The sequence below is a fragment of the Streptomyces europaeiscabiei genome, from assembly GCF_036346855.1.
GTDB lineage: Bacteria > Actinomycetota > Actinomycetes > Streptomycetales > Streptomycetaceae > Streptomyces > Streptomyces europaeiscabiei.
Genome location: NZ_CP107841.1, coordinates 5,856,336 through 5,913,660 on the forward strand (window position 1 = coordinate 5,856,336; position 57,325 = coordinate 5,913,660).

Below are 57,325 nucleotides of genomic sequence, written 5' to 3' on the forward strand. Positions count from 1 at the left end.
CGACCTGGGGATCATGTCAAAGATGCAGGTCAGAGCTTCGGTGCGTGTCGGTCTGCGGTGGTGCTCCGGGGCTGCGATCTCAAGATCGTCTCCAGGATTTCTCCATGACGGCACGACAAGTCCGCGTTGCGGGTTTGCTGCTTGTGCCGTCTGCGCGCCCCAACCTGCGTTGCCCCAAGCGCGCTTTCCAACTCTGCTGGTGGCCGTTCCTGGTGGTTCATACCCGTTCAGATCCTGCGCGCCGCCTCCTGTTGACACGCCTCCGAACAAGCGTGAACTGCCACGGTTGAGACTGAGCGACAGCACCGGGGGCACCACTACAGTCGCGCCAGACGCCCATGCATGCGCTCCTTCGGCTCGCGCCAATCCCTTGTCGGTTGCCTATCCCCCACGCTCGACTGCGCTCGCGCGGGAGGGGCTCCCACCGCGTCGCTTCGGTATTCGGTGCTGGCATGGTCCCGCTCAAGATCTATGGACTGCCCGCGAGAGGCTGACAGGTCGTGGAAGTCCTTCCGAAGTGCCCTACTGCGGTCTAAGATCCACCCATGGCAGGGACTCGCACTTACACCATTCAAGTCCTAGGGCGCACTCTCGAACATCTCGGCGCTCAAATGTACAAGCGACGCGATACGGCAATTGCTGAATTGGTGGCGAATTGTTGGGATGCAGGCGCTTCGCTAGTCGACATCGTGCTCGACGTATCTGGATACGATCGCGATTCTTCGCGGATTGTGATCACAGATGATGGTGTAGGTATGACCGAGGATGAGGTGCAAAGTGATTACCTAGTTGTTGGCAGAAATAGACGCTCTGCTGGCGCTGCAGAGAATCCTTCACCTAATCGAAAAGTAATGGGCCGAAAAGGTATTGGGAAGCTGGCCGGGTTCGGAATTGCCTCGCACATGGAGGTATCCACTTGGCGCAACGAGGCGTGCACTGAATTCTCCATGGATATGGAGGAGCTGAAACGTGACGCGACTGCGGAGCAAAAAGTCGAACCAGTACCAATTCTGGCCCGCACAGGGGCCGAAGCTCCTGCCAGCAGCTCATCCGGCACCCGAATCACCCTCTCCAGGCTGAAGCACTCGACGCCAATGAGTGAGGATGTACTTCGAGAATCGCTGGCGAGAAGGTTCAGCAGGGTGACACGGGGGGAAATGGCGATCAGGGTGAACGGGGAACTAGTAGGCGACCCGCAAGTTGAATTTGAGCAGAGAGTTCCTGAAGATGGATATCTGACGCACAAATTTCCTGATGGAAATGAGCTCAGATATTTCTTTGGCTTTTCGGATGCAGTACTCAGCCAGAGCCTGATGCGAGGGTTTGCTGTTTATGTGAATGGCAAGATAGCGCAAACGTCGCCATTCTACTTTTTCGTCGAAGGAACTGCTTCCGGGCAGCACGGCACGCGCTACTTGCATGGCGAGATTCACGCCGACTTTCTAGATGCCGGTGTTGACGACGAATCGGATGTCATCTCCACTGACAGGCAGGAGATCGACTGGGAATCAGACGCTGCAAAGCCGTTGTCCCAATGGGGGCAAGAGTTGACGCGCAAGGCACTGCGTGAGTGGGCGAGCCGACGAGGGACGACCTTCGTCGACAAAATCACGTCAGATCCCGAGTTCTCAAGCCGCATCGAGAGTCTGGACGACCCCTCAAGAACCCAGGTAAACCGCTTCCTGCGATCTCTCGGACAGGCGGGCAGTGACCAAGAGAAAGTAAGACCACTGGCGGACTCGGTAATTCGAGCCTTCGAGTATCGGCACTTTCATGACATTGTTGCCGACATCGAAGAAGTGAGCGAGGACCCAGAGCGCCTGGAAGAACTAGTGGGTCGTATTTCCAAGTGGAAAGTTCTCGAAAGTCGCGCGATTCTGGAGGTGATTGATGGGCGTATTGCCATTATTGATAAGTTCAATAATGCGCTCGTTTCGAACATTTCGGAGACGGCGCACCCTGCTGGCACGGAGAATCTGCACGATCTAATTGCCTGGTATCCATGGCTTATCGATCCAGAATGGCAGGTCCTGTACGAGGAAAAGCAGATTAGTAAGCAGCTTCGGGAATGGAAGGTTCGCGATTTCGATGAGCAGGATCTTTCCCGGTATGATTTCTTGGCGCTCGCGGGAGACGGGGCAGTGAAAGTAATTGAGATCAAAAGATCTGGGCATACTGTGACGCGGGACGATGTGCAGAAGCTCGATCGGTACGTCGACGCCCTGAGTAAGGCCCATCCGAAGATCGATGCCATTTTCATCAGTGGCGATAGCTACGAGTTTTCTCTAGAGAGATGGAACAGCACAGCGCGAAGGCTTACCTGGAATTCGATCTATGATCAAGTCAGTAAGTACTATGACCACTACAGGGAAGTGCTTAGGGCCGACGTATCCACGGCGGGATTCGACCGTAAGCGCCGTGAGGTGATGCAGACTCGCCGAGTCCTTGAATTTGGGGCATACCGCTCTCCTGCCGACAGGAAGGCCGGCCTGGGCGTCCAGGATGTCAGCTACGAGGATCCGGGATTTGGACCGCAGGACAGCACTGCCGGTACTCGCGAAGAAGAGAGTTGAGGCCGCGTCAGGGCAGGTGGATGGCTGGCGCGGGAGATGACGAACAAAATAGGGGGCGAGTGACCTCCTGATCCGTAGGCGCGTTCACCCTCCATGTACCAGCCATTCAGCGCGGACGGGAGCATGATTACGGGCCCTCATCTGTACGTGTCAGTCTTCCACCGGCCTAGCGGTAGAAGGACGGTGCGGCACCCGCTCATGCGATCGGCGGAGTCTCAAACTGTCGGGTGGTCATCGTTGGCCGCCAGCGGGCCCCTATGATGCTTCCCTGCCTTCGATGAGCGCACCAATCGCTCGCACAAAGGAGTCATGGGCGTTGGCCGAGGCGCGCATTCCCGCGTACTCCTGCTCAAACATCTGAGGTGCGTCAGGGTCTCCACTGGCCTTCGCTTCGGCGACCACTTCGAGATCGATGTAGTAATCCTGTACGGAGTCCTCCAGCGCGGTGGCCCGCGTGTGGATGGTTTCAGGACCCACCAGCTTTACGCGCTGTCGTACTTGTCGGAGCCTGTGCACGATCTCTTTCAGCTCGCGTAGGTCTTCTTCTGGTTGACCGGCCGCTGGCTCCATTTCTACGATCTTCTTGCGGGTGCGGCCGGCTACTACCGTCGAATCGTCGTACACCGTCAGAAACTCGCTATATGCCTCGATTCTCTGCTGCCGCAGCCAGTGCTCGTGGTCGATCGACGCTTGATCCTGCACCTGTAGGCGGGCTGTCTCGGCAGCTTTCTCTGCTCCTATGCGGGCACCCCTCACGGCTGCTACGGCGCCGACGACAGCTCCGGCTATCGCGCCAGCGGTTCCAGCAAGCCCGGCAATCAATGCCGCAGTTCCCTCATCCATGCTGGGATAGTGCCTTACCGGGCGATCTGCTAAGGGCTGTCCCGTAAATGATCTTCGGGTCGCCTCGGGCGTGGTTGGCCGCCGTGCGACCCGCTTGCCTATCCGGCGAGGGCGAGGTTGTGCATCCGGGCGATGCCGAGCATGGCGTGGTGGACGCCGTCGCCCTTGAGACGGCAGTCGCGGAGGATTTTCCAGGTCTTCATGCGGGCAAAGACGTGCTCGACCCGGGCCCGGACCTGCTTGTGGGACTTGTTGTGCTCCTCTTTCCAGGCCGGGAGTTCGGTCTGGCCGCGCTTGCGGCGGTGCGGGATGACGAGTCCGGTGCCCGGGTAGCCACCGTCGGCGATCGTGACGGTGTTGCCCACGGCGGCCTTGGCACCGGACTCCTCCCACGCCTTGCAGTCGTTGCGGTTCCCGGCGAGCGGCCGGCCGACCACGACGACCAGGCGGGTGTCGGCGTCGATGACGACCTGGTGGTTGGTGGAGTACCGGTAGTTCTTCGACCGCTCGGCGATGGTGTGATCCCGGGTGGGCACCAGGGTGCCGTCCACGATGAGCACAGCGTCCTTCGCGAACCGCTTACGGGGCTGGAGCGCGAGCATCGGCCCGAGATGGTCGATGATCCGGTCCGCCGCCGACTTCGACACCCCGAACAGCGGCGCGAGCTGCCGCATGGTCAGGTTCGTGCGCCAGTAGGCCGCGACCAGCAGGGCGCGGTCCTCCAGCGGAAGGCTCCACGGCCGGCCCCTGCGGACTGTGTCCGCGCCCTCGCGCCGCAGCACCGTCACCAGCTTCCCGAACTGCCGCGGGCTCAGCCCGGTGAACGGGGCTATCCAGGACGGCTCTGACGCCGTGATCACACCAGCCACAGCAAGATCATCACATCAGGGTCAGACGGAGGTCCTCAGCCCAGCTCTCGCAGCGGACGCGACCTCTGGGGAATGAGAGCTCCAGAGCTACGCGTCCGGTGTTCGGTTCGTGCTCTTCCCGCACCGCCAGAATGCTTTCCCCGATGTGATCTGCGAACGGTGTCTCGTTGCCGATCGCTCCCACGGTGACGCGTCCCGAGTCGCCCATGTCGTAGCCGGTGTGCGGCTCTGACTCCTCGACGATCAGACACCCGTCCGATCCAGTTGTGACGTGAACGGTTGCACCCCGGTCATCGATCAGCCACACGTCCAGCGGCCCCGCAGGGGCATCGCTGCCATACACATGCTGCGATCCGACGACCTCCGCGAGCAGGCGTCCCACGAGACTCTGTGCAGCCGCCCCACCGCCATGAAGCGGGCACCCGCTCGACTTCTCAGGCTCCATCGGCCGACAGTACCGCCAGCCGACCTCCCAGCTCACAGCCTTATACGGGACAGCCCTTAGAGGCCTTTTTGGGTGTCGCCGTGCGGGTACGTGTTCGCGGCGCTGGCTCGCCCAGGTCGGCAGAGCGGCTTTGGGCCGGGCTTGATGGCCGAGAAAGCCTGATCGACCAGGGCGGTGACGGCTTTCAAGAGCGTCGCGGAATCAGGAACGAAACCCATCTGACCTGCGCGGGAGTGCCGTTCCGTTGCCGCTGATGAGCTGCTGGCCCACACACGGCCCACAGGCCCCTGCCTGTGGGGTGAAACGTCAGCCGTTGAGGTCGACGGGCGCCCGTCCCACCGCGAGCAGGTGAGAGCTTGCGGCGAGCAGTTCCGGGTACGGCTGAGCCATCCGTGCGGGACAGACGATCCCCCGGACGCCCTCTTGCTCGTCGTTGAGCGCTTTTGCTCAAGTGGGAGTTGTGTCAGGCGTCCATCTCCCGGCCACGCAGTCACCGAAGTAGCATCTGAGACTACGGCGCGCAAGCGTTGACCGTGTTGGGGCCGACTCCAGGGGGACTCTATGCCACTTACCGGTGGGCGACTTGGGCACGCCCGTGTGGCAGTTTTGACAGCCGTGCAGGAGGAGACCGAAGCCTTAAGAGCCGTTGGTGGCCTAACCCAGCGTCTTCGAGGGAAGCCTTACTACGTCGCTGCAGGGGACAACCTCAAGTACCCGGACGTCGTTCACCGAGAGATCGATCGGAACAATATCCAGTCGGGCGAAAGGGTTAGAGATGTAATCGAACACTGGCAACCAGAGCTCCTAGTGCTATGCGGGATTGCCGGCGGAATCAATAGACGTGCGGATGTTTCGGTCGGCGATGTGATCATTCCGCCATATATTCATTACTGCTCCTTCGCCAAGTTGAGTAGGCAAGGATCGCGCCGACGGTACATTCCTTTCGACTATCCATCTATTAATCTCCATCAGGACTACGTGGCTCCACTCAGGGACGACCATTCATGGCTCACGGATTCACTCAAAAATGAGCTTCCTGAAGGCTGCCACCCCAAGGTTCACATCGAAAGCCTCGTAGCTGGTGACAAAATCTTCGGCGACCCCGACTCAGAAGAGCAACAGCGAATTGTTCAGGAATACGATGAAGCTGTCGCAATCGACATGGAATCAGTGGGCCTCTGCCGCGGCGTTGCAGCCTCTAGAAGTAACCCGCAATACAATCCGCGCTTGCTCATCGTCCGAAGCGTGTCAGACATAATCGATGACCCTGACAACGATGAGAGTCGCAAGCTGTGGCGACCGCATGCCTGCGCAATCGCGAGCACCTTCACGTGGCGGGTTGTAACAGATATCGTGGAAATGGAACCAGATCCACGGCGTACTCCGGAGGCTGCGGCATGACCGCCACCAGGGAAGAATCGGCACTTTGGTCAACCATGAGAAGGGACGCACTCACCTTCTTCACGGCGCTCAGCCGTGGGCGGACTCCTTTCAGCCTGAATATCGCACTTCCGGATTCGTACGACCAGCTCATTTCTGGACAATGGGATGAAGTCGTGCCGGAAGGAGAACTTGCCAAACTAGCCATTGACTCGGGCCGGGTCCTGCTTTCTGCGGAAGCTGGAAGCGGAAAGACGCATCTCCTCGTCCGAGCTGGCACATCAGCCGCCGCCGGCCCTGACAATGTAATTCCCTTCTGGCTGCCATTGAGGGACCTTCCGTCTACAATCAGGAGCACAGAGCCTGAATCTTTCGTTCAAGCTCTGATCGGATTGAGCTATCCATCGTTGAAGCCGGTTCTGACCAGCTCGTCAGAAGTCCCAATGCTATTGCTCCTCGCAGATGGACTAAACGAGATCCCTAGAGAGCTATCGCAACCTGCCCTGGACGCCCTAGACGAACTAGCTAGAAGGTTTCCCTTTATCAGCGTCATCGTTAGCGAGCGTCTGGTCAGGCGACCAGTTCCACTCGATCGCTGGAAGCTTGCAACTGTGCTGCCCTTGTCGGATGAGCAGGTCGAAGACTTCTGGAGCACAACTCGGGAATTCGGCAAAGCGCCACAGGCGGCACTCAAACTACTAAAAAACCCCTTCTTCCTCGACAAGGCAACTACTTTTAGCCTCACTGAGGGCAGTGCCGCGAAGATGATCGAGGCATACTTTTCGAAGATGGCGTGCGTGAATGACGCGGGACTCGACGCACTTAGCAAGGTTTGCTACGGGTCGTACTCGCGAGAAAGAGGAATGCTAATCCCATTGACAGATTTCACGAACCGAGTAGAGGAACCCCTATTTCGAACTCTCAAAGAGAATGAACTGGTCCGTACTAGTAACACATTCGTCTGGTTCGCCCATCACCTATTTCACGACTTCCTTGCCTCTCGCTACCTAGTCCGACACAGAAGCATCTGGGGGCCCGAAGCATTTGACGTCGTCACTACAGGTGCATCTTCATTTGATTCACTCCGCCTCGCAGTAGATCAAATTCACGACCCTGCGATCGCGGATAATTTCGTTCGGTTGGTGTACGACTGGAACTATTTCGGCGCAGCTTATTCCCTGGTAGCAGGGCGCGTGACAAGCGAAATGCAGGTGGAACTTCTGGCGATGCTTGCCGATAAACGATGGGATCCCGTCGCAGCAACCGTGCAGGCAGCTACAGATGCTCTCAGGCTCAACGGGTCAATCATCGCCGGGAGAATGCTGGCCGCTTCCAGTAGAACTCAACTGTTTCGGGTTGTTGAGGAGGTGCCCTCGGTCAACCCATCCTTCATTCGCTGGAAAACGATTTTCACGATCCGAGACGGCGAATATGTCGGGGCGGAAATAGTCCAAAGTCTGGCCTCCGACGATCCCATCGAAGCCTGGACGTTGGCCAACGTGCTCCGAAGGTGCAGACTGACTGCGGATGGAGAGGAGAAGCTTCTAGGTATTGCTCGAAATGAGTCACCCGTGACACGCTGGCGTGCTGTCCACGTACTGGGACTGCATCCGAGCCCAGCTACCACCACGGTGGTCAAATCCTTGACCCGAGATCCAGACAAGTGGGTGAGGTACGGAGCTGTACGCGCACTGGTTGAAGTCGCAGCGAATACAAACGACAGTTCCTTGAGGGGCGAGATTGTCACATGGCTCGGGGAAAAACTGGCAGCAGACGAATTTGACGCAAAGATGGTGCAAGAGTTGGGCAGAGTTCTCGATGTCCGACCGCAGCCCCATGGTTGGCCACAGGTGGTAGCGCCGCTCGTCCAACAACTAGCGAGCACCTCACGCAATTCATTCCAACAAGATAGGTGGAACACACTAATGGCAAGCATTTCTTCAGGCAGGGAGCCCAAGTGAGTGAGTTGACGCAAGAACAGCGAAGGTCCCTGTCTCTCGCATCCTGGGAAGCGCGTTCCCATGCCAGGGTTCACGGTCCCACCCCGGTGGGTTGTGCGGCTTTGGCGGACGATGGACGCATCTTCCAGGGATGCAATGTTGAGCACAGGTTCAGGTCTCACGACATCCACGCTGAGACCAACGCTATTTCGTCACTGGTTGCTGGCGGAGCGAGAAGGCTAGTAGCTGTCCTAATCTCAGCCGAGCGAGAGAGATTCACTCCGTGCGGAAGTTGCATGGATTGGATTTTCGAGATCGGTGGGGATGATTGTTTGGTGATCAGTGAAAGGCGTCCAGGGGAAGTGAACCACGAGCTTCGAGCAAGTGACTTGATGCCTTTTTACCCACACTAATTGGATAAGTGAGACAGAACTCAGCCCTCTATAGTCTGCGAGCAGCGAATGACTTACGAAATCCTCAAGGTCGAGTACGAGAGACTGAAAGAGGAACAAGTACGTCGAATCGGGTTCCGGGACAACCTTATCTATGTAGCCCTGGTCACGGCGGGCGCTATTTTTGCTTTCTACTTCGGTGGAACCGAACGTGCATACGCACTGCTAATTCCACCTTTTGCCATCTCTGTTCTTGGGTGGACATATCTTGTCAATGACGAGAAAATTTCATCCATCGGCAGATACATTCGCAGCGTGTTGCTGCCTGAACTCAGGAGACATGGATTTACCAGCGAAGTAACCCTGGGTTGGGAAAACTATCATCGCTCGGACGTTGACCGAGTATGGAGAAAGAAGGTGCAAGCAGGAGTAGACATCACAGCTTTTTGCGTCCCGTCTGCGGTCGCCTTGGCTATTTTTTTCAGCAAGAAATCTCTAGGAATTTCCGAATGGATCCTGGGCTCTCTGGAAGGCTTGGTGGTAGCCATGCTTGTCGGCGCTTTCATTCGTTTTGCCGACTTTTCCCGTGACAGCTCTGCCTGATTCGCACCATCATCGGGGACATCGAAAATTCGCGACCAACACTCTCGCGAATTGTAGATAATTTACTAGTTGCCAGGCTTTGAGTAGAGGTCTCGATGTCACACAGGTGCCGTTGCGATCTCAGGACAATACCCTTTCCATTGCCCTGCAAGTTTCCCCTTACGAAGGGCCCAGTTGCCCAGGGTCAACGATCCAACAGATAGGCGGGACCAAACGCTCAGCGACGGAGCCGCGGGTGCCACTACGCTGGTACGCACCACCTACGATCGGAGAGTCTGCGCGGATGGGACCGAAGACGACCAAGGTCTACGAGACGCTGCGTGCTCGGCTCGCCTCCGGCGAGTTCGCCCGCGGAGACAAGCTGCCCTCAGAACGCACGCTGGTTGATGAACTCGGCATAGGCCGGACCGCGCTTCGGCAGGTACTCGCCCGACTGGTTTCAGAAGGGGCCTTGGAGGTTCGAGGTCGGAGTTCGTATCGGGTTCCTGGTGCGGTGAGCGTCAAGACGCCTGAGGGACTTGAGCCTTGGCGCATCCACGGTGAGCGCGACGTCTACGACAACCGTTGGGTCAAGCTTCAGCTTTGGGACGTGGAGCCGCCCGGCGTGGAGCGTTTCGAGCATCACGTGGTGAAGCTTCACCACGTCGCCGTCACCGCCGTTCTGGACGATCAGGACCGAGTCCTGATGATGTGGCGGTATCGCTTCGTCCCTCAGCAGTGGGGTTGGGAGTTGCCCGGGGGCATTGTGGATGAAGGAGAGGACCCGGCGACCACGGCACTCCGGGAAGTCATCGAAGAGACTGGCTGGCGCCCCAAGTCGGTAGAGCACGTCGTCACTTATCAGCCCATGGTCGGCATGGTTGACTCGCCGCACGAGATCTTCGTAGGCCACGGGGCCGAACAGATCGGTTCGCCAACAGACCTCGAAGAGGCGGGACACATCGAGTGGGTGCCGCTGGCCGACATTCCCGGCTTGATGGCTCGCGGTGAACTGATGGGCTCTGGCACCCTCGTTGCCCTGCTCCACATCCTGGCGAGTCGCGGCAACCAGGGGCTTACAGCCTCGCGCTGAGCAGGTCGACGCGGCGGCGCTGCCGCACCGAACCGGTGCGGCTAGCCAACAGCCGTGCCTGCCGCAGGTGGGTGTGAGCGTCGTCGTACTCGGCTCGTGCGAGGTGTGCTTGCGCAAGGTCGCTATGGAGGCCGGCCTGTGCTCGGACAAAGGTGGGGTCCACCACGTCCAAGGCGTCGTACAGGCTCGTCACCGCGTCACCGTCGCCAAGCAGGGCAAGGACGTTGCCGTGCCACCGAGCAAGGTGGGCGCCGTTGAGGAAGATACTCAGCATGTCCGGATCTCGGTCTTCGGAGCCGGGCGGGATACTCGCCAGGGCCGCATCAAGCGCGCGTCGGCAGTCGTCGGGCATTCCCGCATGAGCGCACATCTCAGCCTCAGCCGCGTACAGCCATGCCCGGAGACGGGGCGACCCTGCTTGGCCAACGGTGCGTTGCGCATCGCGTACCAGGTCGACACCGAGGGACGGCCGGCCAGCCTCGCACAGCACGTATGCCTGTTCCGCCATCGCGTGCGCGAGGTACATCGGAGCCTCAGCGTCGCGGGCGGCACGCTTCGCGAGTTCGTAGTGCCGCCAAGCCCGTTCGACCGCTCCCGAGTCGATTGCCTGCCATGCGGCCAGGGTCGACGCCCCCGCGAGCGCGAGCGCAACGGGTCGGCGCGTGGTGGGAAGCACCGCGAAGTTCAGTGCGTCTTCCAGGCGGGCGAGATGCCCCGTCATCTGGTCGACGAGACCGGCCGCGCCCATCTGACGGTCCATCGTGCGCAGTATCTCGGTCTGGTCATTGAACGTCTTCACCATGGACGAACTGACGCTGCTAGCTGAATCGATCCTGCTCAGCAGTTCGTCGTACCCGTCAGCCATCGGCGGCGCAGCAGCGAGCGGGGCGCCCCTCAACTCCCTGTCGGTGACCCCGAGAAGCTGCCTCAGGATCGCCGCGTAGCGGTCCGAGAGGGTGCGCTTGCCGTTCTCCCACTCGGACACGTACACCCGCAAACTCGCGGTCGACGCAACGTCGGTGACGTGCTGTCGGGCGTACTGCTCGATCTCGCGAACCAGTCGCTCCTGAGACCAGCGACGCGCCGTCCGCGCGCTCCTAAGTCCTGAACTCACAGGCCACCGCCCGACATTGGGTCCGCTCATTGACCTTCCCAGCATGCCTCATATCACCGCAGGTCAACAGGCCTTAACAAGCTCCTTAACAGGCCTGCTGTGAAGCGCTGTTGGCTACCGGCACCCCCACTCGCACGGGTCTTCTGGAGATGCACCGGGGCGGACGAACGCCGCTCGAAACGGCGAAGCTCTTGACTCTGGTGCGCACCAGATGCTTTTCTTCTGGTGCGCACCAGATGTGGGATCGCTTCCGCACCGATGCCGACAACTCCACAGCGTGATCCACCGCAGATGCGACGGCCGTGACGACACCGGCTGAGGCGAGTGGAAACCAGTCGGTCATCTCCCGTCAGGGACACGCGCCGACTCAAAAGAACGGATCTGCCCAAGGGCACGAACGCCGCGCGAAGAGACCGAGATGCGATTCCTCGGAGGAGCGGGACTGAGGCACAGATCCATATCGCGCAGTACGGGCCGTCACCTCCCGCAAAAGGCGGCCGGCGCGGCTAGCCCCCGCGCACTTCGATCTCAAAGCACCGCCCCTGCCCGGCCACCACGGGCGTACGCAGCAAAGCAGGCAGGGGCACGTGGCCCGCCGATCAGTTCGCTGGCCCACACCTACGACACGTCAGGAGCCCACGCATGTTCGGCATGAAGTCGCAGGAGTCCACCACCGACCTGACCTCCCCGGAGTCCGTGCAGAGCGGTCAGGAGGTCTACGACCGCATCGCGTCCGGCGAGTGCACGGACGCGGTGGCGGAGCTGAACGAGGCCTACGGCCGCAACGGCTGACCAACCCACCACATCAACGGCGCGCACCCCCGGAGTTACAGCTCCGGGGGTGCTTTCGGGCCGGAACACCTTCTAGGGAGACCACGACCCATGAAGCACATCGTCACTGTTCAGGACACTGTTACCGCGTTCGCCGACTGGATGGAGCCGACGGCCGCTGAGCTGGACGACATCGAGCGTGAAATGCCGCTGATCCTGGCGCAGGTCGATCTGTTGGACGCGCAGATCATCACGCTGGACCGCACCCCGACCGAGCTGGACGTGCGGCGTATCCGCCGGGCCCGCCGCAAGGTGCTCGCCGCCGGCCGCGAGCTGGCGAACACCGCCGCGCCGCTCCTGCCGGAGGTGGGCGCGTGAGGACCACCGACCAGAACCTGACTGCCGCGCACGCCGAGGTGAAAGCGGAGATCGCGCGGACCGACACGAAGACCGGTCTGTTGCTGGCGTTCGTCGGTGCGGTTCTGGCCGGCACGTGGACCGTCGCCCGGGAGCTCCCGCTGAACACCGCCACCGTCGCGGTGGGCGGTACGGGCATGTTCCTGCTGATCGCGGCGGCGGGTCTGCTGCTGCGGTCAGTGCGCCCGAACCTGGGCGGCGGGCGGGGCTTCCCGCTGTGGGCCACGCTCACCGCCGAACAGATCACCGCCGCCCTGTCCGAGGACATCCGCGCGGACATCGCAGGTCTGTCCCGGATCGCGGTGGTGAAGTTCACCGGCCTCAAGCGCGCGGTCGACCTCACCTGTGTCAGCGGCGCCCTGCTCATTGCCGCCGCTGTTATCGCGGTGGGTGGTGCGGCATGAACGCCAAGACCGTTCTGCCCGCCGTCGCGATGACGGCGGTGTCCATGGTCCTCACTCTGGCCGTGGTCATGATGTGGCTGGGCACGGCCGTGCCGTGGCCGGTCGCGTTGGTCGTCGGGTTGGGGATCGACGGCGGCTGGCTGGCGACCCTCGCCTACGAGCGCCGCCTCGCCGCGCAGGGCGACCACAACCGCACCGTCACCGCCGTCGGCTGGTCGTTCGGTCTCATCGCGGCCGGCGTCCTGGTCGCCCACGCGCTCACCGCAGAGCAGGGCACCGGCGCGTGGCTGGCCGTGGCCTGGCTGCCGATCGCGGCGAAGGCACTGTGGCTGGTGCACGGACTGTGGGAGCGCACCGCGCTCACCCCGTCCGCACTCGGGGCGATCCGGGGTATCCAGCAGGAGGCGCGTGACGAAGCGGCCGTGGCCCGTGCCCGGCTGCGGGCGGAGGCGGCGACCGAGGAGACGCGGCTGACGGCCGTGACGCACGCCGGGGCCCGCGTCGCACGCGTCCAGGCCAAGACCGCCAAGTCCCTTGCCGGGGCCTGGTCGACGCTGGAAGCGGCACGGCAGGGAGACGACACCGGCAGGGCGCTGACCAGCGTGACGAGCCGCGTCACACCCGACGTCACACCCCGCTGGGAACTGCCCGTCTGGGGACCCACACAACCTGTTGGGGCTCGCTCGCTGGAAGCGGTACCCGCGCTCACCGATCAGGAGCTTGACGACCTGGTCGACGAGATCCGGCACAGCCAGACTCCCGCCCTGTCTTACCGCGAGATGGCCATCCGCTTCCGTGCGTCCGGCCACTCTGCTTCCGAGGTCCGCCTTCGGGCGGCATGGAAGCGGGTTGCCTGATGTCCGCCGCCTACGGCAAGTGCTTCGACCCCACCGGCGCCCGCTACGGCGTGCCCACCTTCCCGTGGAAGTTCGCCCCCGACGACGAGCAGTTCGCCACGCGCCGCCAGTTACGGGCCAGGGGGTTGCGTCCGGGGGGCCAGCCGATCGCGGCGCAGGTCATGCGCGTCAACCGCCGCGCCGGCACGGTTCGGGTCGCCTACCTCTACCGCATCGACTTCGCCAAGCCCGTACGCCCGATGACCTCCCGGAAATGGGGCGCGCTCGCCCTGGCGATGCTGGCCCGCCGCACCTGCCCGAAGTGCCGGGTGATCTACAGCTACTGCATGCCCCGCTCGCTCGGCATGTGCGTCCTGTGCGCCTTCCCCGAGCCGACCCCGAAAGAGGGCTGACCCGTGTCCAAGTCCGATATCCGCCGCATGGACCGTGAGATCCAGAAGGCCGCCGTCAAGCTCGCGGCGGTCAAGCGCGGTGAGTCGTGGCCGCTGAACGGTGCCGAGCGGCGGGCCATGGCCCGCGCCATCGCCGGCGGCTCCTACCAAATCGTCCGGGGCAAGAGCGCCGCCCGTGCGGAGCGGCAGATCGACACCACCACGTCGAACGCTGAGATGCGGCTGACCGCCGAACTGGCCGCCCTGCACGGCGAGAAGCAGCGCCTGGTCACTGAGGCCGCCCGCGAGAAGGCGGCGAAGAAGCGTTCCAGCTGGTTCTGACCAGCCAGACCAGGCGTCGGGGTGCCCGCTCTTTCCACGGACCCGGCCACCCCGACGCCCTTACTCCCACTCCCGCCCCCGAGGGGGCAGTCAGGAGCAGTACCAGCATGACCGAGAACGTCGTCCGTCTCGTCAAAACCCCCCTGACCGGCGCTGAGCCGGACGTGAGTCCCACGGTGCTGACCGTGGTGCCCGACGCCCCGCCCGCGCCCCTGGTGCCGTTGTGGGTGCGCTCCGGGCGCGCCGTGAAGACGGCGGTCACGCACGAGAACACCAAGAGCGCCGCCCGTGCGGTGGCCCGTCACAGCCTCTACACGTTCAACGGGGGCCGGATCGTGGCCCGCCGCACCTGGGACGGCAAGACCGGCGCCCGATACGAGCGCATGATCCGCACGGCGGAAGCCGCGGGAAACCTCGAAGCGGCCGAGGAGTGGGAGGAGCGGTTGCAGCGTTTCCGCCAGGCCCGCCACCACCGCCGCATGGACCTGCTCCACTCGCCCGTGGAGGCCGCCAAGGGACTTGCGGTCGGTGCCGGGGTGGGCATCGGGGTGCTGGTCGCGCTCGGGGTGGTGATGGCGATCAACAACCATGACGTCACCGACGTCATCACCCCGCTGAAGGCAACGATCGAGTTCATCGCCCTGCTGATCCGGATCGTGCAGGTCACGTGGGGTACTGCGCTGATCGTCGGTCCGTTGCTCGCTCTGTTCGCGCTGTGGGCCGTGGGCAGCAAGCAGCAGGCCGCACCCGCGTGGGCGCTGCCCGCGAACGTCCGCAGTGGTGAGGGCGAGCCGGTCACCCCGTCGATCGTCGTCAAGGCTCTGCGCGACCTCGGGGTGCCCGCGCTGCGCAACGCCATCAAAGAGATGGGCGACGCCGGCGCGTCCATGCTGGGTCCGATCCGGATTGCCGGATGCGGCGTCGAAGTCGACGTCACCCTTCCTTCCGGGGTGTCGACGATCGAAGTGCAGAATCGGCGCCGCAAGCTCGCGGAGAACCTGACCCGGCACGAGCACGAAGTGTTCATCACCATCCCGCAAGCGGCGCGTACGGTCCGTCTGTGGGTGGCCGACTCGGGCGCGTTGGACGAGCCGATCGGGCCGTCTCCGCTGGTCACCGACGAGACGATGACCGCCGACTACACCAAGGGCAAGGCGCCGTGGGGGCAGGACCTGCGTGGCGACATGGCGGCGCTGAGCGTGTATCAGCGCCACCTGCTGATCACCGGGTTGTCGAACCAGGGCAAGACCGTCGCCCTGCGCTCCCTGGCGCTGTGGCTGGCGTTGGACAAGTCGGTGCAGTTCTGGATCGGGGACCTCAAGGGCATCGGTGACTGGAAGATGTTCTACGGCCTGGCCGACGTGCTGATCCAGGGCCCGACCGACGACCACGTGATCCAGGTGACCGAGATGGTCGAGAACGCGGTCGAGGAGATGAACCGCCGTATCCAGGCCCCGCCCGGAACGGTGTTCCCCGCCCTGATCGTGATCGTGGACGAAGCACAGATGGCGTTCATGTGCCCGGTCAAGGACGAGGACGGGCGCCCGTACGGCGGCTCCAAGGCCACCTCCCGGTACTTCATGGCGGTCCGCAAGATTCACAACCAGGGCCGTGCCGTGAACGTCCTGATGTGGCAGGGGACGCAGGACCCCACCGACCAGAACCTTCCCAAGCTGGTCCGCGAGGGCGCCCACACCCGTGCTTCCCTCGCGCTGGGCACGGAGTCGCAGGCACGGATGGCCCTGGGGGACAAGGCCGTCGACGGCGGCGCCGCCCCCAACCTGCTGCGCCCCGGCTTGGATCAGGGAACCCTGGTCCTCGCCTCGTCCGGCATCGCCATTCCCGCCGGGCAGGCCTCCATCACGGTCCGCACGCACTACATCGACGACGACGCAGCCGAAGCCATCACCGACCGCGCCAAGGCCATGCGCTCCGGGATCACCACGCTGACCGTGATCGAGCGGGGCGAGGAGCGTGACCCGCTCGCGGACATCCTCGGGGCGATGGGTGACGCGCCTCGTCTGCTCACGCTCGACATCCTCAAGCGCCTCGCCGCGCTGGACGAGACGGCCTACGACGGCTGGACGTTCGGCGACCTCAAGCGCGTGCTGGAGGCCGAGGGCGAGGAGCCGAAGAAGTCCAACGGGCGCATGGTCGTCCACCGCGATCACGTCCTGCGCGCCCTCGCCAACCGCGACGGCGACGGTTCCGCTTCCGCCGCCGAGTAACAGGGAGGCCCGTCCTCCCACGGCAGGGAGGCGGGGATACACCCCCAACCCCCTCCCTGCCCCACATCCCTGGCCCTGACCTGCACAAATGATCAGTCAGGGAGTCAGGGAGGCACCCCAGATCAGACCCCTGAAACCCCCTCCACAGCCCATCCGTCAGGGGGTGTCCCTGCCTCCCTGGCCTACCGCCGGAAGGGATTCCGCATGTACCCCGACCACACCCAACCCGCGCCCGAACAGCGTGCCCTGGACGTCCACTACCCCACCCCGATACAGCCCGTCGCCGCCGTTCCGGCGCCGCTGGTTCCCGTCCAGCCCGGCAGCGTCCCGGCGGTCGCGTCCGTCGTCCTGCCGGACGGACGGGTCGTCACCGGCTACGCCATCAACCCCGTGCAGCCCGAACCGGTCGCGACCCCGCCGGCCGTCTCCCGCGCGGCGGTGAACGTCGCCCTCGGGGGCGTCGGGTTCCTCGCCGTGTGTGGCGGACTGCTGCTCCTCACCACGTTCATCACCGCCCTCACCGCACTGATCACTCAGCTCATCACCTTGGCCGCCGTCATCTTCGGCGGCTGGATCGCCATCCAGGTCCTCAGTGCGAACGGTCACAAGGGCGGGACCACGATCAACGCCCGCAAGGCAGTCATCAAGCGCAACAAGTTCTACGGCTGAGGAGGCCACCACCTTGCGCTTCTACCTGACCACCCACAAACGCCACTGGGTCCGCCTCACCGGAGTACCGCTGTTCCTGAAGTCCGCGCACTTCGTCGAAGCCGTCAAGCTCCCTGAAGCGGTCGGCCCGTACGCGGTGGACTCCGGTGGCTTCTCGGAGCTCCAGCAACACGGCCGCTGGACCCGCACCCCGCGCCAGTACGTCGACGACCTCTACCGCATCTGGGAAGGCGTCGGCCCGTTCGACTGGGCCGCCCCGCAAGACTGGATGTGCGAACCCCTGATCATCCATGGCGGCCAAGCCGGACCGCTCACCTTCGCCGGCACCCATCTGAGCGTGGGCGAGCATCAACGCCGCACCGTCGCCAACTACCTGGAACTACGTGCGATGGCGCCGGACCTACCGATCATCCCGGTGCTTCAGGGCTGGGAGATAGCCGACTACGAACGCTGCGTCGCCCTGTACGAGGGCGCGGGTATCGACCTGAAGCGGGAACCGGTGGTGGGGCTCGGCTCGGTATGCCGACGCCAGTCCACCCGCGAAGGCGCCGCCATCGTCACCACCCTGGCCGCCCACGGACTGCGACTGCACGGCTTCGGCTTCAAGACCCTGGGCCTGGCCCGCGTCGGGCATCTCATGGCCTCAGCCGATTCCCTCGCCTGGAGCTCCCACGCGCGCCGCCGCCCGGCCATGGACGGACACCCGCACAAGAACTGCGCCAACTGCCTGCCCTACGCCCTGCGTTGGCGCACCCGCGCCCTGGCGGCTCTGCCCACCTGGCAACAGCCGCTCCTCGACACCGTCTGACGAAGGGACCCCAAATGACCACGCCCGCCGCCGTCTGGGACGACAACGACCCGCTCATGGAAGCCGTCGCCCTGGCCGTCTGGGAACAGTGCGACCGGCAGGACTACCGCACCACCAACGACGATCCCCGCCACATCGCCGCCGTCGCCCGCGCGGTCCTGCTGCCCGACACCACGAACGGCGCCGGTCATGCCGTACCGGAGCCCTGGCCGACGGCGGAAGACGCGTACGCCGACGCGCCGAGCATCCTCAGCGAGATCGGCTGGACGGCCCGTTTCCTGGCTGGCCTCAAGTGCTTCACCGCGCTGGACCGGGAGTTCTACCTCCGCAAGGCCGCGCTGCTGGACCGCATCGCGCTCCTGGACGAACCCGACGACCCGCACGGCGACGTCACCGGAACCGCCGTAGCCGCCGCCCTGTACCTGATCGACACCGACCGGGCGGACGTCACCGGCGACCCACGCGGCTACGTCCGCCGCCAGTACACCCACTGGGCCAGGAACAACTAGCTACGCCAAGGGCGGCCCCCGCATCTCGCCAAAGAACCGGGGCCGCCCTTGTCCAGCCAGTCACCATCAAGGAACTGGAGACCTCCAGCATGACCCAACCCACCGACATCCGGCGAACGCCCGGCCACCGGCCGCGCCTGCTGGACCTGTTCTCGTGCGCCGGCGGCGCCGCAACCGGCTACCAGCGGGCAGGGTTCGACGTGGACGGCTGCGACATCGCCGACCGCCCGAACTACCCCTTCCCCTACCATCGGGGTGACGCCCTCGACTACCTCGCCCACCTGATCACCACCGGCGAGATCGGGCGGTACGCGTTGGTCCACGTGTCCCCGCCGTGCCAGGACAAGTGCACCCTGACCGTGGGCACGAACGCGTCGCAGGGGTGGGGTGGAACGCATGTCGACCTGGTCGCGCCCACCCGCGCGCTCCTCGAACGGACCGGTCTGCCGTACGTCATGGAGCAGCCCAACGGCCGTGCGGAGATCCGCAAAGACCTCACCCTGTGCGGCGAGATGTTCGGACTCGGTGTCATCCGCCACCGCAACTTTGAGTTGGGCGGCTGGACGATCGAGCGGCCGGCGCACGTCCCGCACAGGGGCCGCGTACGGGGATGGCGGCACGGTGCCTACTTCGACGGCCCGTATGTCGCCGCGTACGGCAACGGCGGCGGCAAGCCCACCGTCCCGGAGCTGCAAGCCGCGCTGGGCATCACGTGGACCGACGTGCGCGAGGAACTGACCGAGGCCATCCCGCCCGCCTACAGCGAGTTCATCGGCCGCGCCAACCTCGCCGCCGCAGTGCTGGACGGGAGGGCCGCAGCGTGAGCGTCCACCTGCACACCGCACTGGAGTTGGCGGCGGCCGGTGTGCCGCCGCTGCCGCTGCGGGCAGGGAAGGTGCCGTTCGGCAACTGCCCTACCTGCGCGAAGAACGCGTGCGGCGGCCGGCCGAACATGAAGACCCCCGGCCCCTGCCAGTGCCCCGGCGTCTGCCACGCGTGGGCCGCCGCCACCACCGACCCGAACGTACTCAACTCCCCCCAGTGGGCCACCGCATGGTGGCACGCCGCCGCAGTTGGCTACCACCCCGGCGGCACCGGCCTCACCGTCGTCGACCTCGACAACCCGGACGCCGTCGCTTGGGCACGCGAGACACTGCCCGCTACCCGGACCGTGGCGACCACGCGGGGTGAGCACTGGATCTACCGGGGCGCCATGCGTTCCGTGAACGGCGTCCGTGACGGCGTGGACATCAAGTCCACGATGGCCTACGCCCGTTGGCTCGGTCCCGGTACCGGCACCATGACGACGCTGCCGGCGGTGGTGCGCGCGCTGGTCGTGAAGGAACCTTCCACGGTCCGGCCGTCTGCCATCACGGTGCCCGCACGGGTCGGGGGTGGGGAGTGCCGTCACCGCACGCCCGCCTATCTGGAGCGTGGCATTGCCATGGCGGAGCAGCGCATCACCGACGCGTCCAGTGCAGTGCACGCCACGGTGTACCGGACGTTCCTCGCCGTGCTGTCCACGCACGGCCGGTGCGGGTGCCTCACCGACGCTCACACCGCGCGGTTGTTCACCGCCGCGCAGGCCAAGGGTGAATCGCTGCGGCACTGCACCGACGCGTGGACCAACGCCCTGACCAGGTTGGGACTGTGACCATGTCCGAGGACGAGAAGAATCCGGCCCGCGCGGTCATCGCGGACTACGCGCAGTCGCATTTCCGGTACTTCCGTACCGCCGACGGGACCGTGTACGCGCAGAAGAACGGCCACCCCGTCGCCCGCCCGATCCGCTCACAAGGCACCACGGGCAGCCACCGCCAGGAACTCATGGTCGGCCTGTTCAAGGACGGAATCGGCGTGTTCAACGGATCCGCACTCAAGGAGGCCTTGGACTTGATCGAAGCACTCGCACTGACCGAAGACGTGCAGCCCGTCCACATCCGCGTCGCACCCGGATTCGACGGGGCCACGTGGCTGGACCTCGGCCGCGATGACGGGCAGTCCGTCCGCATCCACCCCACCGGCTGGGACATCCTCACCCCCGACCCCCGCGAAGTCTGCTGGCGCCGCACCCAGCTCACCGGCGAACTGCCCCTGCCCGCCAAGGACACCAACGGCAAGGGCATCGATCTCCTGCTGCGGCTGTGCAACTTCGCCAATGCCGAGACCGAGTGCCTGGCCATCGCGTGGCTGATCGGCTGCCTGGGTCCGTCCGTTCCCGTGCCCGCCCCTTTCCTCACCGGGCCGCAGGGCGCGGGGAAGTCCACGGGTGGGCGGATGCTGGTGCGGATCATCGAGGGCATGGGCGGTGACCTGCGCCGGGCGCCGAAGGACGAGGAGAATCTGATCGCAGCGGTGGCGGCGGGATGGGTCACCGCGCTGGACAACCTCTCCCACATGACGCCGGACCTGTCGGACGCGATGTGCTGCATCGTCACCGGCGCCGAGAGCGTCAAGCGTGCTCTGTTCACCGACGGGGACGTGTTCCGCGTCGGCTACCGCCGGCCCCTGCTCCTGACCGGCATCGACGTCGGCGTCATCCGGCCCGACCTCGCCGAACGGCTCCTGCCGCTCCGCCTGGAACGCCCCAGCATCCGGCGCACCGAGGCGGAACTGTGGGCGGAGTACGCGGAGGTGTTGCCCGTCGTTCTCGGCTCGCTCCTGGACCTCACGGTCAAGGTCCGCGCGGTAGCGGCGGAGACCCCGACCGACCTGCGCATGGCGGACTTCGCGCACCTGTGCGCACAACTCGACGCCGCCACCGGCCTCGGAGCTCTGCCCGCCTACCGGGCCAGCCTGGACGACCTCAACGACGACGTGATCGAGGGCGACCTCCTCGCACAGACCGTCCTCAGGCATGCCGACACCATCGAGCCGGGCGCGGACCAGCGGATGACGTCCACCGAGTGGCTGCACTGCCTCAGCCGCCTCTACAGCGGCGACGAACTGCGTGCCCTGCCCAAGGGCTGGCCGACCACGGGCAAAGTCCTCTCCGACCGCCTCAAGCGCCTCCAACCGACACTGGCCGCCCGGGGTGTCCTCATCGACACCGGCCGCACCAGCGAAGGCCGCTACCTCGAAATGACCCGCCCCGCTACCTCGCCCCCACACGAGCAGAAGCCCGCGTTCTGACCCGCGACCCGTACCCGCCCGGACAAGCAAGAGGAGCACCGGCACCGTGGGGCGTGCTCCTCTTGCTGTTCGGCGGAACGCCGCCCCAAGGTCGCGCCGCGCAGCGGCCCCTTCTTCACGCTTGAAGAGGCACCGCACCACAACAGACACCCCCTCTTTTGTCCTAAGAGGGAAGACGCTGCGTCATCTGCGTCATGCCAGCCGAAAAACGGCACCTGACCTGCGGCGACAGCCATGACGCAGACGGCCGTCTCTGCGTCATCCTGCGTCATCTGCGTCATGGGCTACGTCACGGATGACGCAGCCCATGACGCACCCATGACGCACACCCACACCACCGCGTCACACAAAACTGCAGGTCACAGCCCCGTATGACGCTGATGACGCAATGACGCAGAAATCCGCACCTCGGACAGACACGGGCTTCGGAACCTCCGAAGCGAACCCCAGAGGAGACATGAAAGTGCGTCAGAAGATCACTGACTTGCCTCAGCTCCACTCCGCTGCGGATGTTGCCCAAGCGCTCGGCTGCTCCGAGTGGTGGGTGAAGGAACAAGCTCGCAGGGGACGCATTCCCTTCACCAAGCCCGGTGGCAGCTACCGGTTCACGGTCGAGCACTTCGTAGAGATCATGCGCATCTTCGAGAGCCGCCCCACGGATGCCCGTGTTGCCACCGCCCGAGCTACACCAGCACCGCGACGCCAGGTGGTGGCCATAGCAACGGTGCCCGCCACCCCTCTGAAGGCACGGACGCCGCGTAGGGCGCAGCAGCACCAATCGCAGAGCGCAGCCTGATTCCATGTGCCGCCCGGTCCTCCAACCGGGCGGCACATCCGTCTTTAGGGAGAGCAAGTTGGGTTACGCCGAGAACCTCGGCACGTACTGGCGCGGCCGGTACAAGCTCGCGCCGGGCAAGTACGCCACTGTCCGAGATGCCGATGGTGAGGCCATCCGCTTCCGGACCAAGCCGGCGGCAAAGAAGGCGGCGGACGCTGAAGAAGCGAAGCTTCTGGCCGGAACGAAGAAGGCGCCTCCTGAGCGGATCACTTTCGGCGCCTACGCGAACCGCTGGTATGCCGCGCAGGACTTGGCGGCGTCCACCATGCAGAACTACCGGCGGCACATCGAAGAACACTTGCTCCCCGCGTTCGAGGATTTCGCCGTCGCAGACATCTTGAGCACCGACATCGCCGCTTGGGAGAAGCACGAACGCGCCGTCCCGTACGCGGCAACCAGCGTCAAGACATGGCGGGCGACACTGCATCTGATCCTCGCCGACGCCGTTGACGAGGGGCTGCGCGACTCCAACCCGGCAACCAGGCGCCGAGGACGAGGCAAGCGCGCTGGTCGCTCACGCAACCGTGGCCCGGAGAAGGCGGTCACAACGGCACTCGGCATTCTGCTGCTCTCCGAGCGGATGGCGCTGTTGTCCGGGCGCGACGACGAGTTCGTCGGCGGCATCATCTTGGGCTATACCGGCATGCGCTGGGGCGAGGTCGTTGGCCTTGAGACGGAGTTCGTCCGGCCGAAGAGCATTCGTGTTGAGTGGCAGCTCTACGAACTGGACACCGGCGAACTGCACCGTTGCCCGCCTAAGGACGACTCGTACCGCGACGTCGACACTCCGGACTTCCTCGCCGCGCTGCTTGCCGGCCACATCGCCCGGACGAGACCGAAGCCTTGCGAGTGCCACGGACTGACCTACGTCTTCCGCGGACACGGAACGGCCAATGGGTCCGCGAGTCGCCCGGGGGCGAAGCTGGCCGACGTGGCTCGCCGCGCCGGCGTCTCGACCGGCACCGTTTCCAACGTCCTCAACCGGCCGGACGCCGTGGCGGAACCGACTCGGCTCAAGGTGCTGGAGGCCATCACCGATCTCGGGTACGTCCGCAACGCGGGATCAGGGGAGTTGGCCGCCCACTGGCGACGCTCTGGCTTCGCCACGTGGCTCTTTCAGCCGGCCGTCACAGGGCGGTATCCCGGGCGCGGCACTCAGGAAGAGCACCCGGTGCCCGTTGTCGCCGAGCCGTGGCCCGGCATCCCGGCGCGCGGACGAGGCGCCTCCAAGCGGGCTGAGGCGTGCTGGGTGCCGATCGCTCCCGGACTGACCCCGCACGGGTTGCGCCACACCCACAAGACGCTGATGAGGGAAGTGGGGACCCCGCCGAAGCTCATGGACGAACGCTTGGGCCATGAAGACGGTTCTGTTCAGTCGCGCTACGACCACATCACGGCCGGCATGCGGCAGAGGCTGATGAACGCGCTCACCGGGATGTGGGAGGAAGCGTTGAACGCGCGTCGGGAGATGAGTCCCGGCTCGCCCGTGGCTGCTCTGGACGCGTTGCTGAAGGCTCGTGGGTAGGGCGTCGGCCTGGAGACGATTCCAAGATTTTCTCCAGGATTTCTCCAGAGAGCCCCTGGAGAACGAGGCAGGCCCGGCGCTGATTTCTCAGCACCGGGCCTGACCTGGCGTTTTACTGTCGGGGTGGCGGGATTTGAACCCACGACCTCTTCGTCCCGAACGAAGCGCGCTGCCAAGCTGCGCTACACCCCGATTGTCACTGCTTGTCGCGGCGACGTCGTTTACTTTAGCCCACCGGTGGCTTGAGACGAAATCCGGTTTTCGGGGCGTCGGTCGTGGCGGTCGGGGCGCCCCCGGCGAGGGTGCACGGGGTCGGGGCGGAGGTGGTCGACGGCGATGAGGAGGAGGGCGAGGGCGTAGAAGGCGAGGCCCAGGAGGAGGGTGTTGCCGAGGACGCTCTTGTAGCCGTGGCGGTCGACGTCCAGGAACGGGTAGAGGTACGGGGCCGGCCAGTCGGGCGTCACCAGGGCGGCTCGGCCGAGCGTGAACGCCAGGTACACCAGCGGGTAGAGCAACCAGGCCGCCGCATGGCTCAGGCGGGGTGGCGCCGGCCGGGTCAGGAACAGCCAGTCCGCCACCACCGCGAGGGGGATCGCGGTGTGGATGGCGATGCTGGTCAGGGCGAGCCAGCCGGTGGGGGCGGTCGCGGCGCCCGTCGGCGTCATCGACATGGAGAAGGCCGTCGCGTCCTTCGTCAGGATCAGGTGGTACACCAAGGCCGTGATCATGGCGTAGAGCACCGTGCCGCCTGTCGCCCAGGAGGGCAGGGGACGGCGGGCCGACCACGCGCTGCGCGCCGAGGCGGCGAAGACCAGTGCCACCAGGGCCGTGCTCTGGACCGAGAAATGGCTGAACGCCCGGAGGGGGCTGCCCAGCGCCATCTCGATCACCACGGCCGCTGCCGCCGCCAGTGCGACCAAGGCGCGGTACGCCGACGCCAGTGGGCGTCGTGTCGGTGTCACCACCGCCGTCGCGGGCACGACGGATGTCACCGGCGCGGGAATGCCCGAGATCGCGGGCAGATCGGGGATGTCCCTGGGTATCGGTGCGGTCATGCGCTCACGCTAGGACCACCCGACGAAACGGGCTATTCGGGATGATCCGTACGGGTCGGCGTCCCCTCTCGGCGACAGCTTTCACCACCGGCCTGATCGCCAGGTCTCACCGGCAGACACCCACGCTCGACGCGTCGGCTCACACGCGCCCGACCCTTCAGCTCGCCCGCACCACCCTCATGAGCCTCCCCGGCGCCTACTCCTCCCGCCCCACCAAGGTCAGCAGCGAGGCCTCCGGCGGGCAGGCGAACCGCACCGGGGTGTAGCGGTTCGTGCCGCAGCCGGCCGACACGTGCAGGTACGCGGTGCGGCCGTCGGCCGTGTGCGTGGAGAGGCCCTTCACGCGGTCCGTGTCGAGATCGCAGTTGGTGACGAGGGCGCCGTAGAAGGGGATGCAGAGCTGACCGCCGTGGGTGTGGCCGGCGAGGACGAGGGGGTAGCCGTCGGCGGTGAAGGCGTCGAGGGTGCGGAGGTAAGGAGCATGGACGACGCCCAGGGAGAGGTCGGCGGAGTCGGACGGGCCGCCGGCCACGCGGGCGTAGCGGTCCCGCTTGATGTGGGGGTCGTCGAGGCCGGTCAGCTCGACCGACATGCCCTCGATCTTCAGCGTGCCGCGGGTGTTGGTGAGGTTGAGCCAGCCCGCCCCGTCGAAGCCGTCCCGCAGGTCCTCCCACGGGTTGTGGATGACGCCGACCACGGGCTTGTTGCCGTTCAGGCCGTGGCGGCCCTGGACCTTCTCCAGGAGATAGCGGGCGGGGTTGCGCGGTTGCGGGCCGTAGTAGTCGTTCGAGCCGAAGACGTACGCGCCCGGGAACTCCATCAGCGGGCCCAGCGCGTCCAGAACCTCGGGGACGCCCTCGGTGTCGGAGAGGTTGTCCCCGGTGTTGATCACGAAGTCGGGGCGCAGTCCGGCCAGGGAACGCAGCCATCGCTGCTTCTTCCGCTGCCCGCTCACCATGTGGATGTCGGAGACCTGGAGTATGCGCAACGGCCGCATGCCCGGGGGCAGCACAGGCACGGTCACCCGCCGCAGCCGGAAGGAGCGGGCCTCGAAACCCGCCGCGTACACCACACCGGCGGCACCGACCGCCGCGATCCCCAGAGGTACTCCGTATCGCGCTTGCATGTGTCCATCGTGTCAGACCCCGCCGAGCCCGAGCGCCGACCTGTGGACAACCGCCGACCGCCACCGCCGATCGTCAACTTCCCCTGTGGACAGCCCACTCCGGTCCACACTTGCGACCACGCGCCCGACCACTTCGCGAACCGCCACTGATCCGCACCCGCCCCGTCCCCGCCCCGCCACTGATCCGCACCCGCCTCGTCCCCGCCCCGTCTCCGACCCGCACCCGCCTCGTCCCCGCCCCGTCTCCGACCCGCACCCGACCCGTCCCCGACCCGCACCCGCCGCCCCGCACCCGACCCGCCACGGATCAGCCCCGGACAGGCCACCGATCCGCACACACCAGCGAAATCAAGGCGCGCTTCCTCCACCACACCTGCGACAATCGGCCCCATGACCACGCTCAAGTCGAAGCTGCAGGAAGACCTCAACGCCGCCATCAAGGAGCGCGACGAGCTCCGCTCCTCGACGCTCCGGCTGACGCTCACCGCGATCACCAAGGAAGAGGTCGCGGGCAAGGAGAAGCGTGAGCTCTCCGACGACGAGGTGCTCAAGGTGATCACCAAGGAGGCGAAGAAGCGCCGCGAGGCCGCGGACGCCTTCGCCCAGGGCGGTCGTACGGAGTCGGCCGAGCGGGAGACGGCGGAGGGCGAGTTCCTCGCCGAGTACCTGCCCAAGCAGCTGTCCGACGAGGAGCTCAAGCAGATCGTCGGCCAGGCCGTCGAGGAGGCTCGGGCCGCCGGTGCCGAGGGCCCGCGCGCGATGGGCCAGGTCATGAAGATCGTCAACCCGAAGGTGGCCGGGCTCGCCGAGGGCGGCCGGGTCGCCGCCATCGTCAAGCAGCAGCTCACGGGCGCCTGAGCAGCCCTCAGGCTCTCGCCCGCTCTCCAGCGGAACGGCGGTGGGGGCGCCCCTTCTCAAGGGGCGCCCCCACCGCCGTATTCATGCGGATCAGCGACTCATCGGATCAGGCGCTCATCGCATCAGAGGCTCTTCCGATCGACCGTCCGGTAGCTGTCAGCCGAACCCGCCACCATTGCCGTTCCCGTTGTTCCCGCCGTTGGTCTGGCCCTGGATCCAGTTCTCCGGGATGGAGAACTCCGGGGTCGGGAAGGTGGTTCCGCCGTCGGTTCCGCCGAAGAACCCGTCGTCGTTGTCGCCGTCGTCACCATTGCCGTTGTCGTCGTTGTTGCCGTTCCCGTTGCCGTTCCCGTTCCCGTTGTCGTCGTCCCCGCGGTCGCGGTCGCGGTCCGGCCTCTCGTCGGGGATGAAGACGTGGTTGAAGTCGAGACTGGGCTTGCCCTCCAGCGCGCCGGACATCATGTCGCGCCAGATCGGGCCGGGGACCTTTCCACCGAAGACCTTGTCGTAGCCCACGCCGCCGATGGTGATGTTCACCATGCGGCGCTTGTGCGCGGGGTCGCCCACCCAGACGGCACCGGCCATGTTCGGCGTGTAGCCCACGAACCAGGCCGCGTAACGGAAGTCCGTCGTACCGGTCTTACCGGCGCTGGGACGGCTGGGGCCGAGGCCGGCCTCCGTACCCGTACCGTCCTCCACCACGCCCTCCAGAAGGGTGCTGATGGTGTCCGCGGTCTTCTCGGACATGGCGCGCGAGCACGTCGACTTCGGGACCTCCAGCGACTTCGACTTCTCGCCGACCCGCTGGGTGATGGACTCGATGGCGACCGGTGTGCAGTACATGCCGCGCGAGGCGAAGGTCGCGTACGCGTTCGCCATGGTCAGCGGGGACATCTCCTGCGTGCCGAGCGCTATCGACGGGGCCTGGTCCATCTTGCGACCGTCGGCGCGCTCGACGCCCATCTTCCCGGCCATCTCCGTCACCGGGCAGATGCCGATGTCCGCGATCATCTGCACGAAGTAGGTGTTGACCGACAGCGCGGTCGCCTTCTCCATCGAGTACGGGCCGACCTCGGACGCGCTCTCGTTCTCGAGTTTTGCGGCGTCGCTGCCGGTGCTGTTGCGCCAGGTACCGCCACCACAGGTGGAGATCGGGCTCGGGTAGAGCATCTCGTACGGCGCGGGGTAGATCTTCCCCGGGGACATGCCGTCCTCGATGGCCGCCGCGGCGACGATCGGCTTGAACGTCGAACCGGGCTGGTAGCCCGCTCCGCCGCCCATCGACTCGTCCACCGAGAGGTTGATCGACGTCTCGTTCTTCTTGGTGTCGAGGCCGTACGGCCTCGACTGGCCCATGGCCAGGATCTTGCCGGTGCCGGGCTCCACGATGGTGGCGGCGGTGGCCACCTCGTCCTTCTGCCTGACGTGCTTTTTGACGGAGGCCTGGACCGACTTCTGGGCCTTCGGGTCCATCGTCGTCCGGATCGTCAGACCACCCTGGTTCCAGATCTTGGCCCGGGCCTCCTTGGACTTGCCGAAGATCGGGTCGTTCAGGAACACCTCGCGCACGTAGTCGCAGAAGAAGCCCGCGCCCTTGACGGCCGTGATGCAGCCGTTCTTCGGCCGACTGATGTCGAGGCCGAGCGGCTTCTCCTTGGCCTTGTCGGCCTCCGCCCGCGAGATGTCGCCAAGGTCGGCCATGCGCTGCAGCACGGTGTTGCGCCGCTTGGTGGCTTCCTGCGGGTCGTTCACCGGGTCGTACCGGCTGGGCGACTGCACGATGCCGGCGAGGAGCGCGGCCTCCTCGACCTTCAGGTCCTTTGCGGACTTGGAGAAGTAGCGCTGGGAGGCGGCCTCGACGCCGTAGGCCTGCTGGCCGAAGAACGTGATGTTCAGGTAGTTCTCGAGGATCTTCTTCTTGCCGAGTTCCTCCTCGAGCTGGATCGCGTACTTCAGCTCGCGGATCTTCCGGCCGAGGGTCTGCTGGATGGCCTGGGCGACGAGTGTCGGATCGTCACCGGCCTCCTCCACCGCGACGTTCTTCACCAGCTGCTGCGTCAGCGTGGACGCGCCCTGGGCGACCCCGCCCTCCTGCGCGTTCCGGTTGACCGCGCGCAGCACGCCCTTCAGGTCGACCGCGCCGTGCTGGTAGAAGCGGGCGTCCTCGATGGCGATGATCGCCTGCTGCATGTACGGCGAGATCTCCTTGAGATCGACCACCGTACGGTCGCGGCTGTACACCGTGGCGATCGAGTCGCCCTTGCTGTCGAGGATCGTGGTGCGCTGGCTCAGCGGCGGCTGCTTGAGGTTGGCTGGGAGTTCGTCGAACCCCTCGACCGAACCCTTGGCCGCCAGCCCCAGGGCGCCGACCGCGGGCAGCGCGATGCCCGCCATGACGGCACCGGCGAGCACGCTGACACCTAGGAACTTGGCGGCCTGTTGTGTGGGGGACAGACCACCACCCGAGCGCTTGTTTGGCATGAGGGCAGCCTAATCCGTAGCGACGGGCGTTCCGAAGGAGCGGGTGGGTCCGAAGGGGTACGGGTGCCGGATCGTGACATCCACGGCCCGTGACGGAGGCGGCCGTCGATGATCCGGGGCATGAGACCTGAGGTCAGGGCGTTGCTCGTCGAGGGCCCGCTGCCCGACGGGGACGCGAGCGAGGACTGAGAGACCGGCAGACGGGACGGGTGGGGCAACTGAACGCCGTACCCAGGCGGGTATTGGCGAAGAAGGCGGCGGCGCCGTTCGGCTGAGGGTCCCATCGGCCCTACGGCAGGCCGGTGTCAGGCGGGCTGGTCGAGCACGCGGGCGGCATGGAGGCGTGAAGGAACATGAACGGTTGTCTACGTTCCCATTCGCCGGACACACGCACAGGCGTTGGCCTAAGCTGCTCCCGACTGTCACAGCCGTAGGCCCTTGTATCAAGTACGTCCAGCGAGCCCGAATCGTTCTGACGTTCTTCCGATTTTTTTCCGGTGCCGTGTCCGAATACACCTCGTGTGTCATTCGGTGTCCGTTGTGACGCATGTCAACTGTCCCGTTCTGTCGGGATAGTCATGTATGTCCTCAGGTCACTCCCGCGGGTGATCTGCCGCTTACGCATAGTCCGTTCGGGCCATTCAAGATTGGGCCCGAAGGGGGTGTTGCGCTGTGCCCACCTTCCGTAACGTCCTCAACTGGCGGCGGTGAATATGCCGCTGCCGCCGTGGGGGAGCCTCGATTCGGGAGAGGACGGCGCCGGTATGGGCTGGGTAACCGACTGGAGTGCGCAGGCTGGCTGCCGCACTACCGATCCGGATGAACTGTTCGTTCAAGGAGCAGCGCAGAACAGGGCCAAGGCAGTGTGCACCGGATGCCCGGTGCGCACGGAGTGCCTGGCGGACGCGTTGGACAACCGCGTCGAGTTCGGCGTGTGGGGAGGAATGACGGAGCGCGAGCGCCGCGCACTGCTGCGCAGGCGTCCGACCGTCACGTCTTGGCGCAGGCTGCTGGAGACCGCGCGCACGGAGTACGAGCGTGGCGCGGGCATTCTGCCGCTCGACGATGACGAGATCTACGAGAACTACGCGGCGGTGAGCTGAGGGCGAGGCCCCTTCCGGGCCACGTCGGTCGAGGGCGCCCTTGAGGTGTCGGCGCGTCGGGCAGGTGTGCCGGCTCTCGGGTGCCCCGAGACGTGGATCCGCAGTCGGGGCATGGTTCGGTCCTCGGCCCCGGTCGTACGGTCCCGGGCCCGTTCGTAGGGTCCTAGGGCAGCCGTCGGAAGATCGGCCGTCCGACAGTGGTGAACATCAGCTGTCCGACAGCAGCGAAGACCAGTCGTCCGACAGTGGTATCAGTCGTCGGAGGTGGGAAGTTCCGGCCTTATGGCCGCGAGCCGGTCGCCGATGTTCCGCAGACCCACCAGGTCGTGGACATCACCGGGCAGCGCGGCCACTTCGGCCACGGCCACCTCGGGATGCAGCGCGGTGAAGCGGTCACGCGTGCGCTGCTCGCGGGAGAGCAGTCGCATCCGCTCGGCGTGCAACCTGAGCAGTCCCGCCGTGAGCTGTTCCACGGTCAGGTCCGGGGAGACGGCCTGATCGGCAACGGCCTGATCGGCAACGGCCTGATCGGCGACGGTCTGGTTCTGCTGGTCCGGGGCGGGGGAGCCCTCCGGGGTGCCGGTCGGTGCGGGAGATTCTGGACTGCCTGAACTGCCGTACGTGTCGGGAGAGTTACGAACTGCTTTCCCGTCCATCTGATCCACAATGCGGGGCTCGTCAAGATTTTCCGCGGCGGCGAGCGCGCGCTCGGCGGACAGCTGGGCCGCGCCGCTGCCATGGACGCGGTTGAGTACCAGCCCGGCCAGCGGCATGTCCTCGGCCGCCAGCCGCTCCACGAAGTACGCCGCCTCGCGCAGCGCGTCCCGCTCCGGCGCGGCCACCACGAGGAAGGCCGTGCCGGGCGCCTGGAGCAGCTTGTACGTGGCGTCCGCGCGCGTACGGAAGCCGCCGAACATGGAGTCCATGGCGGCCACGAACGTCTGCACGTCCTTGAGCAGTTGACCGCCGAGAAGCTTGCCCAGGGCGCCCGTCATCATCGACATGCCGACGTTCAGGAACTTCATGCCGGCCCGCCCGCCGACCTTCGCCGGCGCCAGCAGGACGCGGATCAGCTTGCCGTCGAGGAACGAGCCGAGCCGCTTCGGGGCGTCCAGGAAGTCCAGCGCCGAGCGGGAGGGCGGCGTGTCGACGATGATCAGGTCCCACTCGTCGCGGGCCCGCAACTGGCCCAGCTTCTCCATCGCCATGTACTCCTGCGTGCCCGCGAAGCCCGCCGAGAGCGACTGGTAGAAGGGGTTGCTCAGGATGGCGGAGGCCCGGTCCGGGTCCGCGTGCGCCTCGACGATCTCGTCGAAGGTGCGCTTCATGTCGAGCATCATCGCGTGCAGTTGGCCGTCCCCGTCGATGCCCTTCACCCGCCGCGGGGTGTTGTCCAGCGAGTCGATGCCCATGGACTGGGCGAGCCGCCGGGCCGGGTCGATCGTGAGCACGACCACCTTGCGGCCGCGCTCGGCGGCCCGTACCCCGAGGGCCGCCGCCGTGGTCGTCTTGCCCACCCCGCCGGCGCCGCAGCACACCACGATGCGCGTCTGCGGGTCGTCCAGCAGGGGGTCGATCGCAAGAGGGCGGGTCGAGCCGATCACGCGGTGTCCCTCGGGGGAGTGGGCCGCATCGTGCGTGGCGGCCGGGTCCGGAGTCATGAGATCCCTTGCTGACGCAGTTCCGTGGCCAGTTCGTACAGGCCCGCCAGATCCATTCCTTCGGCGAGCAAAGGCAGTTCGTGCAGGGGCAGGCCCAGCTCGCCCAGTACGCCCCGCTGTTCGTGCTCCAGGGTGTACCGCTCGGCGTACTCCTCCGCCTGCGCGAGCAGCGGCTCCACCATGCGCTCGGCGGTGCCGCCACGCCGCGCGCCGCCCAGACCCGCCGTGGACAGGGACTTGGCGACGGCCGTGCGCGGCACCGCGCGCGCGAACTCCAGCTCGTCGGCGTCCAGCAACTCGGGCCGCACCATGTTGACGATGATCCGCCCCACCGGCAGCTTCGCGGCCCGCAGCTCGGCGATGCCGTCCGCCGTCTCCTGGACGGGCATCTCCTCCAGCAGCGTCACCAGATGCACGGCCGTCTCGGGGGACTTCAGGACCCGCATGACGGCCTGGGCCTGATTGTGTATCGGGCCGATCTTGGCGAGGCCCGCCACCTCGTCGTTGACGTTCAGGAAGCGGGTGATGCGCCCGGTGGGCGGCGCGTCCATCACCACGTAGTCGTAGGAGAACCGCCCGCTCTTCTCCTTGCGGCGCACCGCCTCGCAGGCCTTGCCGGTCAGCAGCACGTCCCTCAGGCCGGGCGCGACGGTGGTCGCGAAGTCGATGGCGCCGAGTTTCTTCAGGGCCCGACCCGCGCTGCCCAGCTTGTAGAACATCTGGAGGTAGTCCAACAGGGCCAGTTCGGGGTCGATGGCCAGCGCGTACACCTCCCCGCCCCCGGGTGCCACCGCGATCTTCCGCTCCTCGTACGGCAGTGCCTCTGCCTCGAAGAGCTGCGCGATGCCCTGTCTGCCCTCGACCTCGACCAGGAGGGTGCGCTTCCCCTCGGTCGCGAGGGCGAGCGCGAGTGCGGCGGCGACCGTGGTCTTTCCGGTCCCGCCCTTGCCGCTGACGACCTGGAGCCTGCTCACGTATTCGAGCCTAACCAGTCCGCGCGCGGACTACGCGGGAGGCTGTGGACAACTTGTGCTCTCCCCGCCTGTCGGCCCCGGCCCGTCCAGGCCCTCCTGCCCGCCGGAACGGCGGCGGAACCCCGCACCGGGCCGAGACGGAACCCCGCACCGGGCCGAGACGGAACCCCGCGCCGGACCGAGACGGAACCCGCGCCGGGCCGAGACGGAACCCGTGCCGGACAGGGGCCGGGCAGCGGATAAAGTCGGCCACATGACCAAGTGGGAATACTCAACCGTGCCGCTGCTCGTCCACGCCACGAAGCAGATTCTGGACACCTGGGGCGAGGACGGCTGGGAGCTCGTCCAGGTCGTACCCGGGCCGAACAACCCCGAGCAGCTGGTGGCCTACCTGAAGCGGCCCAAGCCGTGAGCGCCGTCGAGGCCAGACTCGCGGAACTCGGGCTGAGGCTGCCCGAGGTCGTGCCGCCGCTCGCCGCGTACCAGCCGGCCGTGCAGTCCGGCATGTACGTGTACACCGCCGGGCAGCTCCCCATGGTGGAGGGCAAGCTGCCCGTCACCGGCAAGGTCGGCGCCGAGGTCACCCCCGAGGAGGCCAAGGAACTCGCTCGTACCTGCGCGCTGAACGCGCTGGCCGCCGTGAAGTCCGTGGCGGGCGACCTGGACCGTGTCGCGCGCGTGGTGAAGGTCGTCGGCTTCGTGGCCTCGGCCTCCGACTTCACGGGCCAGCCCGCGGTGCTGAACGGCGCGAGCGAACTCCTGGGCGCCGTCTTCGGCGACAAGGGCGTCCACGCGCGCAGCGCGGTCGGCGTTGCGGTACTGCCGCTGGACGCGCCGGTCGAGGTGGAGCTCCAGGTGGAGCTCACCAGCGCGTAGCGGTCGCCAAGAGCGCGGAGGCTCACTCGAACATCAGCCCGTGACGAGTTAGCCTCCGCCCATGGCAAACGGGCAGTGGTACCCAGCCGAGTGGCCGGACCGCATCCGCGCACTCGCGGCCGGCACGCTGACACCGGTGACCCCCAGGCGGGCCGCCACCGTCATGCTGCTCAAGGACACGGCCGACACCCCGGTCGTGCACATGCTGCGCAGACGCGCCTCCATGGCCTTCGCCGGAGGCGCGTACGCGTATCCCGGCGGCGGTGTGGATCCCCGCGACGACGACCACCAGATCCGCTGGGCGGGCCCCACGCGCGCGTGGTGGGCGTCCAGGCTCGGCGTCGACGAGACCGACGCCCAGGCGATCATCTGCGCGGCCGTACGGGAGACGTACGAGGAGGCGGGCGTGCTGCTCGCCGGGCCCGGCTCCGACACCGTGGTCGGCGACACCACAGGGGACGACTGGGAGGCGGACCGCGCGGCGGTGGCCGCCCGGGAGCTGTCCTTCGCGGAGTTCCTGGAGCGCAGAGGGTTGGTCCTGCGGTCCGATCTGCTGGGCGCCTGGGCCCGCTGGATCACCCCCGAGTTCGAGTCCCGCCGCTACGACACCTGGTTCTTCGTGGCGGCCCTCCCGCAGGGCCAGCGCACCCGCAACGCCTCCACGGAGGCCGACCGCACGGTGTGGATCCGCCCCCGGGACGCGGCGGACGGCTACGACAAGGGCGAACTGCTGATGATGCCGCCCACCATCGCGACGCTGCGCCGGCTCGCGCGGTACGACACGGCCGCCGCCGCGCTCGCCGCCGCACCCGCCCGCGACCTGACCCCCGTACTCGCCGAGGCCCGCCTGGAGGACGGCGAAGTGGTTCTCTCCTGGCCCGGCCACGCCGAGTTCACCAAGCGCGTGTCGGCCGCCGGAGACTCCACGTGACGGGTACGTCGGCCCTCCCGGGACGGCCTGGCGGCGAGGCCCTGTTCCTCCGGGCGCCCCGCACCCCGCCCCACGGGCGTCGAAACGCCGCGCCGGCCACCCTCCCACACCGTGACACCCCGCCCACCCAGCTGGAAGGCGCCCCCGCATGACCGACGCAGCAGCCCTTCCCGGCCAGCCCCGGGGCGGGGTCCTGTCCGGGCCCGCCACCGCGCGCGCGGTAAACGTGCTCGCGCCGAACGCGTCCGTGATGACGCTGGACGGGACCAACACCTGGATCGTGTCCGAACCCGACTCCGAGCTGGCGGTCGTGGTCGACCCGGGGCCGCTGGACGACGTCCACCTGCGCAACGTCGTCGACACGGCGGAGTCGGCGGGCAAGCGGGTCGCGCTGACCCTGCTCACGCACGGGCACCCGGACCACGCGGAGGGCGCCGCCCGCTTCGCCGAGCTGACCAGGACGAACGTAAGGGCCCTCGACCCGGCGCTGCGGCTCGGCGACGAAGGGCTCTGCGCGGGCGACGTCGTCTCGGTCGGCGGCCTCGAACTCCGCGTCGTTCCCACCCCCGGCCACACCGCAGACTCGCTCTGCTTCCATCTCCCGGCCGACCGGGCCGTCCTGACGGGCGACACCGTGCTGGGGCGCGGTACGACGGTCGTGGCCCACCCCGACGGCCGTCTCGGCGACTATCTCGACTCCCTCCGCCGCCTCAGGTCCCTCACGGTCGACGACGGCGTCCACACCGTCCTCCCCGGCCACGGCCCCGTCCTGGAGGACGCCCAGGGCGCCGTCGAGTTCTACCTCGTCCACCGCGCCCACCGACTCGCCCAGGTCGAGACGGCCGTCGAGAACGGCCACCGCACCCCCGGCGAGGTCGTGGCCCGGGTCTACGCGGATGTCGACCGCTCCCTGTGGCCGGCCGCGGAACTCTCGGTACGGGCGCAAATGGAGTACCTGACCGACCACGGCCTCATCTGATCCCGAGCCTGAGCGGCTGCCTCCGGGGCCACGCGCGACCGAGGGGTCTCCCTGGGCCTCGGAGGCCTCCCGGGCCTCAGCGGCGCCTCCCAGGCGCCTCCAGGGGCCCTCCCGGGGCGCGCTCGGAGCCCCATGACCCGAGGATCAGCCCCCTCGGCCCTTCGCTGATCTCCTGGGCGGGGGCGCTCTGGCGCCGTGCACGCGCGCGTACTCACTGGCGCCGTGCACGCGCGCGTACTCATCGGCCGGCCAGGGCCCGAGGTCGTCCAGATGCGCCCGCAGAACGTCGGCCCGGGCACCCGGCTCGTCCCCGTCAACCACCGCCGCGCGCATCCGGGCACCGCGCTCCGGGTAGTACTCGCCGAACGCCTCCGCCATCTCGTGCAGATCGCTGTCCAGCCGTTCCAGCGGGGCATGACGAGGGTGAACCCGGTGCGGACGAGCTGCCGGGAGCAACCGCGGACGAGCACCCGCCGGGCGTCTTCGGTCGTGGCCCGCGCGACCCGCTCACGCCGGCGCGGCAGCTCCGGCGCGAGGTCGCCGTTGGTCTCGCGGGCGAGGAGGGAGCCTGGCCGATGGCGAGACACGTCCTGCGCCAGGTCCTCGCCCGGCAGGGGAGTGCACAGACAGGCCACGAACCAGCCCAGGTCGTACCGCTTCAGGTCGCTGAGTACCTGCGCCCGGCTGACCAGCAGCGTTCCGGCCCGTCGATCTGCGGAAACTCGGTGTCCCATCCCTCGTCCAGCACCCGAGCCCCCGCCCGGTCCGCCTCCACGGGCTCCTCGCGCAAAGCCGGCAACAGATCGAGGTCACTGCGCCCCGGACGTGCCGTGCCCCGGGGAATCGACCCATAGAGGTACGCACTGTGCAGCCGCCCCCGAACACGTCCACAACCCGGTCCCGAGCCGCCACCACCGGCCGAAACACCCTGGGCACCCGCCCGAGCGCCCCCTCCCGCTCGATGTATCCGCGACTGTCCAGCCCTCGTGCACGCCCCATTCCGGCCCCACGGTCACTGTGCGCCGTGGGACGTACGGGGGCAGGTCATTGCGCAGGTCGTTTACGCAGGTCATTTACGGGGCGGGGCGCCAGGAGAGCTGAGCGGCCAAGAAATCCGGCGGGGGCCAGGGAGGTGGCGCACCTCCGGCGGGGTCCGGGGCCGAGCCCAGTGAGGCAGGGCCGAAGGGGCGGCATTCTCTGGGGACGGGGACGGGGACGGGGACGGGAACGGGAACGGGCAGGGGCGGCGGGGCGAAACCAAATGGGGCCCGCCCCGCGAACGAGACGAACCCCATCGACGTACGAACGGCCGTACGGCCCGGCCCGGCGATCCAGCCCCACCGGTGTACGACCCGCGCAGACCCGCAGACCGCGTCGGCGTTACGTCCCGCAGGCCGCACCGCCGTATGACCGAGCCCGCGCCGGAGTACGACCCTCAGGCCGCGCCGGAGTGCGACCGAGCCCGCGTCAGCGAGACCGCTTGGCCAGCCGCTCCACGTCCAGCAGGATCACCGCGCGAGCCTCCAACCGCAGCCACCCCCGCTGCGCGAAGTCCGCCAGCGCCTTGTTCACGGTCTCCCGGGACGCACCCACGAGCTGTGCCAGCTCCTCCTGCGTGAGGTCGTGCACCACATGGATGCCCTCCTCCGACTGCACACCGAACCGCCGGGAGAGGTCCAGCAGCGCGCGAGCGACCCGCCCGGGTACGTCCGAGAACACGAGGTCGGACATCTGGTCGTTGGTCTTGCGCAGACGACGTGCGACAGCTCGCAGCAGCGCCGCGGCCACCTCGGGCCGCGCGTTGAGCCACGGCTGGAGGTCGCCGTGGCCGAGGCCGAGCAGCTTGACCTCGGTCAGCGCCGTGGCGGTCGCCGTCCGCGGACCCGGGTCGAACAGCGACAGCTCGCCGATCAGCTCACCGGGGCCGAGCACGGCCAGCATGTTCTCGCGGCCGTCGGGCGACGCGCGGTGAAGCTTGACCTTGCCTTCGGTGACCACATAGAGGCGGTCACCCGGGTCGCCCTCGTGAAAGAGAGCGTCACCGCGCGCGAGGGTCACCTCACTCATGGAGGCGCGGAGCTCCGCGGCCTGCTCGTCATCGAGCGCCGCGAAGAGCGGGGCGCGCCGCAGAACGTCGTCCACGAGTTCTCTCCTTGTCGACCTGCTCAGGGGATCTTGCTCCCCGTACTACCAGGTACTACCAGGGGACCGTGTTCCCCATCTTGCCGGACGGACCAAACAGTGTGATCTGTCACAAGGATGCCGCACACATGTCCCGGGGTAAGCGTCAGGGGTCCAATTGGGGGCCGATCTTCAGGGCCCGGGGCGGATGTCGGTGCCGGGCTTTAGGCTGGCCGGGTGTCCAAATCGCCGGTGAGAGCACAGGCCAAGGGGGCTGGGCGGGTGGTTGTACGTCGCGATTCCGCTGTGGGCGAACAGGGCCCCACGGGAGCGAACAAAACGGCAAAGGCGACGAAGGTGTCCGATCCATCAACGGCGGAGAACTCCGCCCAGAAGACCACGGCCCCGGCGAAGAAGGCCGCCCCGGCGAGCAGGCCCGCCATCGCCCGGAAGACGGTGGCGAAGAAGGCGGTCTCGAAGCCCGAGTCGCAGACCGCCCTGGTCCGCCGTGCCCGTCGCATCAACCGCGAACTCGCCGAGGTGTACCCCTACGCGCACCCGGAACTGGACTTCGAGAACTCCTTCCAACTGATCGTCGCCACGGTCCTGTCCGCGCAGACGACCGACCTGCGGGTCAACCAGACGACACCGGCGCTCTTCGCGAAGTACCCCACCCCGGAGGAGCTGGCCGCGGCCAACCCGGAGGAGGTCGAGGAGATCCTGCGGCCCTGCGGGTTCTTCCGGGCCAAGACGAAGTCGGTCATAGGGCTGTCGAAGGCCCTCGTGGAGAATCACGGTGGTGAGGTCCCCGGCCGCCTCGAAGACCTCGTCAAACTGCCCGGCGTAGGCCGCAAGACCGCCTTCGTCGTGCTGGGCAACGCCTTCGGCCGCCCCGGCATCACCGTCGACACGCACTTCCAGCGGCTCGTACGACGCTGGCGATGGACCGAGGCGACCGACCCGGACAAGATCGAGGCGGCCATCGGCGCGCTCTTCCCGAAGAGCGAGTGGACGATGCTGTCGCACCACGTGATCTTCCACGGCCGCCGTATCTGTCACGCCCGGAAACCGGCCTGCGGCGCCTGCCCCATCGCCCCGCTCTGTCCGGCGTTCGGCGAGGGCGAAACGGACCCGGAGAAGGCCCAGAAGCTCCTGAAGTACGAGAAGGGCGGCTTCCCCGGCCAGCGCCTCAAGCCGCCGCAGTCCTACCTGGACGCGGGCGGCATCCCGGCCCCGCCCCTGGGAGCCGCCGGATGACGGGCCCCACGGAGCAGTCAGGCGCGCACCCTCTTTGTCGCAGTACCCGCCACCCACAAGAGGGACGCGAGCCCCGAGTGGAACGAACAGTGGTCCCGCGGGCGTTGGGACCGGAAGAACGACGGGGGTGGCTATGACACACGCGAGCCGGACGGACGGCGGCACGGACACCGACAGCGGGCGTCGCCCGACGGCCGGGCGGCCGGTCCTGGACAAGGCGGGCCTGCCCACCTGGCTGGACCCGGTCGTGCACGCCGCCGAGACGGTCGAGCCGCTGCAGCTGAGCCGCTTCCTGCCGCCGGAGAACGGCTCGGGACGGCAGTCGGCGGTCCTGATCCTGTTCGGCGAGGGTGCGAGCGGGCCCGAGCTGCTGCTCATGGAGCGCGCCGGCTCCCTCAGATCGCACGCGGGCCAGCCGTCGTTCCCGGGCGGCGCCCTCGACCCCGAGGACGGCGACCCGCAGACCGACGGCCCGCTGCGCGCCGCCCTGCGCGAGGCCGAGGAGGAGACCGGCCTCGACCCCGCCGGAGTCCAGCTCTTCGGCGTGCTGCCCACGCTGTACATCCCGGTCAGCGGCTTCGTCGTGACGCCCGTCCTGGGCTGGTGGCGGCAGCCCACCCCGGTCCGGGTCGTCGATCCGAACGAGACGGCCCGCGTCTTCACCGTCCCCGTGGCGGATCTCACGGATCCGGCCAACAGAGCCACCGCCGTTCACCCCCGCGGCTACGCGGGCCCGGCATTTCTGGTCGAATCGGCCCTCGTGTGGGGGTTCACGGCCGGAGTGATCGACCGACTGCTGCACTACGCGGGCTGGGAGCGGCCCTGGGACCGTGAGAAGCAGGTCCCGCTCGACTGGCGCTCATGACAGGGTGTCTGCCGTGCTGCGTCTACTGGGGCTTGTTGCGGCCCCCTGTCGCCGCGCGGCGGGCCGGCTCCCCGGGCGGCCTGTAGTGATCGCGAAGCGACGAGGCGAGGCTTGAAGCGGTGAACGTGCTGGACATCCTGTTGCTGGTCGCCGCCGTCTGGTTCGCGATCGTCGGCTACCGACAGGGCTTCGTCGTCGGCATCCTCTCGGTGATCGGCTTCCTCGGCGGCGGCCTCGTCGCGGTCTACGTCCTGCCCGTCATCTGGGACTGGATGACCGAGAACTCCGAGGTCAGCACGGCCGCCGCCGTCGTCGCGGTGGTCATCGTCATCGTCTGCGCCTCCGTGGGCCAAGCCCTGACCACCCACCTCGGCAACAAGCTGCGCCGCTACATCACCTGGTCCCCGGCCCGCGCCCTGGACGCCACCGGCGGTGCTCTCGTCAACGTCGTGGCGATGCTCCTGGTCGCCTGGCTGATCGGTTCCGCACTCGCCGGGACGACGCTGCCGACGCTCGGCAAGGAGGTTCGCAACTCAAAGGTGCTCCAGGGCGTGGCAGGTGCCCTGCCCCACCAGGCGGACACCTGGTTCGCGGACTTCTCCTCGGTCCTCACACAGAACGGCTTCCCACAGGTCTTCAGCCCGTTCTCGAACGAGCCGATCACCGAGGTCCAGCCCCCCGACCCGGCGCTCGCGAACAGCCCGGTCGCCCAGCGTGCCAAGCGATCCATCGTCAAGGTCATGGGCACCGCCCAGAGTTGCGGCAAGGTCCTCGAAGGCACCGGCTTCGTCTTCGGCGAGCGCCGGGTGATGACCAACGCGCACGTGGTCGGCGGAGTCGACGAACCCACCGTCCAGATCGGCGGCGAGGGCCGCAAGTACGACGCCAAGGTCGTCCTCTACGACTGGGAGCGCGACATCGCCGTACTCGACGTGCCGAGCCTGAAGGCGCCCGTGCTGGAGTTCACCACCAAGGACGCCGCGAGCAGCGACGACGCTATCGTGGCGGGCTTCCCGGAGAACGGCGCGTACGACATCCGCCCCGCGCGCGTGCGTGGTCGCATCACGGCCAACGGCGCCGACATCTACAAGCGCGGCACCGTCCACCGCGACGTCTACTCGCTCTACGCGACCGTCCGACAGGGCAACTCCGGCGGCCCCCTGCTCACGCCCGACGGCAAGGTCTACGGCGTGGTCTTCGCGAAGTCCCTCGACGACCCGGACACGGGTTACGCACTCACCGCGGACGAGGTCGAGGAGGACATCACCAAGGGCCGTACGGCCAACCAGCAGGTGGACAGCGACAGCTGCGCACTCTGAGGCTGGGTGGGGCCGGTGTCCTGAGGTCCTGTGCGGGTCGCCCCGTACGGGTCAGGGACGAGGATGGCGCAGCCGGGCCGAGACCCAGCGGGCCCGGCGGCGCAGGATGCGCGGAATGCCCAGCCGGGGATCCGTGCCCTGCAGTTGCGGGGCGCCCCTCTGGTGGGAGCTCAGGCCCGTGGCCGAGCGGCGGTTGCGTGCTGCGTCACTGTAGTCGTGCGTCCAGCCCATACCCCGACGTGTGCCCCCGCCCCAAGGTCCATAACCGCCCCCACGCCCCCCAATTGGCCTATGCGCCGGGCAAGTAACGGCTCTTGGAACAGGTGTTCAAGTCCGGACGGCGGGCGACCTGGCCGGACTCACCGGTCGGGCTCGGGGTCCTTCAGCCAGTTGATGAGTTCGGCCGAGAAAGCCACCGGGTCCTCCTCGTGCGGGAAATGCCCCAGACCGTCGAACAGCCGCCAACGGTACGGCGCTTCGACGTACTCCCCGGACCCGGCCGCGCTACGGGTACGCATCACCGGGTCGAGTGAACCGTGCAGGTGAAGGGTGGGTACACGCACCGGGCGCTTCATCCGGCGGTTGAACTGGATGCCGTCCGGGCGGGCCATGGACCGCACCATCCACCGGTACGGCTCGATCGAGCAGTGCGCCGTCGACGGGATGCACATGGCCCGCCGGTACGCCTCCACGGCCTCGTCGTCGGGCAGCCGGGGCCCCGACCAGTCCCGGATGAGTCGGCCGACCAGCGCACCGTCGTCGGCGGTGAGTTGCCGCTCGGGGATCCAGGGCCGCTGGAACCCCCAGATGTAGGAGCCCGCGGACGTCTGCTTGACGTCCGAGAGCATCGCCGAGCGCCAGCGCCGCGGGTGCGGCATCGAGGACACCGCGAGCCGCCGGACGAGCTTGGGGCGCATCACGGCCGCCGTCCACGCCAGATAGCCGCCCAGGTCGTGACCGACCAGGGCGGCATCGGGCTCGCCGAGGGACCGCACGACTCCGGTGATGTCGAGGGCGAGGTTCGCGGGGTCGTAGCCCCGGGGCGTGCGGTCGCTGCCGCCGACCCCGCGCAGGTCCATCGCCACGGCCCGGAAGCCCGCGTCGGCGAGGGCGACCAGCTGGTGCCGCCAGGTCCACCAGAACTGCGGGAAGCCGTGCAGCAGCAGCACCAGCGGCCCGTCACCCACCTCGGCGATGTGGAAGCGCGCGCCGTTGGCGGCCACGTCCCGGTGGATCAGCTCCTTGGCGCCGGGCACGTCGAGCCGTACGGGAGACGCGGGCTGATTCGAGGGGGCGGCCGGGGTGGTCGCGGGGTCGGTCATGACGTCGAGCGTGCCACAGCCTCGACGGTGTCGTCGGCCGGGGCAGGCCGCCGGGGATGCGGCTTGGCGTTCTGCAGCACGCCCGCCGTCTCCTTCATGGAGGCGGCCACCTTCTGCGGGCCCTGCCCCTTCTTGGCCTTCTTCGAGAAGACGACGCCGATCAGCGTCAGCACGAGGGCGACCACCACGTTCGCCGCGAACGACAGCAGGAAGCAGATTGCCAGGTTCCAGTCGCTCCAGGTGCGGATGCCGTACGCGAGGGCGAAGCTCAGCATCGGCAGGGAGAAGATCAGCACCGTGCCGGCCGCGGTGAACGCCCCGCCGCCGATCACGCCTCGCTTGACGTCCTGCCTCAGCTGGGCCTTGGCCAACGCGATCTCGTCGTGCACCAGCGCGGACATCTCGGCCGTCGCCGAGGCGAACAACTGGCCGACGCTGCGTTCGGCTCCGACCGGGCTGCCGTCGGGTGCGCTCATCGGGGTCTCCCTCATATGCGTTTGTACGGTCCTGTCAGATCATGCCGGACCGTCGTCGCCGTCGCCTGCCCCGCCCGCCACTTCGGCAAGCCTGCGGTGTTCGGCGGCCTTGCGTTCGTAGATCGCGGCCATGCGCAGGTGGTACGCCGGGTCGTCCTGTTCGTAGATGTCGGGGATGCCGTCGAGGTCGTCATCGCGCTCCTCGGCAGCCCACAGGGCCTGGTACTCGGTGTTCCTCATCTTCAGCAGGACGGTCGCCAGGACCGCCGCGATGAGCGAACCGGTGAGGACGGCCGCCTTGACGCTGTCGGTGAGCATCCGGTCGCCCTCGAAGGCCAGTTCGCCGATGAGCAGCGACACGGTGAAGCCGATGCCGGCGAGCGAGGAGACGGCGAAGACGTCCGGCCAGGACAGGTCCTCGGAGAGGGAGGCCCGGGTGAAGCGGGCGGTCAGCCAGGTCCCGGCGAAGATCCCGACCGCCTTGCCGACGACCAGCCCGAGCACCACCCCGAGCGTCTCCGGCTGTGTGAACACCTTCCCGAGCGCACTGCCCGACACAACTACACCCGCGCTGAACAGGGCGAACAGTGGCACCGCCAGACCGGCGGACAGGGGGCGCACGAGGTGCTCGATGTGTTCGCCGGGGGAGCGCTCCTCGTCCTCGCGCCGTGTGCAGCGCAGCATCAGCCCCATCGCGACACCGGCGATGGTGGCGTGCACGCCGCTGTTGTACATCAGCGCCCAGATGACGAGCGCGAGCGGAACATACACGTACCACCCGCGCACGCCTTTTCTCAGCAGCAGCCAGAAGACGGCGAGACCGGCGAACGCGCCGCCGAGCGCGGCGAAGTCGAGGCCGTCGGTGAAGAACACCGCGATGATCAGGATCGCGCACAGGTCGTCGACCACGGCGAGGGTGAGCAGGAAGGCCCGCAGCGCGTTCGGCAGGGAGGTGCCGATGACGGCGAGCACGGCCAGCGCGAAGGCGATGTCGGTCGCCGTGGGTACCGCCCACCCGGCCAGGGAGCCGCCGCCGGTGAGGTTGGTGAGCACATACACGAGCGCCGGTACGGCCATGCCGCACAGCGCGGCGACCACGGGCAGCGCGGCCGTCCTGGGATCCTTCAGGTCACCGGCGACCAGTTCGCGCTTGAGTTCGATGCCGGCGACGAAGAAGAAGACCGCGAGGAGTCCGTCGGCCGCCCAGTGCGCCACGGACAGATCGAGGCCGAGCGCCGCGGGGCCGAACCGGAAGTGGCTGACACTCTCGTAACTGTCGTGCAGTACCGGGATGTTGACCCAGGCCAGCGCGGTGACGGCGGCCAGGAGCAGCAGCACACCGCCGACGGTCTCCGTGCGCAGCGCGTCCGCCACGAAGGTCCGCTCGGGCAGGGAGAGCCGGCCGAGAACCTTGCGGGTGGGGGTGGGGGTGGGGCGGGACGCGGCCACGGTGGGACCTCCGGTCGGTGGGCAGCACGGAGCACTTGCCGACCAGACTTCCCGGCGCACCTTTTGTCACTTTAGCCAAAGGGCCCCCGGCGTGCTTGCCGCCGGGGGCCCTTTGTGGCCGTACCTGCGTCGTCAGTCCTCGCTCGGCGCCGCCGGGAGCTTGGCCTGGATCAGGTCCATCACCGTGGAGTCGGTCAGCGTCGTGACGTCACCGAGCTGCCGGTTCTCCGCGACGTCCCGCAGCAGGCGCCGCATGATCTTCCCGGAGCGGGTTTTCGGCAGTTCCTGCACCGGCAGGATCCGCTTCGGTTTGGCGATCGGGCCGAGGGTGGTGCCGACGTGGTTGCGGAGGTCGGCGACGAGACCCTCGTCCTCGGCGTTCGCCGTGCCGCGCAGGATCACGAACGCCACGATCGCCTGACCGGTGGTCTCGTCGGCCGCGCCGACCACGGCCGCCTCGGCCACCGACGGGTGCGAGACGAGTGCGGACTCCACCTCGGTGGTGGAGATGTTGTGGCCCGACACGAGCATCACGTCGTCGACGCGCCCGAGGAGCCAGATGTCCCCGTCGTCGTCCCTCTTCGCCCCGTCACCGGCGAAGTACTTGCCCTCGAACCGTGACCAGTACGTGTCGAGGAACCGCTGGTCGTCGCCCCAGATGGTGCGCAGCATCGACGGCCACGGCTCGGTGAGGACCAGGTAGCCGCCACCGCCGTCGGGGACTTCCCGAGCCTCGTCGTCCACCACCGTGGCGGAGATGCCCGGCAGCGGCGTCTGCGCCGACCCCGGCTTGGTCGCCGTCACGCCCGGCAGCGGCGAGATCATCATCGCGCCGGTCTCGGTCTGCCACCAGGTGTCCACGATCGGCGTCGCGTCGGCACCGATGTGCTTGCGGTACCACATCCACGCCTCGGGGTTGATGGGCTCACCGACGGATCCGAGGACGCGGAGCGAGGACAGGTCGAACTTCGCGGGGATGTCGTCGCCCCACTTCATGAACGTACGGATGGCCGTCGGCGCGGTGTAGAGGATCGTCACCCCGTACTTCTGCACGATCTCCCAGAACCGCCCCTGGTGCGGTGTGTCCGGCGTGCCCTCGTACATGACCTGCGTCGCACCGTTCGCCAGCGGCCCGTACACGATGTACGAGTGGCCGGTCACCCAGCCGACGTCGGCCGTGCACCAGTACACGTCCGTCTCCGGCTTGAGGTCGAAGACGGCGTGGTGGGTGTACGACGTCTGGGTGAGATAGCCGCCGGAGGTGTGCAGGATGCCCTTGGGCTTACCCGTCGTGCCGGACGTGTACAGGATGAACAGCGGGTGCTCGGCCCCGAACGGCTGCGGGGTGTGTTCGGCGCTCTGCCGGTCGACGATCTCGTGCCACCACACGTCACGGGAGTCGTTCCAGGCGACCTCCTGGCCGGTGCGGCGGACGACGAGGACGTGCTCGACATTGCCGGCGCGGTCGGCCGCGTCGTCCACGGCGGGCTTGAGCGCGGACGGCTTGCCGCGCCGGTAGCCGCCGTCGGAGGTGATGACCACCTTGGCGTCGGCGTCCTGGATGCGGGTCGCGAGCGCGTCCGCGGAGAAACCGCCGAACACGACGGAGTGCGCGGCGCCGATCCGGGCGCAGGCGAGCATCGCCACCGCCGTCTCCGGGATCATCGGCATGTAGACCGCGACCCTGTCGCCCGCCTGTACCCCCAGCTCCAGCAGGGCGTTCGCCGCCTTGCTCACCTCGTCCTTGAGCTCGGCGTAGGTGACGGTCCGGCTGTCTCCGGGCTCGCCCTCGAAGTGGATGGCGACCCGGTCGCCGTTCCCGGCCTCGACGTGCCGGTCGACGCAGTTGTACGCGACGTTGAGCTCGCCGTCATCGAACCACTTGGCGAACGGTGGGTTGGACCAGTTCAGCGTCTCGGTCGGCTCCTTGGCCCAGGTGAGCCGTCGGGCCTGAGCGGCCCAGAAGCCGAGCCTGTCAGCCCTGGCCTGCTCGTACGCCTCAGCCGTGACGTTGGCGTTCTCAGCCAGGTCAGCGGGCGGCGCGAAGCGTCGCTCCTCCTTCAAGAGGTTGGCCAGGCTTTCGTTGCTCACGACATCTCCCTTGCGGTGCTTTGCCGGGGCGACCGTTGTGTCCCAGGCCACAGCTCATCAGACCCGGACCCTCGATGACAAGGGCCTTCTCCGGATTGGTTTAGACCTGTGGGCGGGCGCCTCACCGCCAAGGCGCCACCCGTTCCCACGGACCGCGAAGGAAAACGGTTCACGCGCGCGTGTCGTGCAGGACCGTCCCGGTCGGGTCGGCCGTCCCGGCCGTTCCGGCGACCTGGTCGAAGACTCCGCTGTCCGGGGCCTCCTCGGTGAGCAGATACGCCTGTGCCTCACCCACGTGGAAATACATCCCGTGCAGTTCGAGTGCGCCCTCGCGCAGGGCGCGGGCGACGGAGTCGTGGGCTCTCAGATGTTCCAGCTGTTGGATGACGTTGGTCAGGCAGAGCTGTTCGATGGCGTCGGCCGGCTCACGGCCGGCCAGGCGGGCCCAGGGGCGGTTCTTGTCGGTCGCGCGGTCCAGGCTGGGCCGGCCGTGCCGCAGCCAGCGCTTGAGGGGGGTCTGGGCGCCGTGCGGGTCGGTCTTGAGCAGGGCCTGCATCGCACCGCAGCCGGAGTGCCCGCAGACCGTGATGGACCGTACGTTCAGCACGTCCACCGCGTACTCGATCGCCGCCGCCACCGAGTCGTCGCCGCTCTCCTCGCCGGGCAGCGGCACGAGGTTGCCGACATTGCGGACGACGAAGAGGTCGCCGGGGCCACTGGAGGTGATCATCGACGTGACGAGCCTGGAGTCGGCGCAGGTCAGGAAGAGCTGCGAGGGCTGCTGCCCCTCGCGGGCCAGCCGGGCCAGCTCACCGCGGACCAGGGGAGCGGTGTTGCGCTGGAACGCGCTGATGCCGCGCGCCAGCTGATGTCCGTTCGGTCCTTCGGCCGCCTCCTCCTGCGGGGTGCCTCGCGTCGGGGTGGCCGGGGCCTCGCACTGGTGGTTGCGCCACGGAGTCCAGGGCCGGCAGCGGCAGCCGGCGGCCGAGGTGCTGGCGGGTTCCGCGATACGGGTGCCGGCCCGCCCGGTGATCTCCACGGAGCCGCCGTGCGCCTGGTGCGCGTGCTGCCAGTCCTGCAGCGACTCGTATGCCGCGTGGTCCATGAACGACCCGTCCAGCTCCACGACGGCGGCGGCTTTCTGCGGGACCTGATGCAGGGCGCGGCTGAGGCGGGGCACGGCGAGGAACGTCAACTGTCCTCTTACGTGGACGTGATGGACTCCCTCCCTCTCCTCGTGGGTGATGCGGGTGCGGGTGAGGCGGTGCAGGGCGACGCCGACGGCCACGGCGATGCCGAGCGCGACACCTTCCAGGACGCCGAGGACGACGACGCCGAAGGTGGTGACGGTGTAGACCAGCACTTCCCGGTGTCGGGTGACCGTGCGGATGTGGTGCAGGGACACCATCTGGACCCCGACGGCCATCACCAGGGCGGCGAGCGAGGCGAGGGGGATCAGCTCCAGGCAGGGGACCAGGAGCAGCGCGGCCGCTACTACCCAAACGCCGTGCAGCATCGTGGAGTTCCGGCTGGTGGCGCCGGCTCGCACATTGGCCGTGCTGCGGACGGCGACGCCGGCGATGGGCAGGCCGCCGAGGATGCCGGAGACGACATTGGCCGCGCCTTGGCCGCTCAGCTCGCGGTCGAGGTCCGAGCGCCGTACGTCGGTCCGCCCCGCGGCCAGCTTGTCCATGGCGACGGCGCCCAGCAGCGACTGCACGCTGCACACCAGCGTGGTGGTGAGGACGGCCGCGACAAGGCCGAGTGTCGGCCCGTCGGGCACTCCGGCCAGGGCGTGGCTCCGCCATGAGGGCAGATCGACCTTGGGCAGACTCAGGGCGGCGAGCGCGGCCGTCGCCGTGGCGCCCGCGACGGCGACGAGGGCGGCCGGGACGGTGCGCAGCCGCCGGCCGACGCGGCCGGGGAGCCGGGGCCAGGCGAGCAGCAGGACGAGGGTGAGGGCGCTCACGGAGACCGCGGCGGGGTGCAGGCGCGCCAACTGGGCGGGGAGAGCGCCGATGTTGGCGCTGACCGAGCTCTGCGGGGTGCCGCCGAGGACGATGTGGAGCTGGGCGACGGCGATGGTGACGCCGATGCCGGCGAGCATGCCGTGCACGATCGCGGGGCTGACGGCGAGTGCCGAGCGGGCCACGCGCAGGTGGGCCAGGCCCAGTTGGGAGAGGCCGGCGAAGACGGTGATGGCGCAGGTGGTGCGCCAGCCGTACTGGTGGATGAGGTCGGCGGTGACGACGGTGAGACCGGCCGCCGGGCCGCTGACCTGGAGAGGGGAGCCGCCCAGGCGCCCGGCGACGAGGCCGCCGACGGCGGCGGCGACGAGGCCGGCCTGGAGCGGGGCGTCGGTGGCGAGGGCGATGCCCAGGGACAGAGGGAGGGCGATCAGGAAGACCGCGATGGAGGCCGACAGATCGGCGGCCGAGACACGGAACCGGCGGCGCGGTCCCTCCGGGGGGCTGTGCGGTCGGTGATCACGCTCCGTCCGGTTCGAGTCCGGGCCGGTGGCGTGGGTGGGGACGCAGGCGGACATGTTCTCCCGTCTCCTCCGGGGCTGCGCGGTCGCGTGGGTCGCGGCCGTGGGGCACGGCGTTCAGCGGCGGGATTTCTCAACGCTCAGTAAACGAATCGTAATGCAGGGTAAAGGATGTGCAAGAACATTAGCCGCAAATAGGTCATTAGATCACTCGTGAGGATGAATGCAGCTTTTCATCGGCTTGTCGTATTAATCATGATCGGGACTCTGTGTGACCTTGGCCGCTCTGCCCCTGAGCGAAGGAAGAAGGTGGGCGGACATGGCCGTCACCCAGAGGATCGCCGTCGGCGTCACGCTCGCCGCGACCTGCGCCGCGGCGCTGGCCGGATGCGGGATCGGTGAGCCGACAGGAACAGTCGGTTCACCTGGCGCGAAGAAAGCGGAGAAGGAGGGCCGACAGGGCGCAGCGGCCACGAAGGAGGGCGTGCCTGCGCCGCCGAAGGCCGCGGTCCGGCTGATCGGCGACGGCTCCACCGCGTACACCGGGGTGCAGCCGCACCTGCCCAGGCCCGAACGGCTGAAGCCCGGCCAGAAGCCGCCACAGTTCGTGGTGTTCTCCTGGGACGGCGCGGGGGAGGACAGCCAGCGGCTCTTCTCGCACTTCCGCAAGGTGGCACGGGCCAACGACGCGACCATGACGTACTTCCTGAGCGGCGTGTACATGCTGCCGGAAGAGAAACGCGACCTGTACCGCCCGCCCCAGCACTCGCCGGGCCGGTCGGACATCGGCTTCAACGACGTCCGCGGAATCAGGGACACCGTGGAACAGCTGCGCGGCGCGTGGCTGGAGGGCAACGAGATCGGCACGCACTTCAACGGCCACTTCTGCGGTCCCGGCGGCGGGGTCGGCGAATGGTCGGTCGAGGAGTGGAAGAGCGAGATCGCCCAGGCGAAGTCCTTCGTGAAGGCCTGGAGGACCAACACCGGCACGGAGAAGACCGAGCCGCTGCCCTTCGACTACGACAAGGAGCTGATCGGCGCCCGCACACCCTGCCTGGAGGGCCAGACGAACTTCATGCGCGCCGCCCGCGAACTCGGCTTCCGCTACGACACCAGCGGAGTCAAGGACCAGGTCTGGCCCGAGAAGAAGGACGGGCTGTGGGACCTGTCGATGCAGCTCGTCCCCGTCCCCGGGCGGGACTTCGAGACGCTGACCATGGACTACAACTTCTACGTCAACCAGTCCGGGGCCCGGGCGGGGTCGGCCGCCAAGCGGGAGCACTGGGGCGAGCAGTTCCGCGACGGCCTTCTCGCGGGCTTCGAGCGCGCCTACGACGGCAACCGTGCGCCCCTGATCATCGGCAACCACTTCGAGTCCTGGAACGGCGGCGTCTACATGCGTGCCGTCGAGGAGACCATCGAGGCGGTCTGCGGGAAGGCGGAGGTGCGCTGCGTCTCCTTCCGACAGCTCGCCGACTGGCTCGACGCCCAGGACCCGGTGGTCCTGGACAGGCTGCGCACCCTGGGGGTGGGTCAGCCCCCGACGAAGGGCTGGAAGAACTTCCTGTCCGCCGGACCGGCACCGGCCCCGAAGGGAGTTCCCGGGGCTCCGGCGGCCAAGCCGAAGAAGAGCGGGGCCGGGGCAGACTCGAAGGGGAGCCGTGCCGGGTCCCGGCCACAGGAGTGAACGGAGCCGGGGCGGCCACGGGGTTCAGACCGTGGCCGCGACTCCCTCGGTGAGCACGAACTCGGGGTCGATCTGCGAGGCCAGGTCGGCCCCGGTCCTCTCGTTGCCCCAACTGGTCGCGTTCTTCAGGTGGAAGTGCGCCATCTGCCGGGTGTAGCGCTCCCAGTCCCGCAGCTCGTAGGTGGCGTCGGCGGCCTCGTGAAGGGTGCGCAGCGATTGGCGGTTGGCCTCCTCCAAGCGCCCGAAACGGGGCGGGCGCCCCTTCTCCAGAGCGCGCACCCAGTCCGAGTGCCCGATGGTGACCAGCAGGTCGTCCCCGACTTCGGCGTGGAGGAAGTCGAGGTCGTCCTGACCGTGCACCTTGTTGCCGACGACCTTCAGGGCGACGCCGTAGTCGGCGGCGTACTCCTTGTACTGGCGGTAGACGGAGACTCCCCTCCGGGTCGGCTCGGCGACGAGGAACGTCATGTCGAAGCGGGTGAACATGCCGGACGCGAAGGAGTCCGAACCGGCCGTCATGTCGACCACCACGTACTCGTCGCGGCCGTCCACCAGGTGGTTCAGGAACAGCTCCACCGCTCCCGTCTTCGAGTGGTAGCAGGCGACCCCCAGGTCGGCGTCGGTGAAGGGGCCGGTGACCATCAAACGGACGGCTCCGCCGTCGAGTTCCACCGGACGGGCGCAGGCGTCGTAGATCGCGTTGGGCTCACAGACCCGCACCAGGCGCGAACCGTCGCCGGGCGGGCTGGTCTTGATCATCGTCTCGGCGGAGGTGATCCGAGGGTTGGAGCCGCGCAGATGGTTCTTGATCAGCGCCAGCCGGTCGCCCATCGCGGGCAGTTCGGCGGCCTCCGACTCGTCGAGGCCGAGGGCGGCGCCCAAGTGCTGGTTGATGTCGGCGTCGACGGCGACGACCGGTGCCCCGGAGGCGGCGAGGTGGCGGATGAACAGGGAGGACAGCGTGGTCTTGCCACTCCCGCCCTTCCCGACGAAAGCAATTTTCATGTTCACTAACGGTAGTGGGGCAAGTGTCTGCGGTGTTCATGCGGCGGTGGAAGACCACTCCTTCGAGGGGTCGGCCACCTGTGCGCGTAGGGTCGCACTCATGAGTACGACAGGTGCGGCCGCCGATCCGCTCGCGGCCCTGGGAGAGCTTCCCGGTGTGGCCGAGTCCGTGGAGTCCGTGCGCAAGGCCGTGGACCGGGTCTACGGCCACCGCGTCATGCGGCGCCGCAGCAACGCGGTCACCTCCGAGGCTGCCCTGCGTGGCGCGCGCGGCTCGGCGGCGCTGTCCGGCGCCGACTGGGCCCTCGAAGAGGTGCGCCGTCGAACGGACTTCAGTGGCGAGGGCGACGACGAGGCCCGCGCCATGGGTGCCGCGTTGCGGCTGACTGCCGAGGCGGGCCAGTTGCTGTCCATCTGGCGGCAGTCGCCGCTGCGGGTGCTGGCCCGGCTGCACCTGGTGGCGGCCGGTCGTGACGACGCGCGCGTGGGGCGGCCCCGACAGGACGGGGAGCCCGTCGACGAACCCCTCGTCGAGCTGCCTCTGCCGGGCGCCGGCGAGGTGGCGGGCCGACTCGACGGCCTCTCCGAGCTGATCATCAAGGGTGGTTCGGCCCCCGCTCTCGTGACGGCCGCCGTCGTCCACGGCGAGCTGCTCGCCCTGCGGCCCTTCGGCTTCCACAACGGCCTCGTCGCGCGCGCGGCCGAGCGGATCGTCCTGATCGGCAGCGGCCTCGACCCCAAGTCGGTCTGCCCGGCGGAGGTCGGGCACGCGGAACTCGGCCGCGCCGCCTATCTGGCCGCCCTCGACGGCTATGTCTCCGGCACTCCGGAGGGCATGGCCGCCTGGATCAGCCACTGCGGCAAGGCTGTCGAACTGGGCGCGCGCGAGTCGACGGCGGTGTGCGAGGCGCTGCAGCGCGGGGCGGCTTAGAACCCGGGAGACCCGGGGGGCGAAGAACCCCCGGAAAAGGGTTGCGGCGGTACGAGAACTCGTACCGCCGCTGGCATGTCCACCCGGTTACCAAGCGTCCTCGAAATATGCCCATCAGGTCGGGAACTGTGGCCCGTAACCTGGTGCGGCTGGCCCGTAATCGACGGGTCGACGTCGCGTGGGTGCCCGGTGTTCATGCTAGGTCCGTGGGGCCAAAATGAGTTTTAAAGGTGATCCTCTCGGATGTCCTTTGGTCTCGCGGGCCTTGAATCCTTTCTACTCCAGGATCGGGGCAAGCGGAACCCCTCGATGTGCTTCTTTACTTTTAGGTTCAAAGAGGGTGAATCAGCCATCGATGTGCCGACCGCGGGTCAGGCGGTCGCCACCCGGCGCCGGCTCGCGTACCAGACGAGCCCCGCGGTGGCCGCTGCGGCGCCTATGGCGGCAGCTGCGAGAAGGGCGGGGCGCGGCCGTACGGCCAGGCGCTGCTTGAGGCGCACGGGGCGGTGGAAGTCGAGAATGGGCCACCCGCGCGCCAGGGCTTCCTTGCGCAGCGTCCGGTCCGGGTTCACCGCGTGCGGGTGCCCCACGGCCTCCAGCATCGGCAGGTCGGTCGCCGAGTCGCTGTACGCGTAGCAGTGCGCGAGGTCGTACTCCTCGGACTCGGCCAGCTCCCGGATCGCCTCGGCCTTGGTCGGACCGTAGGCGTAGTACTCCACCTCGCCGGTGAAGCAGCCGTCGTCGCCGACGACCATCCGGGTCGCCACCACCCGGTCCGCGCCGAGGAGCTCGCCGATCGGCTCGACCACCTCGGCGCCGGAGGTGGAGACGATGACGACGTCCCGCCCGGCGATGTGGTGCTCCTCGATGAGGGAGGCGGCCTCGTCGTAGATGATCGGGTCGATCAGGTCGTGCAGGGTCTCGGCGACGATGTCCTTCACCTGTTGCACGTTCCAGCCCCGGCACAGCGCGGACAGATACTTCCGCATCCGCTCCATCTGGTCGTGGTCGGCGCCGCCCGCGAGGAACACGAACTGGGTGTACGCCGTCCGCAAGGCGGCTCTGCGGTTGATCAGGCCACCTTGGTAGAACGACTTGCTGAACGTGAGCGTGCTCGACTTCGCAATGACCGTCTTGTCCAGGTCAAAGAAGGCCGCTGTGCGGGGCAAGGAGTGGTTTTCCACGAGGCCGAGCATATGCGCCCGCCATTCGGGCTAGTGTGGGGCGCGTGGGTTTGCCTGAGAGGCCTCTCGGGTACACCATGGAAGTCACGGATCGTTCGCGACCGTGCTAACGCGGTCCGGCTCCTCCCCCCCCGAGTCGGCCGTGGAGACGACCCCCACTCTCCCCCCCGGTGGGGGTCGTCGCATGTCCGGGTGTGTTTTCCCCTCCTCCCCCCAGCCCGCGAGGCGCTCGAGTGCTCTCGTGGGCTTTCCTCTGCCCCGGCACAGGATCCGTCACCGTCCGTAGTCGCAGGGATGCGCTGCGGAAGTCGCACAGGAGTCGCCTGTTCAGGTGACGGCGATATTCACAAGCGCCGAGTTGTCCACAGTTTTCGACCAAGATCCACACGATTTCCGGGATCGCTGCACCGTGATTCCAGCGCGTCCCGACGGCGGCGAGTTCATGGCCGGTTCCGTTTCCCGGATGCGTGGGTCCGGTTTCCGTCGGCCGCCCATATGGCGGCCGATCGCCGGTCCTCACACAGGACTTGAACACGGGCGCCCGGAACGCGGTGCGCCCGTGTGACGCAGCGAAGGGGGCTGGAGATCGTGGCGGGAGCCATCACCAACGACCGGCCGTCCACCGCCGAGGGGCGGCAGGGCAGGCCGTTGATCGTCACGGAGGACGTGGAACTGCTGGACGACCTGCTGCGCCTGTGCGCGGCGGCGGGCGCCCGGCCGGAGGTCCACCACGGAGTGCCGGAGGGCCGGGGCCGGTGGGAGACGGCGCCGCTCGTGCTCGTCGGGGACGACGCGGCGCGGCGGCTGCGCGGGGCCGCGCGCAGACGAGGAGTGGTGCTCGTCGGCAAGGACCAGGACGACTCCGGAGTCTGGCAGCGGGCCGTGGAGATCGGCGCCGACCACGTCCTGATGCTGCCCGACGGGGAACAGTGGCTCGTCGACCGCATCGCCGACGTGGCGGAAGGCGTCGGCAGACCCGCGCTCACCGTCGGCGTGATCGGCGGCCGAGGCGGCGCCGGCGCGTCCACACTGGCCTGCGCTCTCGCCGTCACCTCCGCGCGACAGGGCACGCGCACGCTCCTCGTGGACGCCGATCCCCTGGGCGGCGGCCTGGACGTGCTCCTGGGCGGCGAGAGCGCCGACGGACTGCGCTGGCCGGCCTTCGCCGCCTCACGCGGCCGGGTCGGCGGCGGCGCCCTGGAGGAGTCGCTGCCCGAACTGCACTCCCTGCGCGTCCTCAGCTGGGACCGCGGCGACGCCGTCGCCGTCCCGCCCCAGGCCGTGCGCGCGGTCCTCGCCGCGGGCCGGCGGCGCGGCGGCGCGGTCGTGGTCGACCTGCCGCGCCGCATCGACGAAGGTGTCGCCGAGGCCCTCGCCCAGCTCGACCTGGGCCTCCTGGTCGTCCCCGCCGAGTTGCGCGCCGTCGCTGCCGCCTCCCGCGTCGCCTCCGCCTTCGGCATGGTCCTCCGCGACCTCCGCGTCGCGGTCCGCGGGCCGTACGCCCCCGGCCTGGACGACCACGAGGTGGCCCGCCTGCTGGGACTTCCGCTCGCGGGCGAAGTACCCACCGAGGCCGGGCTGCCGGACGGCGGCAAACCACCGGGAGGCATCCCCCGCGGACCACTCGCGCGGTTCTGCGAAGGCTTCTGGGAGCGGGTCGTGGTCAGGGGTGAGGCGGCGTGAACCAGGTTCCCGAGGACGGGCCGCGGCTGGCCGACGACGGGCTGCCGGGGGGCGGAAAGCCATGGGCGGCCTGGATCTGCCCACAGCTTCCGATCGGGGGCGAGTTCGTATGAGCGGGATGTCCGACGACGGACTGTTGGACGGGGTACGGCAGTGGCTCGTCGAGAGCGGAGCCGAACCGACGCCCGCGCGCGTGGCGCAAGCCCTGCGGGAGCGGGGGCGGGTGCTCGGGGACGCCGAGGTGCTCGGGGCGGCCGAGCGGTTGCGGTCGGAGTTGGTGGGGAGCGGGCCGTTGGAGCCGCTTCTCGCCGACCCGTCGGTCACCGACGTGCTGGTGTCGGCACCGGACCGGGTGTGGGTGGACCGGGGCGGCGGCCTGGAGCTGACCGGGATCTCCTTCCCGGACGCGGCCGCCGTACGACGCCTCGCGCAGCGCCTGGCGGCCGTCGCCGGGCGCCGGCTGGACGACGCCCGACCGTGGGTGGACGCCCGGCTCCCGGACGGCACCCGGCTGCACGCGGTGCTCCCACCGGTGGCCGTCGGCTCCACCTGCCTGTCCCTGCGGGTCGTACGGCCCCGGGCCTTCACCCTCGCCGAACTGGTGACGGCGGGCACGGTGCCGCCCGGCGGCGACCGCGTCCTGCGGGCGCTGATCCGATCCCGGTTGTCGTACGTCATCAGCGGCGGGACGGGGACCGGGAAGACCACGCTCCTGAGCGCGCTGCTCGGCCTGGTCGACCCCGGTGAGCGGATCGTGCTGGCCGAGGACTCGGCGGAGCTGCGGCCCGACCATCCGCATGTGGTGCGGCTGGAGGGCAGACCGGCCAACCAGGAGGGCGTGGGCCTCGTCGAGCTGCAGGACCTGGTGCGCCAGGCGCTCCGCATGCGCCCGGACCGGCTTGTGGTCGGCGAGGTGAGAGGGCCCGAGGTCGTGTCCCTGCTGGCCGCCCTGAACACCGGCCACGAGGGCGGCTGCGGAACGCTCCACGCCAACGCCGCGGGACAGGTACCGGCCCGCCTGGAGGCCCTTGGTACGGCGGCCGGGCTCGATCGGGCGGCGCTGCACAGCCAGTTGGCTGCCGCGCTGTCGGTGGTCCTGCACCTCGTGCGGGACCCGGACGGACGGCGGCGGATCGCCGAAGTGCATGTGCTGGAACGGGACGGGTCCGGGTTGGTGGTGACCGTCCCGGCGCTCCGTTGGGGCGAGGAGGCGTTCGTGTACGAGCGGGGCTGGGAGCAGTTGCGGGGGTTGCTTCGGGACGGGCTGCGGGGCCGGGGCGGCGGGGTTGTTGACGGGCTTC

Annotated in this window: 52 protein-coding genes, 1 tRNA gene and 2 pseudogenes (1 of these 55 running past the window's edge); 34 read left to right on the top strand and 21 right to left on the bottom strand. The window is 67.9% G+C overall.

What is annotated here, in order from left to right; translation table 11 throughout:
• The first annotated feature begins 545 nt into the window (after positions 1-545).
• Positions 546-2,573, top strand: a complete 2,028-nt coding sequence (locus tag OG858_RS25675; protein WP_328544411.1) for an ATP-binding protein — start codon at positions 546-548, stop codon at positions 2,571-2,573.
• A 255-nt stretch (positions 2,574-2,828) separates the two neighbouring features.
• Here the strand turns inward: OG858_RS25675 and OG858_RS25680 are convergent, their stop codons facing one another.
• The 4 genes and pseudogenes from OG858_RS25680 to OG858_RS25695 all read right to left on the bottom strand — a co-directional run.
• Positions 2,829-3,416, bottom strand: coding sequence for a hypothetical protein (locus OG858_RS25680; protein ID WP_328544410.1), 588 nt, complete (start codon positions 3,414-3,416; stop codon positions 2,829-2,831).
• Between the two features lie 98 nt (positions 3,417-3,514).
• A complete protein-coding gene (locus OG858_RS25685) occupies positions 3,515-4,285 on the bottom strand; it encodes a transposase (RefSeq protein ID WP_086752500.1) in 771 nt (256 codons plus the stop codon).
• A gap of 10 nt (positions 4,286-4,295) precedes the next feature.
• Entirely contained in the window at positions 4,296-4,730 is a 435-nt protein-coding gene (locus OG858_RS25690) for a hypothetical protein (RefSeq protein ID WP_328544409.1), read from the bottom strand.
• Positions 4,731-5,036: 306 nt separating this feature from the next.
• Positions 5,037-5,126, bottom strand: a pseudogene (locus OG858_RS25695) (SAM-dependent methyltransferase); the annotation flags it as partial.
• Positions 5,127-5,345: 219 nt separating this feature from the next.
• On the opposite strand from OG858_RS25695, the gene OG858_RS25700 reads away from it, so the two are divergent.
• From OG858_RS25700 to OG858_RS25715, 5 genes are all read left to right on the top strand, one after another.
• The gene (locus OG858_RS25700; protein WP_328544408.1) at positions 5,346-6,131 is read left to right on the top strand and encodes a 5'-methylthioadenosine/S-adenosylhomocysteine nucleosidase family protein; all 786 of its coding nucleotides are present in this window, start codon (positions 5,346-5,348) and stop codon (positions 6,129-6,131) included.
• Positions 6,132-6,166: 35 nt separating this feature from the next.
• Entirely contained in the window at positions 6,167-8,071 is a 1,905-nt protein-coding gene (locus tag OG858_RS25705; protein ID WP_328544407.1) for an NACHT domain-containing protein, read from the top strand.
• A complete protein-coding gene (locus OG858_RS48210) occupies positions 8,068-8,463 on the top strand; it encodes a cytidine deaminase family protein (protein WP_408059430.1) in 396 nt (131 codons plus the stop codon). The genes OG858_RS25705 and OG858_RS48210 overlap by 4 nt, the downstream gene beginning before the upstream one ends.
• A gap of 48 nt (positions 8,464-8,511) precedes the next feature.
• Positions 8,512-9,045, top strand: a complete 534-nt coding sequence (locus OG858_RS25710; protein ID WP_328544406.1) for a hypothetical protein — start codon at positions 8,512-8,514, stop codon at positions 9,043-9,045.
• A 283-nt stretch (positions 9,046-9,328) separates the two neighbouring features.
• Positions 9,329-10,117, top strand: coding sequence for an NUDIX domain-containing protein (locus OG858_RS25715; protein WP_328544405.1), 789 nt, complete (start codon positions 9,329-9,331; stop codon positions 10,115-10,117).
• Here the strand turns inward: OG858_RS25715 and OG858_RS25720 are convergent.
• The gene (locus OG858_RS25720; protein ID WP_328545307.1) at positions 10,101-11,108 is read right to left on the bottom strand and encodes a tetratricopeptide repeat protein; all 1,008 of its coding nucleotides are present in this window, start codon (positions 11,106-11,108) and stop codon (positions 10,101-10,103) included. The genes OG858_RS25715 and OG858_RS25720 overlap by 17 nt on opposite strands.
• A gap of 765 nt (positions 11,109-11,873) precedes the next feature.
• On the opposite strand from OG858_RS25720, the gene OG858_RS25725 reads away from it, so the two are divergent.
• From OG858_RS25725 to OG858_RS25795, 15 genes are all read left to right on the top strand, one after another.
• Positions 11,874-12,023: a hypothetical protein gene (locus tag OG858_RS25725; protein WP_328544404.1), complete on the top strand. Its 150-nt coding sequence runs from the start codon at positions 11,874-11,876 to the stop codon at positions 12,021-12,023.
• 90 nt (positions 12,024-12,113) lie between these two features.
• Positions 12,114-12,380, top strand: coding sequence for a DUF6284 family protein (locus OG858_RS25730; RefSeq protein WP_328544403.1), 267 nt, complete (start codon positions 12,114-12,116; stop codon positions 12,378-12,380).
• The gene (locus tag OG858_RS25735) at positions 12,377-12,823 is read left to right on the top strand and encodes a Pycsar system effector family protein (protein ID WP_328544402.1); all 447 of its coding nucleotides are present in this window, start codon (positions 12,377-12,379) and stop codon (positions 12,821-12,823) included. The genes OG858_RS25730 and OG858_RS25735 overlap by 4 nt, the downstream gene beginning before the upstream one ends.
• Positions 12,820-13,680 (top strand): protein spdB, encoded by an 861-nt coding sequence (locus OG858_RS25740; RefSeq protein ID WP_328544401.1) that lies wholly within the window; start codon positions 12,820-12,822, stop codon positions 13,678-13,680. The genes OG858_RS25735 and OG858_RS25740 overlap by 4 nt, the downstream gene beginning before the upstream one ends.
• Positions 13,680-14,072, top strand: coding sequence for an RRQRL motif-containing zinc-binding protein (locus tag OG858_RS25745; protein ID WP_328544400.1), 393 nt, complete (start codon positions 13,680-13,682; stop codon positions 14,070-14,072). The genes OG858_RS25740 and OG858_RS25745 overlap by 1 nt, the downstream gene beginning before the upstream one ends.
• 3 nt (positions 14,073-14,075) lie before the next feature.
• Positions 14,076-14,393: a hypothetical protein gene (locus OG858_RS25750; RefSeq protein ID WP_328544399.1), complete on the top strand. Its 318-nt coding sequence runs from the start codon at positions 14,076-14,078 to the stop codon at positions 14,391-14,393.
• 107 nt (positions 14,394-14,500) lie between these two features.
• Positions 14,501-16,621 (top strand): FtsK/SpoIIIE domain-containing protein, encoded by a 2,121-nt coding sequence (locus OG858_RS25755; RefSeq protein WP_328544398.1) that lies wholly within the window; start codon positions 14,501-14,503, stop codon positions 16,619-16,621.
• Between the two features lie 204 nt (positions 16,622-16,825).
• On the top strand, positions 16,826-17,290 hold the full coding sequence (locus OG858_RS25760) for a hypothetical protein (protein WP_328544397.1): 465 nt from the start codon (positions 16,826-16,828) through the stop codon (positions 17,288-17,290).
• Positions 17,291-17,303: 13 nt separating this feature from the next.
• Positions 17,304-18,098 carry a deazapurine DNA modification protein DpdA family protein gene (locus OG858_RS25765; protein ID WP_328544396.1) on the top strand — a complete coding sequence of 265 codons (795 nt, stop codon included), beginning with the start codon at positions 17,304-17,306 and terminating at the stop codon, positions 18,096-18,098.
• Positions 18,099-18,112: 14 nt separating this feature from the next.
• Positions 18,113-18,607, top strand: a complete 495-nt coding sequence (locus OG858_RS25770) for a hypothetical protein (RefSeq protein ID WP_328544395.1) — start codon at positions 18,113-18,115, stop codon at positions 18,605-18,607.
• An 89-nt stretch (positions 18,608-18,696) separates the two neighbouring features.
• Positions 18,697-19,431, top strand: coding sequence for a DNA cytosine methyltransferase (locus OG858_RS25775; protein ID WP_328544394.1), 735 nt, complete (start codon positions 18,697-18,699; stop codon positions 19,429-19,431).
• Positions 19,428-20,261, top strand: a complete 834-nt coding sequence (locus OG858_RS25780; protein ID WP_328544393.1) for a bifunctional DNA primase/polymerase — start codon at positions 19,428-19,430, stop codon at positions 20,259-20,261. Before OG858_RS25775 ends, OG858_RS25780 begins: the two co-directional genes overlap by 4 nt.
• A gap of 2 nt (positions 20,262-20,263) precedes the next feature.
• On the top strand, positions 20,264-21,739 hold the full coding sequence (locus OG858_RS25785) for an ATP-binding protein (RefSeq protein WP_328545306.1): 1,476 nt from the start codon (positions 20,264-20,266) through the stop codon (positions 21,737-21,739).
• 457 nt (positions 21,740-22,196) lie between these two features.
• A complete protein-coding gene (locus OG858_RS25790) occupies positions 22,197-22,535 on the top strand; it encodes a helix-turn-helix domain-containing protein (RefSeq protein WP_328544392.1) in 339 nt (112 codons plus the stop codon).
• 58 nt (positions 22,536-22,593) lie between these two features.
• Positions 22,594-24,102 carry a tyrosine-type recombinase/integrase gene (locus OG858_RS25795; protein WP_328544391.1) on the top strand — a complete coding sequence of 503 codons (1,509 nt, stop codon included), beginning with the start codon at positions 22,594-22,596 and terminating at the stop codon, positions 24,100-24,102.
• 118 nt (positions 24,103-24,220) lie between these two features.
• Here OG858_RS25795 and OG858_RS25800 read toward each other — a convergent pair.
• The 3 genes from OG858_RS25800 to OG858_RS25810 form a co-directional block, all read right to left on the bottom strand.
• Positions 24,221-24,294 (bottom strand) — tRNA-Pro (locus tag OG858_RS25800).
• Between the two features lie 29 nt (positions 24,295-24,323).
• Complete coding sequence (locus OG858_RS25805; RefSeq protein WP_328544390.1) at positions 24,324-25,157, bottom strand: Pr6Pr family membrane protein; 834 nt, start codon at positions 25,155-25,157, stop codon at positions 24,324-24,326.
• Between the two features lie 196 nt (positions 25,158-25,353).
• The gene (locus OG858_RS25810) at positions 25,354-26,283 is read right to left on the bottom strand and encodes a metallophosphoesterase (protein WP_319316878.1); all 930 of its coding nucleotides are present in this window, start codon (positions 26,281-26,283) and stop codon (positions 25,354-25,356) included.
• 390 nt (positions 26,284-26,673) lie between these two features.
• Here OG858_RS25810 and OG858_RS25815 point away from each other — a divergent pair, with 390 nt between their 5' ends.
• Positions 26,674-27,141: a GatB/YqeY domain-containing protein gene (locus OG858_RS25815; RefSeq protein WP_037702595.1), complete on the top strand. Its 468-nt coding sequence runs from the start codon at positions 26,674-26,676 to the stop codon at positions 27,139-27,141.
• 156 nt (positions 27,142-27,297) lie between these two features.
• On the opposite strand, the gene OG858_RS25820 is transcribed toward OG858_RS25815, so the two are convergent.
• Entirely contained in the window at positions 27,298-29,622 is a 2,325-nt protein-coding gene (locus OG858_RS25820) for a transglycosylase domain-containing protein (protein ID WP_179201076.1), read from the bottom strand.
• 764 nt (positions 29,623-30,386) lie between these two features.
• Between OG858_RS25820 and wblA the strand changes: the two genes are divergently transcribed.
• A complete protein-coding gene (wblA, locus tag OG858_RS25825; RefSeq protein ID WP_037702588.1) occupies positions 30,387-30,725 on the top strand; it encodes a transcriptional regulator WblA in 339 nt (112 codons plus the stop codon).
• Between the two features lie 251 nt (positions 30,726-30,976).
• Here the strand turns inward: wblA and OG858_RS25830 are convergent, their stop codons facing one another.
• Both OG858_RS25830 and OG858_RS25835 read right to left on the bottom strand, forming a co-directional pair.
• The gene (locus tag OG858_RS25830; RefSeq protein WP_328544389.1) at positions 30,977-32,386 is read right to left on the bottom strand and encodes an ArsA family ATPase; all 1,410 of its coding nucleotides are present in this window, start codon (positions 32,384-32,386) and stop codon (positions 30,977-30,979) included.
• Positions 32,383-33,360, bottom strand: coding sequence for an ArsA family ATPase (locus OG858_RS25835; RefSeq protein ID WP_086749213.1), 978 nt, complete (start codon positions 33,358-33,360; stop codon positions 32,383-32,385). The genes OG858_RS25830 and OG858_RS25835 overlap by 4 nt, the downstream gene beginning before the upstream one ends.
• Before the next feature lie 253 nt (positions 33,361-33,613).
• Here OG858_RS25835 and OG858_RS25840 point away from each other — a divergent pair, with 253 nt between their 5' ends.
• From OG858_RS25840 to OG858_RS25855, 4 genes are all read left to right on the top strand, one after another.
• Positions 33,614-33,772, top strand: a complete 159-nt coding sequence (locus tag OG858_RS25840) for a DUF4177 domain-containing protein (RefSeq protein ID WP_005476015.1) — start codon at positions 33,614-33,616, stop codon at positions 33,770-33,772.
• Positions 33,769-34,236: a RidA family protein gene (locus OG858_RS25845; RefSeq protein ID WP_086749214.1), complete on the top strand. Its 468-nt coding sequence runs from the start codon at positions 33,769-33,771 to the stop codon at positions 34,234-34,236. The genes OG858_RS25840 and OG858_RS25845 overlap by 4 nt, the downstream gene beginning before the upstream one ends.
• Before the next feature lie 61 nt (positions 34,237-34,297).
• Positions 34,298-35,167 carry an NUDIX hydrolase gene (locus OG858_RS25850; RefSeq protein ID WP_086749215.1) on the top strand — a complete coding sequence of 290 codons (870 nt, stop codon included), beginning with the start codon at positions 34,298-34,300 and terminating at the stop codon, positions 35,165-35,167.
• 148 nt (positions 35,168-35,315) lie between these two features.
• Positions 35,316-36,146 (top strand): MBL fold metallo-hydrolase, encoded by an 831-nt coding sequence (locus OG858_RS25855; protein ID WP_086749216.1) that lies wholly within the window; start codon positions 35,316-35,318, stop codon positions 36,144-36,146.
• A gap of 144 nt (positions 36,147-36,290) precedes the next feature.
• On the opposite strand, the pseudogene OG858_RS25860 reads toward OG858_RS25855, so the two are convergent.
• Positions 36,291-37,145, bottom strand: a pseudogene (locus OG858_RS25860) (nucleotidyltransferase).
• Positions 37,146-37,613: 468 nt separating this feature from the next.
• Positions 37,614-38,288: a Crp/Fnr family transcriptional regulator gene (locus OG858_RS25865; RefSeq protein ID WP_005476003.1), complete on the bottom strand. Its 675-nt coding sequence runs from the start codon at positions 38,286-38,288 to the stop codon at positions 37,614-37,616.
• Between the two features lie 336 nt (positions 38,289-38,624).
• Between OG858_RS25865 and nth the strand changes: the two genes are divergently transcribed.
• The 3 genes from nth (at position 38,625) to OG858_RS25880 (ending at position 41,708) form a co-directional block, all read left to right on the top strand.
• Entirely contained in the window at positions 38,625-39,524 is a 900-nt protein-coding gene (gene nth / locus OG858_RS25870; RefSeq protein WP_319065536.1) for an endonuclease III, read from the top strand.
• A 133-nt stretch (positions 39,525-39,657) separates the two neighbouring features.
• A complete protein-coding gene (locus tag OG858_RS25875; RefSeq protein ID WP_319065535.1) occupies positions 39,658-40,389 on the top strand; it encodes an NUDIX hydrolase in 732 nt (243 codons plus the stop codon).
• Positions 40,390-40,508: 119 nt separating this feature from the next.
• Positions 40,509-41,708, top strand: a complete 1,200-nt coding sequence (locus OG858_RS25880) for a MarP family serine protease (protein WP_319065534.1) — start codon at positions 40,509-40,511, stop codon at positions 41,706-41,708.
• Positions 41,709-41,759: 51 nt separating this feature from the next.
• Here the strand turns inward: OG858_RS25880 and OG858_RS25885 are convergent, their stop codons facing one another.
• From OG858_RS25885 to OG858_RS25910, 6 genes are all read right to left on the bottom strand, one after another.
• The gene (locus OG858_RS25885) at positions 41,760-41,939 is read right to left on the bottom strand and encodes a hypothetical protein (protein WP_037702570.1); all 180 of its coding nucleotides are present in this window, start codon (positions 41,937-41,939) and stop codon (positions 41,760-41,762) included.
• Positions 41,940-42,067: 128 nt separating this feature from the next.
• On the bottom strand, positions 42,068-43,030 hold the full coding sequence (locus OG858_RS25890) for an alpha/beta fold hydrolase (RefSeq protein ID WP_319065533.1): 963 nt from the start codon (positions 43,028-43,030) through the stop codon (positions 42,068-42,070).
• On the bottom strand, positions 43,027-43,506 hold the full coding sequence (locus OG858_RS25895; protein WP_086753613.1) for a phage holin family protein: 480 nt from the start codon (positions 43,504-43,506) through the stop codon (positions 43,027-43,029). The genes OG858_RS25890 and OG858_RS25895 overlap by 4 nt, the downstream gene beginning before the upstream one ends.
• 39 nt (positions 43,507-43,545) lie before the next feature.
• The gene (gene nhaA / locus OG858_RS25900; RefSeq protein ID WP_327748549.1) at positions 43,546-44,955 is read right to left on the bottom strand and encodes a Na+/H+ antiporter NhaA; all 1,410 of its coding nucleotides are present in this window, start codon (positions 44,953-44,955) and stop codon (positions 43,546-43,548) included.
• A gap of 132 nt (positions 44,956-45,087) precedes the next feature.
• Positions 45,088-47,046: an acetate--CoA ligase gene (acs, locus tag OG858_RS25905; protein ID WP_327744610.1), complete on the bottom strand. Its 1,959-nt coding sequence runs from the start codon at positions 47,044-47,046 to the stop codon at positions 45,088-45,090.
• Positions 47,047-47,215: 169 nt separating this feature from the next.
• Complete coding sequence (locus OG858_RS25910; protein ID WP_319065530.1) at positions 47,216-49,591, bottom strand: SulP family inorganic anion transporter; 2,376 nt, start codon at positions 49,589-49,591, stop codon at positions 47,216-47,218.
• Positions 49,592-49,853: 262 nt separating this feature from the next.
• Here OG858_RS25910 and OG858_RS25915 point away from each other — a divergent pair, with 262 nt between their 5' ends.
• Complete coding sequence (locus tag OG858_RS25915) at positions 49,854-51,221, top strand: polysaccharide deacetylase family protein (RefSeq protein WP_328544388.1); 1,368 nt, start codon at positions 49,854-49,856, stop codon at positions 51,219-51,221.
• Between the two features lie 24 nt (positions 51,222-51,245).
• Here the strand turns inward: OG858_RS25915 and OG858_RS25920 are convergent, their stop codons facing one another.
• Positions 51,246-52,226, bottom strand: coding sequence for an ATP-binding protein (locus tag OG858_RS25920; RefSeq protein WP_328544387.1), 981 nt, complete (start codon positions 52,224-52,226; stop codon positions 51,246-51,248).
• 100 nt (positions 52,227-52,326) lie between these two features.
• On the opposite strand from OG858_RS25920, the gene OG858_RS25925 reads away from it, so the two are divergent.
• Entirely contained in the window at positions 52,327-53,157 is an 831-nt protein-coding gene (locus OG858_RS25925; RefSeq protein WP_086753871.1) for a Fic family protein, read from the top strand.
• Between the two features lie 371 nt (positions 53,158-53,528).
• Here OG858_RS25925 and OG858_RS25930 read toward each other — a convergent pair whose 3' ends face one another.
• On the bottom strand, positions 53,529-54,353 hold the full coding sequence (locus OG858_RS25930; RefSeq protein WP_086753873.1) for an HAD family hydrolase: 825 nt from the start codon (positions 54,351-54,353) through the stop codon (positions 53,529-53,531).
• Between the two features lie 576 nt (positions 54,354-54,929).
• Here OG858_RS25930 and ssd point away from each other — a divergent pair.
• The gene (gene ssd / locus OG858_RS25935) at positions 54,930-56,024 is read left to right on the top strand and encodes a septum site-determining protein Ssd (RefSeq protein ID WP_086753829.1); all 1,095 of its coding nucleotides are present in this window, start codon (positions 54,930-54,932) and stop codon (positions 56,022-56,024) included.
• Between the two features lie 109 nt (positions 56,025-56,133).
• Positions 56,134-57,325, top strand: partial view of a TadA family conjugal transfer-associated ATPase gene (locus OG858_RS25940; RefSeq protein WP_328544386.1) — the 5' portion only. The gene runs 161 nt beyond the window's last position; the window shows 1,192 of its 1,353 coding nt (coding positions 1-1,192); it begins with the start codon at positions 56,134-56,136; the stop codon falls past the right edge of the window.

Bases quoted from the DNA above. Each gene is read 5' to 3' on its own strand.
- OG858_RS25675 (WP_328544411.1), top strand. From the start codon at position 546: ATGGCAGGGACTCGCACTTACACCATTCAAGTCCTAGGGCGCACTCTC.
- OG858_RS25680 (WP_328544410.1), bottom strand. From the start codon at position 3,416: ATGGATGAGGGAACTGCGGCATTGATTGCCGGGCTTGCTGGAACCGCT.
- OG858_RS25690 (WP_328544409.1), bottom strand. From the start codon at position 4,730: ATGGAGCCTGAGAAGTCGAGCGGGTGCCCGCTTCATGGCGGTGGGGCG.
- OG858_RS25705 (WP_328544407.1), top strand. From the start codon at position 6,167: ATGAGAAGGGACGCACTCACCTTCTTCACGGCGCTCAGCCGTGGGCGG.
- OG858_RS25710 (WP_328544406.1), top strand. From the start codon at position 8,512: ATGACTTACGAAATCCTCAAGGTCGAGTACGAGAGACTGAAAGAGGAA.
- OG858_RS25715 (WP_328544405.1), top strand. From the start codon at position 9,329: ATGGGACCGAAGACGACCAAGGTCTACGAGACGCTGCGTGCTCGGCTC.
- OG858_RS25725 (WP_328544404.1), top strand. From the start codon at position 11,874: ATGTTCGGCATGAAGTCGCAGGAGTCCACCACCGACCTGACCTCCCCG.
- OG858_RS25730 (WP_328544403.1), top strand. From the start codon at position 12,114: ATGAAGCACATCGTCACTGTTCAGGACACTGTTACCGCGTTCGCCGAC.
- OG858_RS25740 (WP_328544401.1), top strand. From the start codon at position 12,820: ATGAACGCCAAGACCGTTCTGCCCGCCGTCGCGATGACGGCGGTGTCC.
- OG858_RS25745 (WP_328544400.1), top strand. From the start codon at position 13,680: ATGTCCGCCGCCTACGGCAAGTGCTTCGACCCCACCGGCGCCCGCTAC.
- OG858_RS25755 (WP_328544398.1), top strand. From the start codon at position 14,501: ATGACCGAGAACGTCGTCCGTCTCGTCAAAACCCCCCTGACCGGCGCT.
- OG858_RS25760 (WP_328544397.1), top strand. From the start codon at position 16,826: ATGTACCCCGACCACACCCAACCCGCGCCCGAACAGCGTGCCCTGGAC.
- OG858_RS25770 (WP_328544395.1), top strand. From the start codon at position 18,113: ATGACCACGCCCGCCGCCGTCTGGGACGACAACGACCCGCTCATGGAA.
- OG858_RS25775 (WP_328544394.1), top strand. From the start codon at position 18,697: ATGACCCAACCCACCGACATCCGGCGAACGCCCGGCCACCGGCCGCGC.
- OG858_RS25785 (WP_328545306.1), top strand. From the start codon at position 20,264: ATGTCCGAGGACGAGAAGAATCCGGCCCGCGCGGTCATCGCGGACTAC.
- OG858_RS25790 (WP_328544392.1), top strand. From the start codon at position 22,197: ATGAAAGTGCGTCAGAAGATCACTGACTTGCCTCAGCTCCACTCCGCT.
- OG858_RS25805 (WP_328544390.1), bottom strand. From the start codon at position 25,157: ATGACCGCACCGATACCCAGGGACATCCCCGATCTGCCCGCGATCTCG.
- OG858_RS25810 (WP_319316878.1), bottom strand. From the start codon at position 26,283: ATGCAAGCGCGATACGGAGTACCTCTGGGGATCGCGGCGGTCGGTGCC.
- OG858_RS25815 (WP_037702595.1), top strand. From the start codon at position 26,674: ATGACCACGCTCAAGTCGAAGCTGCAGGAAGACCTCAACGCCGCCATC.
- OG858_RS25820 (WP_179201076.1), bottom strand. From the start codon at position 29,622: ATGCCAAACAAGCGCTCGGGTGGTGGTCTGTCCCCCACACAACAGGCC.
- wblA (WP_037702588.1), top strand. From the start codon at position 30,387: ATGGGCTGGGTAACCGACTGGAGTGCGCAGGCTGGCTGCCGCACTACC.
- OG858_RS25830 (WP_328544389.1), bottom strand. From the start codon at position 32,386: ATGACTCCGGACCCGGCCGCCACGCACGATGCGGCCCACTCCCCCGAG.
- OG858_RS25840 (WP_005476015.1), top strand. From the start codon at position 33,614: ATGACCAAGTGGGAATACTCAACCGTGCCGCTGCTCGTCCACGCCACG.
- OG858_RS25850 (WP_086749215.1), top strand. From the start codon at position 34,298: ATGGCAAACGGGCAGTGGTACCCAGCCGAGTGGCCGGACCGCATCCGC.
- OG858_RS25855 (WP_086749216.1), top strand. From the start codon at position 35,316: ATGACCGACGCAGCAGCCCTTCCCGGCCAGCCCCGGGGCGGGGTCCTG.
- OG858_RS25875 (WP_319065535.1), top strand. From the start codon at position 39,658: ATGACACACGCGAGCCGGACGGACGGCGGCACGGACACCGACAGCGGG.
- OG858_RS25885 (WP_037702570.1), bottom strand. From the start codon at position 41,939: ATGGGCTGGACGCACGACTACAGTGACGCAGCACGCAACCGCCGCTCG.
- OG858_RS25890 (WP_319065533.1), bottom strand. From the start codon at position 43,030: ATGACCGACCCCGCGACCACCCCGGCCGCCCCCTCGAATCAGCCCGCG.
- OG858_RS25895 (WP_086753613.1), bottom strand. From the start codon at position 43,506: ATGAGCGCACCCGACGGCAGCCCGGTCGGAGCCGAACGCAGCGTCGGC.
- OG858_RS25910 (WP_319065530.1), bottom strand. From the start codon at position 49,591: ATGTCCGCCTGCGTCCCCACCCACGCCACCGGCCCGGACTCGAACCGG.
- OG858_RS25915 (WP_328544388.1), top strand. From the start codon at position 49,854: ATGGCCGTCACCCAGAGGATCGCCGTCGGCGTCACGCTCGCCGCGACC.
- OG858_RS25920 (WP_328544387.1), bottom strand. From the start codon at position 52,226: ATGAAAATTGCTTTCGTCGGGAAGGGCGGGAGTGGCAAGACCACGCTG.
- OG858_RS25925 (WP_086753871.1), top strand. From the start codon at position 52,327: ATGAGTACGACAGGTGCGGCCGCCGATCCGCTCGCGGCCCTGGGAGAG.
- OG858_RS25930 (WP_086753873.1), bottom strand. From the start codon at position 54,353: ATGCTCGGCCTCGTGGAAAACCACTCCTTGCCCCGCACAGCGGCCTTC.